Source organism: Riemerella columbina (genome assembly GCF_030517065.1).
Taxonomy (GTDB): Bacteria; Bacteroidota; Bacteroidia; order Flavobacteriales; family Weeksellaceae; genus Riemerella; species Riemerella columbina_A.
This window is the reverse complement of record NZ_CP103950.1, coordinates 865074-922744: the sequence shown is the minus strand read 5'-3', so window position 1 is coordinate 922744 and position 57671 is coordinate 865074. Positions and strand designations below refer to the sequence as shown.

General features: G+C 36.9%; 42 protein-coding genes, 1 tRNA gene and 2 pseudogenes (1 of these 45 only partly in view). 21 read left to right on the top strand and 24 right to left on the bottom strand.

Features of this window, described 5'->3' with window-relative positions; genetic code table 11:
* The 5 genes from dnaN to NYR17_RS04415 form a co-directional block, all read right to left on the bottom strand.
* A protein-coding gene (dnaN, locus tag NYR17_RS04435) for a DNA polymerase III subunit beta (RefSeq protein ID WP_302506827.1) crosses the window boundary here: on the bottom strand, nt 1-62 show its 5' portion. Its footprint begins 1069 nt before the window's first position; 62 of the gene's 1131 nt are visible here — the first part of the coding sequence; its start codon is at nt 60-62; the stop codon falls past the left edge of the window.
* A gap of 113 nt (nt 63-175) precedes the next feature.
* Nucleotides 176-1999, bottom strand: coding sequence for a TonB-dependent receptor plug domain-containing protein (locus NYR17_RS04430; protein ID WP_302506826.1), 1824 nt, complete (start codon nt 1997-1999; stop codon nt 176-178).
* 188 nt (nt 2000-2187) lie between these two features.
* On the bottom strand, nt 2188-2718 hold the full coding sequence (locus NYR17_RS04425; RefSeq protein ID WP_302506824.1) for a DUF3575 domain-containing protein: 531 nt from the start codon (nt 2716-2718) through the stop codon (nt 2188-2190).
* A 94-nt stretch (nt 2719-2812) separates the two neighbouring features.
* Entirely contained in the window at nt 2813-3763 is a 951-nt protein-coding gene (locus NYR17_RS04420; RefSeq protein ID WP_302506823.1) for a PhoH family protein, read from the bottom strand.
* Between the two features lie 6 nt (nt 3764-3769).
* Nucleotides 3770-4618, bottom strand: a complete 849-nt coding sequence (locus tag NYR17_RS04415) for a glycosyltransferase family 2 protein (protein WP_302506822.1) — start codon at nt 4616-4618, stop codon at nt 3770-3772.
* 168 nt (nt 4619-4786) lie between these two features.
* Between NYR17_RS04415 and NYR17_RS04410 the strand changes: the two genes are divergently transcribed.
* From NYR17_RS04410 to NYR17_RS04395, 4 genes are all read left to right on the top strand, one after another.
* On the top strand, nt 4787-5983 hold the full coding sequence (locus NYR17_RS04410; protein WP_302506821.1) for a pyridoxal phosphate-dependent aminotransferase: 1197 nt from the start codon (nt 4787-4789) through the stop codon (nt 5981-5983).
* Between the two features lie 125 nt (nt 5984-6108).
* Entirely contained in the window at nt 6109-6741 is a 633-nt protein-coding gene (locus tag NYR17_RS04405) for a peroxiredoxin (RefSeq protein ID WP_302506820.1), read from the top strand.
* 77 nt (nt 6742-6818) lie between these two features.
* Entirely contained in the window at nt 6819-7127 is a 309-nt protein-coding gene (locus tag NYR17_RS04400) for a thioredoxin family protein (protein WP_302506819.1), read from the top strand.
* 18 nt (nt 7128-7145) lie between these two features.
* A complete protein-coding gene (locus NYR17_RS04395) occupies nt 7146-7397 on the top strand; it encodes a DUF6952 family protein (RefSeq protein WP_302506818.1) in 252 nt (83 codons plus the stop codon).
* 70 nt (nt 7398-7467) lie between these two features.
* Here NYR17_RS04395 and NYR17_RS04390 read toward each other — a convergent pair whose 3' ends face one another.
* Nucleotides 7468-8790, bottom strand: coding sequence for a serine hydrolase domain-containing protein (locus tag NYR17_RS04390; protein ID WP_302506816.1), 1323 nt, complete (start codon nt 8788-8790; stop codon nt 7468-7470).
* A 238-nt stretch (nt 8791-9028) separates the two neighbouring features.
* Here NYR17_RS04390 and groES point away from each other — a divergent pair, with 238 nt between their 5' ends.
* From groES to NYR17_RS04365, 5 genes are all read left to right on the top strand, one after another.
* Entirely contained in the window at nt 9029-9307 is a 279-nt protein-coding gene (gene groES / locus NYR17_RS04385) for a co-chaperone GroES (protein WP_302506814.1), read from the top strand.
* 71 nt (nt 9308-9378) lie between these two features.
* On the top strand, nt 9379-11007 hold the full coding sequence (groL, locus tag NYR17_RS04380) for a chaperonin GroEL (RefSeq protein WP_302506812.1): 1629 nt from the start codon (nt 9379-9381) through the stop codon (nt 11005-11007).
* Nucleotides 11008-11173: 166 nt separating this feature from the next.
* Nucleotides 11174-13048 carry an ABC-F family ATP-binding cassette domain-containing protein gene (locus NYR17_RS04375; protein WP_302506811.1) on the top strand — a complete coding sequence of 625 codons (1875 nt, stop codon included), beginning with the start codon at nt 11174-11176 and terminating at the stop codon, nt 13046-13048.
* Nucleotides 13049-13199: 151 nt separating this feature from the next.
* The gene (locus tag NYR17_RS04370; RefSeq protein ID WP_302506810.1) at nt 13200-15419 is read left to right on the top strand and encodes a TonB-dependent siderophore receptor; all 2220 of its coding nucleotides are present in this window, start codon (nt 13200-13202) and stop codon (nt 15417-15419) included.
* 129 nt (nt 15420-15548) lie between these two features.
* Nucleotides 15549-16118 (top strand): hypothetical protein, encoded by a 570-nt coding sequence (locus NYR17_RS04365; protein ID WP_302506808.1) that lies wholly within the window; start codon nt 15549-15551, stop codon nt 16116-16118.
* Between the two features lie 292 nt (nt 16119-16410).
* On the opposite strand, the gene sucC is transcribed toward NYR17_RS04365, so the two are convergent.
* The 3 genes from sucC to NYR17_RS04350 form a co-directional block, all read right to left on the bottom strand.
* Nucleotides 16411-17601, bottom strand: a complete 1191-nt coding sequence (gene sucC, locus NYR17_RS04360) for an ADP-forming succinate--CoA ligase subunit beta (RefSeq protein WP_302506807.1) — start codon at nt 17599-17601, stop codon at nt 16411-16413.
* A 99-nt stretch (nt 17602-17700) separates the two neighbouring features.
* Entirely contained in the window at nt 17701-18093 is a 393-nt protein-coding gene (locus tag NYR17_RS04355; protein WP_302506804.1) for a DUF423 domain-containing protein, read from the bottom strand.
* Between the two features lie 13 nt (nt 18094-18106).
* The gene (locus NYR17_RS04350; RefSeq protein ID WP_302506802.1) at nt 18107-19438 is read right to left on the bottom strand and encodes a hydroxymethylglutaryl-CoA reductase, degradative; all 1332 of its coding nucleotides are present in this window, start codon (nt 19436-19438) and stop codon (nt 18107-18109) included.
* 200 nt (nt 19439-19638) lie between these two features.
* Here NYR17_RS04350 and NYR17_RS04345 point away from each other — a divergent pair.
* A tRNA-Gln gene (locus NYR17_RS04345) sits at nt 19639-19710 on the top strand.
* Between the two features lie 161 nt (nt 19711-19871).
* On the opposite strand, the gene NYR17_RS04340 is transcribed toward NYR17_RS04345, so the two are convergent.
* Complete coding sequence (locus tag NYR17_RS04340; protein WP_302506800.1) at nt 19872-20201, bottom strand: hypothetical protein; 330 nt, start codon at nt 20199-20201, stop codon at nt 19872-19874.
* A 152-nt stretch (nt 20202-20353) separates the two neighbouring features.
* Nucleotides 20354-20518 carry a terminase gpP N-terminus-related DNA-binding protein gene (locus NYR17_RS04335; RefSeq protein ID WP_302506797.1) on the bottom strand — a complete coding sequence of 55 codons (165 nt, stop codon included), beginning with the start codon at nt 20516-20518 and terminating at the stop codon, nt 20354-20356.
* A gap of 391 nt (nt 20519-20909) precedes the next feature.
* Between NYR17_RS04335 and NYR17_RS04330 the strand changes: the two genes are divergently transcribed.
* The 7 genes and pseudogenes from NYR17_RS04330 to erm(F) all read left to right on the top strand — a co-directional run bounded on the left by NYR17_RS04330 (nt 20910) and on the right by erm(F) (nt 29406).
* Nucleotides 20910-21752: an RteC domain-containing protein gene (locus NYR17_RS04330; RefSeq protein WP_153841740.1), complete on the top strand. Its 843-nt coding sequence runs from the start codon at nt 20910-20912 to the stop codon at nt 21750-21752.
* 270 nt (nt 21753-22022) lie between these two features.
* Nucleotides 22023-22370, top strand: coding sequence for a helix-turn-helix domain-containing protein (locus tag NYR17_RS04325; protein ID WP_014791715.1), 348 nt, complete (start codon nt 22023-22025; stop codon nt 22368-22370).
* Complete coding sequence (locus tag NYR17_RS04320) at nt 22342-24405, top strand: toprim domain-containing protein (protein WP_302506796.1); 2064 nt, start codon at nt 22342-22344, stop codon at nt 24403-24405. Before NYR17_RS04325 ends, NYR17_RS04320 begins: the two co-directional genes overlap by 29 nt.
* Before the next feature lie 20 nt (nt 24406-24425).
* Nucleotides 24426-24743, top strand: a complete 318-nt coding sequence (locus tag NYR17_RS04315) for a helix-turn-helix domain-containing protein (RefSeq protein ID WP_014791713.1) — start codon at nt 24426-24428, stop codon at nt 24741-24743.
* A gap of 90 nt (nt 24744-24833) precedes the next feature.
* A pseudogene (locus tag NYR17_RS04310) lies at nt 24834-25811 on the top strand (DUF3945 domain-containing protein); the annotation flags it as partial.
* Nucleotides 25812-26483: 672 nt separating this feature from the next.
* The gene (tet(Q), locus tag NYR17_RS04305; protein ID WP_302506791.1) at nt 26484-28409 is read left to right on the top strand and encodes a tetracycline resistance ribosomal protection protein Tet(Q); all 1926 of its coding nucleotides are present in this window, start codon (nt 26484-26486) and stop codon (nt 28407-28409) included.
* 196 nt (nt 28410-28605) lie between these two features.
* Nucleotides 28606-29406, top strand: a complete 801-nt coding sequence (gene erm(F), locus NYR17_RS04295) for a 23S rRNA (adenine(2058)-N(6))-methyltransferase Erm(F) (protein WP_302506789.1) — start codon at nt 28606-28608, stop codon at nt 29404-29406.
* Nucleotides 29407-29953: 547 nt separating this feature from the next.
* Here erm(F) and NYR17_RS04290 read toward each other — a convergent pair.
* Entirely contained in the window at nt 29954-31240 is a 1287-nt protein-coding gene (locus NYR17_RS04290) for an IS1380-like element IS613 family transposase (RefSeq protein WP_005805709.1), read from the bottom strand.
* A 158-nt stretch (nt 31241-31398) separates the two neighbouring features.
* On the opposite strand from NYR17_RS04290, the gene catB reads away from it, so the two are divergent.
* Complete coding sequence (gene catB / locus NYR17_RS04285) at nt 31399-32028, top strand: type B chloramphenicol O-acetyltransferase (protein ID WP_014043450.1); 630 nt, start codon at nt 31399-31401, stop codon at nt 32026-32028.
* Between the two features lie 201 nt (nt 32029-32229).
* Here catB and NYR17_RS04280 read toward each other — a convergent pair whose 3' ends face one another.
* The 8 genes from NYR17_RS04280 to NYR17_RS04245 all read right to left on the bottom strand — a co-directional run bounded on the left by NYR17_RS04280 (nt 32230) and on the right by NYR17_RS04245 (nt 41917).
* Nucleotides 32230-33093, bottom strand: a complete 864-nt coding sequence (locus tag NYR17_RS04280) for an aminoglycoside 6-adenylyltransferase AadS (protein WP_003013318.1) — start codon at nt 33091-33093, stop codon at nt 32230-32232.
* Nucleotides 33094-33254: 161 nt separating this feature from the next.
* Complete coding sequence (abc-f, locus tag NYR17_RS04275) at nt 33255-34850, bottom strand: ribosomal protection-like ABC-F family protein (protein ID WP_179991659.1); 1596 nt, start codon at nt 34848-34850, stop codon at nt 33255-33257.
* A gap of 176 nt (nt 34851-35026) precedes the next feature.
* Complete coding sequence (locus NYR17_RS04270; protein ID WP_003013318.1) at nt 35027-35890, bottom strand: aminoglycoside 6-adenylyltransferase AadS; 864 nt, start codon at nt 35888-35890, stop codon at nt 35027-35029.
* 167 nt (nt 35891-36057) lie between these two features.
* Complete coding sequence (locus tag NYR17_RS04265; RefSeq protein ID WP_216650029.1) at nt 36058-37011, bottom strand: dihydrofolate reductase; 954 nt, start codon at nt 37009-37011, stop codon at nt 36058-36060.
* A gap of 193 nt (nt 37012-37204) precedes the next feature.
* Nucleotides 37205-38371: a tetracycline-inactivating monooxygenase Tet(X) gene (gene tet(X) / locus NYR17_RS04260; protein ID WP_302506712.1), complete on the bottom strand. Its 1167-nt coding sequence runs from the start codon at nt 38369-38371 to the stop codon at nt 37205-37207.
* Nucleotides 38372-38508: 137 nt separating this feature from the next.
* Nucleotides 38509-39480 carry an aminoglycoside phosphotransferase family protein gene (locus tag NYR17_RS04255; RefSeq protein ID WP_015431540.1) on the bottom strand — a complete coding sequence of 324 codons (972 nt, stop codon included), beginning with the start codon at nt 39478-39480 and terminating at the stop codon, nt 38509-38511.
* 181 nt (nt 39481-39661) lie between these two features.
* Nucleotides 39662-40576, bottom strand: a complete 915-nt coding sequence (gene estT, locus NYR17_RS04250) for a macrolide hydrolase EstT (RefSeq protein WP_005842214.1) — start codon at nt 40574-40576, stop codon at nt 39662-39664.
* A 516-nt stretch (nt 40577-41092) separates the two neighbouring features.
* Nucleotides 41093-41917, bottom strand: a complete 825-nt coding sequence (locus tag NYR17_RS04245; protein ID WP_004295324.1) for a class D beta-lactamase OXA-347 — start codon at nt 41915-41917, stop codon at nt 41093-41095.
* Nucleotides 41918-42057: 140 nt separating this feature from the next.
* On the opposite strand from NYR17_RS04245, the gene NYR17_RS04240 reads away from it, so the two are divergent.
* The 3 genes and pseudogenes from NYR17_RS04240 to NYR17_RS04230 form a co-directional block, all read left to right on the top strand.
* Entirely contained in the window at nt 42058-43344 is a 1287-nt protein-coding gene (locus NYR17_RS04240) for an IS1380 family transposase (RefSeq protein WP_302506662.1), read from the top strand.
* 384 nt (nt 43345-43728) lie between these two features.
* The gene (locus tag NYR17_RS04235) at nt 43729-44040 is read left to right on the top strand and encodes a hypothetical protein (RefSeq protein WP_438826608.1); all 312 of its coding nucleotides are present in this window, start codon (nt 43729-43731) and stop codon (nt 44038-44040) included.
* A pseudogene (locus NYR17_RS04230) lies at nt 43977-48986 on the top strand (N-6 DNA methylase); the annotation flags it as partial. The gene NYR17_RS04235 and the pseudogene NYR17_RS04230, both read left to right, overlap by 64 nt.
* 60 nt (nt 48987-49046) lie before the next feature.
* Here the strand turns inward: NYR17_RS04230 and NYR17_RS04225 are convergent.
* Genes NYR17_RS04225 through NYR17_RS04210 form a run of 4 tightly spaced genes read right to left on the bottom strand, consistent with a single transcriptional unit; the run spans nt 49047 to nt 57532 of the window.
* Nucleotides 49047-50804, bottom strand: coding sequence for a hypothetical protein (locus tag NYR17_RS04225; RefSeq protein WP_302506660.1), 1758 nt, complete (start codon nt 50802-50804; stop codon nt 49047-49049).
* Between the two features lie 2 nt (nt 50805-50806).
* Entirely contained in the window at nt 50807-52171 is a 1365-nt protein-coding gene (locus tag NYR17_RS04220; protein WP_302506658.1) for a PKD domain-containing protein, read from the bottom strand.
* 4 nt (nt 52172-52175) lie between these two features.
* Nucleotides 52176-55424, bottom strand: a complete 3249-nt coding sequence (locus NYR17_RS04215) for a T9SS type A sorting domain-containing protein (protein ID WP_302506656.1) — start codon at nt 55422-55424, stop codon at nt 52176-52178.
* Nucleotides 55425-55435: 11 nt separating this feature from the next.
* On the bottom strand, nt 55436-57532 hold the full coding sequence (locus NYR17_RS04210; protein ID WP_302506655.1) for a hypothetical protein: 2097 nt from the start codon (nt 57530-57532) through the stop codon (nt 55436-55438).
* Nucleotides 57533-57671 lie beyond the last annotated feature (139 nt).

Below are 57671 nucleotides of genomic sequence, written 5' to 3'. Positions count from 1 at the left end.
ATAACGCCACTAACCACTTGTAGTGCTTTCTGCAATTCGCTACTTGCTACGATAAATTTCATATATAAAATTATTTGAGATACAAATATAAGAATTTAACATCAATCTCATCTTATTTTGTTCTCTTTTTATTTATTTTTTAACTAAAAATCACTCGCTAACACGATTTTTTGCCTTATTTAATGGTATAACTCACTCCAATGTGGAACCAACGCTTCGGCATAGGCACTGTGACTTCCATATAGTCTGTATTGGTGATGTTATTAACCAAAAGATAAAGGTTATAAGCCTCCTGATGGAAAGATAATTTGGCATCTAACAAGTTATAACTGCCCAAATTAACCCGCTCTGAATAACGGTACACCCACTCATTAGAAAGGTTTTTAGTGAAATTGATATTCACTTTCCCAATCAATTGATGTTTTAAATTCTCTAAGGCGTATTTTGACAATAGATTTTGAGCATTTTTATACTCATTATCAAGGTAAGTATAGCTCACTTGACACTTCAGCCACGGTGCAACTTGCTGATTCAATGACACTTCTACCCCTTTGGTTTTAATATCGCCAATGTTCTGCACATTCCATAAATCATTAGGATTTTGCTTAACCCAATCTATCGCATCAGATGAGTGCTTCATAAATCCACTGAGTTTGAAACTCGCTGTTTTGCCACTGAAAAGATAGCCCACCTCTGATGAAATGGCACTTTCTGGCTTCAAGTCTGGATTGCCTTGATCCGTACCACTGACGTAATACAAATCGGTAAAAGTTGGGATGCGGTGCACCTTAGCAACACCACCATAAATTTTGTGCTGTGGTGTAATCTGATACCCCACATTTAACCCTGGATAGAAGAAATTGCCCTCCTTGCCATAATTCGCCCAAGAAATTCCTGGTGACACCTGCAATTTGTTTTGAATAAAAGAAAAATGATGCTCAAAAAACAACTGCGTAACCAAGCGCTCTCTATCGCCCATACTGTTGGCAGGCTTGTTGTTATAGCTTACAAAAAATTCCTTTCTCAGCTCTACGCCCAGCCCTGTGGTTCCTAAATCTGACTGATAGCTGGCATTCACCTCGCCACCAATATTATTGCCGATGTGATGGTTGCGGTAAATTTCTGGTTTCTCTCTAAACAACAAATATTCATCTTGCCCTCTGCGCCAGTAAGTATTGGCATTAAGCCCCCAAGCGCCCAACTTTTGCTGATACGCCACACTCACGATAGAAGCTTGCGTTTCCTCATATTGATCTTCAAATTTACTGTTGGCATAAAAACCATTGGCACCAAATTTCTTTTCCGAAAACCCAGCTTGAAATTTGATGGCACCATCTTTAATATTGAACTGGTTTTGATAAAAAACTTGATTGATTTTCGCATCGGTATTATAGCGATACCCCTCGGTGGAGAAGGTGTTGGCTTGGAATAGATGCGATTGTTTTTCATTGCCATATCTGGCGGTCAAACCTAAATCATAGGTAGAAAAATCGCCGCCTTCGGCTTTTACAGTAATCTCTTTACCGATTTTAGTTTTCGTAACAATGTTGATGACTCCCGCATAAGCATTCTGTCCAAAACGGCTTGCTGCAGGGCCTTTAACCACTTCTATACGCTCTATAGAGGCTAAATCTACAGGGAAATTCATATTGTTATGTCCCGTTTGGGAGTCGTTCATTCTAATCCCGTTGATGAGTACCAAAACTTGGTCAAAAGAGCCTCCGCGGATAGAAACATCACTCTGCACCCCATTGGCACCACGGCGACGGATGTCCATCCCTGCCACTTCTTGCAGAAGTTCATCAATGCTACGTGCCGGCGATTGCTGGATCTCTTTCTGCGTGATGATTTCTATATTCTCATTCACTTTCTTATAAGGTAAATCTAAAAATTTACCTGTGATGATAACCTCATCTATTGGTTTTTCTTGTGGTTGTGTTTGTGCTGAAAGTCCACTATAAATGCCCAACAGCACGATGCTTAAAATGCATTTTTTCATAAAATTATTATTTTTAAAATAGCCACAAATATAAAGACTAAAAACGATTCTCCAACATTAGACCACAGAAAATTATCCACACCAACCCTCTGCCAATGCCCTTTAAATATAATAATCAGCCACTTGAAACAAAAAAACTCGCCCAAAAATTTTGGGAGAGTTTTTATGAAATTAAATAAATGAACTTATTAGAATGAGTAACCTAATGCAACACCTAAAGCTGGTAATACACCATTGGCTTTAAATCCTAAGTCTTTATCCGCTTTATCATCATAGTTAAAAGTAGCATAGCCAACCCCAGCATTTAAATCTAAGGTAAAGCCACTATTCCAAATCCACTGATAACCTACTTTAGCACCAAATCCAAAAGAGTTGTAATCTACCTTCTCTTCTCTGTTGTTGAGTTCATAATCAACTCCTCCTTTAACATTACCCCCGCTATAAGATGCAGAGCCCATTCCGTACCAACCTCTAATAGCTTGGCTAAAATAATATCTATAAAAAACAGTTCCTCCTACATTTTTATATTTAACATCTCCGAATTTAAAACCGCCGATACCAGCACCTACCCCAAAAGAAGAATGTGCTCCCACAGCTCTTTCATAAGTTACCATATCCGAACCTCCTAATAAGGCAAAAGGATTAACTTTAACGGAATTTTGCTGAGCATTTACCGCTCCAAATAGTGCCATAGCACCTGCCAAAAATAATTTTTTCATTTTCAATAAAATTTTATATTTATTTAACACTGCAAATGTACAATAAAACAATTAAATATGAAATTTTATCCAATGATATTTATCATTTTTTATATTAATAGCTCTTTTTTTCTTCCATATTATAAGCAGAGATAATCTTTTTCACCACAGGATGCCTCACTACATCTCCTTCCGTTAGATGTACAAAACCTATTTCTTCCACCTCTTTTAAAATCCGCATTGCTTCCTTTAATCCAGATTTTTGCTTATGCGGCAAATCTACTTGACTAGGATCTCCTGTAATGATAAATTTTGCATTAAGCCCCATACGCGTAAGAAACATTTTCATCTGGGCATGGGTCGTATTTTGTGCCTCATCTAAAATCACAAAAGCTTCGTCTAGCGTTCGCCCTCTCATAAAAGCTAGTGGGGCGACCTCTATTACTTTCTTCTCTATGAATCCTTGTAATTTTTCATGAGGAATCATATCACGCAAGGCATCGTATAATGGTTGTAGATACGGATCTAATTTTTCCTTTAAATCTCCTGGCAAAAAGCCTAAGCTTTCCCCTGCCTCTACCGCTGGGCGCGTCAGAATAATCCGCCGCACTTGCTTTTCCTTTAATGCCCGCACTGCCAGCGCCACGCTGGTATAGGTTTTTCCCGTTCCCGCAGGACCGATGGCAAACACCATATCTTTGGTATCAGAAGCCTTAACCAGCTTTTTAAGATTGGTGGTTTTAGCCTTGATGACTTTGCCACTCACACCCTTCACAATGATGTCTTGGTCAAAAACCAACTCTTTTTCCTGAGGGCTGGTAATTGCCAAAATACTTTCTACATCTTTTAAAGAAATGCTATTATTTTTTGCGATAAATTGAACAATATCGTTGAGTTTTTGCTCTAAAATCGCTAAAGTTTCTGGGTTCCCCATCGCAAAAATGTAGTGGTCTCGCCCTGTGATTTTAAGGGTTGGAAAAGTGGATTTTATCAGATTAAAATACTGATTTCTAACGCCATAAAATGTTTTAATATCTATACCTGTAATTTCGTAATTAAGCTCCATATGCTTTTATTTCTTAAATTTAACAAACCACCGCTGGAGTGGATTTCTTATTGTTCTTATATATTTAATTTCCGCTGCAGAGAGCACGCGTGGTTGGTTTTGCTTCAAAAAAGTTGCCATTGTGATAAAAAACTCTGTTACAGATTGATTTTTAAACGAGGACTTAAGCGAAGACACCATAGCCAGCTGCCAGTTGAGTCCAATATTATAAAAATATTCTCCCAATTTCCGTGCCTTTTGGCGTTGGTATTTGTAAGCCGTTGGGCGCAAGTGCTTCACCCACAAATCTTTAATAGCAACCACCTGATAGCCGTGCATCTGTGCCAACATCACATCTATATTATCCCAGCCTAAAACCTCACGAAGCCCATTCATTTGGGTAAAACAAGCCTTGCGGTAAGATTTAATGGGACCCCGCACATGGTTTTTAGATGATAGATTTTCAAACACCCACTGCCCTTCTTTTTCAATATAAACCAAGCCCGAAACCATTCCCGCTTTAGGATTTTGGGCATAAACCTCTTGCAGGCGCGCCAAGTAATCTTTCGGAAATATAATATCCGCATCAAATTTGCAAATAATTTCGTAATTTGACCAATCCACACTGGACAAGCCAGCATTAAAAGTTCTCACCACCTTAGCCCCTGGCTGATGCTGAGAAGGCGGCAGCTGTATCATCTTAAAACGGGTATCATTTTCAATAAAATCTGCCACAAGCCTTTGAGTTTGGTCGGTAGAGCCATCATTAACCACCACCACATCAAAATCTTGGTAAGTTTGCACCGATAAAGAAGCCAAAGTCTTCAGAATGGTCGCCTCTTCGTTATGCGCTGGTATGATGATGATGAATTTCAAAATAATCTATTTGCTGACAAAGATAGACATTATCTTTTTTAATCTCAAAAGATTTTGAACCCACAGCATTTCTCAGCGTTATTTCTTATATACAGTATGTTATTTTCATCATTTTGTGGATCATCGTATCTAAAAAATCATTAAATTTGCGAATAGAAAATAAAAACGATGAATAAACTATCCCAACGAGTAGAAAGACTCAGCTACTCCCAAACTTTTGTTATGTCTAACAAAGCCCGTGCGATGAAAGCCGAAGGCATTGATGTGATTAGCCTGACCTTAGGCGAGCCCGATTTTGATGTGCCTGAAAAAATAAAACAAGCCGCCAAAAAGGCGATTGATGACAACTATAGCCATTATTCTCCAGTTGCAGGATTTTTGGAGCTTAGAAAAGCCGTTTGCCATAAGCTAAAACGCGACAATCAACTTCAATATGAACCTTCGCAAATTTGCGTATCCACAGGGGCTAAACAGGCTATTTCTAATGTTTTAGCTGCCTTGATAGACGAGGGCGACGAGGTTATTTTGCCAACACCCTACTGGGTAAGTTATGATGAAATGGTGCGGATGATGGGCGGCACTTCGGTGTTTATAGAAACCTCCATAGATACGGATTTTAAAGTTACGGCAGAGCAAATACAGCAAGCCATTACGCCGAAAACCAAAGTTTTATTATTCAGTTCGCCTTGCAACCCTTCGGGCAGTTTTTACAATGCCGAGGAGTTGGAAGCCATTGCCAACATTATTGCAAAATATCCGCAGATTACCATTATTTCTGATGAAATTTATGAGTTCTTAAATTACGAAGGGCAGCACACATCTATCGCTCAATTTCCGCAAGTTTTTGGGCAAACAGTGGTCATCAATGGTGTTTCCAAAGCTTATGCGATGACGGGCTGGCGCATTGGCTATTCCGCAGCGCCACAGTGGTTGGCATCCGCTTGTGATAAAATCCAAGGGCAGGTGACTTCTGGCGCCAATACTATTGCACAAATTGCTTCTATCACGGCGTTAGAGATGAACCCTAAGGAATTACAACCGATGATTTACAAATTTAAAGAAAGGCGAGATCTTGCCCATCGTTTGGTTTCCGAAATCCCTGGTTTCCAGTGCAATTTACCCAAAGGCGCATTCTACCTTTTCCCTGATATTTCTTATTATATCGGTAAAACTTTGGGCGATACCACCATTAAAAACTCTGATGATTTCGCGATGTTTTTATTAGAAAAAGCCCACGTGGCAACGGTGGGAGGCGTATCTTTCGGTGATGACCGCTGCATCAGATTTTCCTATGCCGCTGCCGATGAGGTGATTATAGAAGCGATGAGGAGAATTAAAGATTGCTTAGCCCAATACGACGCCTAAGGCTGTTTTAGAATATCTTTTTTAATGATAGTTTTTATCAATCAAAAAAAATTGACTTCATTGAAATAAGTTATTACCTTTGCAAAAGAAAATTTTAAATCAATAAACAAAAAAAATATAAAATTATGTCATTAGTAGGAAGAATTTTCCCAAACATCACCGTAGATGCCATTTCTGAAATGGGGGACAACTTAAGAATCAATGTATTAGAGGAAGCCGCTAAAAACCAACAAAAGGTTTTATTATTTTGGTATCCTAAAGATTTCACTTTCGTTTGCCCAACGGAATTACACGCGTTCCAAGAGGCTTTAGGCGAGTTTGAAAAAAGAAATACCAAAGTGATCGGTGCTTCTTGCGATACTAACGAGGTGCACTTCGCTTGGTTGAACACAGCAAAAGACAACGGCGGTATAGAGGGCGTAACTTACCCACTTTTAGCCGATACTCACAGACAATTGGCGAACGCTTTAGGCATCATCGACCAAGATTTTGATTATGATGATGAAGGCAATGAGCTTCTTTCTGGTTCTAATGTGACTTACAGAGCGACTTATCTTATCGATGAGACTGGAAAAATTTTCCACGAATCTGTAAACGATATGCCATTAGGAAGAAATGTGAAAGAGTTTTTAAGACTGATTGATGCTTATACGCATGTTCAGAAGCACGGCGAAGTTTGCCCTGCCAACTGGGAAGAAGGTAAAGATGCGATGAGCGCCGACAGAAAATCAACTGCTGAATATTTAGCTAACCACTAAAAAAATCTAAGGGGTTGGCAAGAACAGCCCCTTTCTTTTAACCTCAACAAAAATTAAAAACACAAATTAGATATAAAATGTACCAAGAATTAACAGAAGATACCCTTCAACAAATCGTTCAAGACCAAGACACCGTAATGGTTCAGTATGGCGCTACATGGTGTGGTAACTGTAGAATTATGAAGCCTAAATTTAAAAAATTAGCGGCAGAGAACGAGAATATCCCGTTCTACTATGTAGATGCTGAGAAATTCCCTGAAAGTAGAAAATTAGCCAAAGTGGACAACTTGCCTACCTTTGCAGCGTTTAAAAATGGCGTTTTAGTTAACCAAGTGCAAACCAACCAAATTGAAGGTTTGAGCCAGTTGGTGGACGAAGTTAAATAATCTACAAAAAACAGACTTATGAAATTACCCATCATCAGACAATTTTACCAAAACAATAGCCCTGAAAATCTTGAAGCGGCGTTAGAAGTTTTAGAGTCTTACACGGAGTTTAGAGGCGTATCTGATGCCGAAATAGATATGGTAGGTGAAATGATTACCAACATCTGCGGCGCCATGGAGGTACACCAAAGCGTGAAAGAAGGAATGGCGGAAAAAGATGCCCTCAATGCCTTTGCACAAAAGGTTATGGGCTCCATAGACCGCGGTTAAATCTTTCCAAAAGTATTTATAAAAAAATCCGACTTTCATCAGAAACTCGGATTTTTTTATTTGACAGCTTTTATTTCTCTTTTTTAAACAGAAACTGTAATCCATTTTGTTTTAAAACCATTGTTTGCTCTTTAGGGTTGAAAATTAAAACAATGCCTGCTAGATCAAACTGAAACTGATGCTCTGCCGTGGCTTCCAACGCGAACGAAGCCTGTCCTGTGGCTTGTGCTGTTAAACCTGCATCGCTTTGGGTAATGATGACTTTTATAGGAAGCTCGGAGCTGGCATACACGCCAACATATGCCACCAATTGTTTTGCAGGAACCACATAGGTCTCAAATTTTGGCAACTCATAAGGTTCACTATACACCTCACTCATCACCGTAATAGAAATAGCATTCATATCATAATTTAATCCATTGAGCACCATTGCATATGCTATTTTATTATGCTCATCATAGCTAAAAACCGAATGAAAACCATCAATTCCTCCCGTATGTCCATAGAGTTTTTTATCCATAAAAGGAAACTGAAACAGCCCCATTCCATAGCCATCTTTTATTGTTTTCATTAAGTTAAGATGTTCTGGTTTAATGAGTTTTCCCGTGAAAAGTGCTTCTGTAAACTTGACCAAATCCGTAGGTGTAGACATAATATTTCCCGCTCCCACAGGTACACTTGATGCTGTTTGTGACTCCAAATTCCATCCGTCATTCCATTGATACGATAGACATTCGTTTTCGACAGGATTGATGGACTTAAATACCGCTGTATTTTTGAGACCTAGTGGCTGCACAATATATTCACGAAGCAAATCTGCATACGGCTTCTGCATCACTTTTTCCAAAATATACGACAGCAATACATAGTTAGAATTACTGTATTTGCCTTGACTGTTCGGCTCAAAATCACTGCCACCCTTAGCGATAATTTTCACCATTTCTGCCTCCGATTTTTGCTGTGTGTTCCATTGTATATAATCCTCCACTTCAGTAAAATTATGAATACCACTGCGGTGTTGTAGCAAATCTGCCACAGTAATTTTATCTGAATTTTTAATCGTGAGAAACCACTGACCTATGGTTTGATTGAGGCTTAACTTTTGGGCTTCTATTGCTTTAAATACCAACACTGCCGTAAAAGTTTTGCTAATAGAACCAATGCGATATTTTGAGTTCTCATCGGCTTTTTGTTGAGTCACCACATCGGAAAAACCGAAAACATTGGTATAGAGTATTTGTCCATTTTTAGCCAAAGCTACACTCCCCATCGCCTTATTTTTTTGCACTAATGAATTGAAGTATTTGTTGAGTTTTTCTGCATTAAAACTTTGAGCTATCCCCAGCTGAAAATACAGCCCCACCCCAAGGGTGATTAAAATTTTTCTTTTCATAAACTTTTTTATTGAATTTTAGACAGCTAATATATTAATTATTCCTGAAATTAAGTGATATTTTCAAATGAATCAATCTCGGTTTTATCCTTTTTTCCTCATTTTTTCTCCCGCTCTATTCTGCCAAAATTTCACTTTTTATAAAAATATCTGACATTTTTAACTTTAAATATGGGATGGCACATTCTTGGAAAGTTGCAGAAGGAGAAAATAATTAACTTTAAAAAATTTAAATAATATGTCAGTAAATTTTAAACCATTAGCGGATAGAGTATTGGTAGAGCCAGTAGCCGCAGAAACTAAAACCGCTTCGGGCATCATCATCCCAGATACGGCAAAAGAAAAACCTCAAGAAGGCACCGTAGTTGCCGTAGGCGAAGGCAAAAAAGATGAGCCACTAACGGTAAAAGTAGGCGATAGAGTGCTTTACGGAAAATACTCTGGTACAGAACTAAAATTAGACGGTAAAGATTACCTCATCGTAAGAGAAAATGATTTATTAGGAATTTTAGGTTAATTCTTAAAAACACAATACAACTTCAACAATATAAAGGCTTTTACGCCTTAAACCAAAACAAAAATTAAAAAATGGCAAAAGAAATTAAATTTGATATAGAATCAAGAGACGCTCTAAAAAGAGGCGTAGATGCATTAGCGAATGCAGTAAAAGTAACTTTGGGACCTAAAGGTCGTAATGTGGTGATTGAAAAATCTTTCGGAGCGCCGCATGTAACCAAAGATGGTGTGTCTGTAGCGAAAGAAATTGAACTGGAAGACAAAGTAGAAAATATGGGTGCCCAAATGGTGAAAGAAGTGGCTTCTAAAACCAACGATTTGGCTGGTGATGGAACTACTACCGCAACAGTTTTGGCACAGGCTATCGTGAGAGAAGGCCTTAAAAATGTAGCGGCAGGCGCCAACCCTATGGACTTAAAAAGAGGGATTGACAAAGCCGTAGCTTCCGTGGTGGAGAACTTAAAATCTCAATCTCAAGCCGTGGGAGATTCCACAGAGAAAATCAAGCAAGTGGCTTCCGTTTCTGCCAACAATGATGAAACCATCGGTGCACTTATCGCTGAGGCTTTCGGAAAAGTGGGCAAAGAAGGGGTAATCACCGTGGAAGAAGCCAAAGGCATTGATACCACAGTAGATGTGGTGGAAGGAATGCAGTTTGACAGAGGTTATCAGTCGCCATACTTTGTGACCAATCCAGAAAAAATGGTGGCAGAGCTGGACAACCCTTACATCCTTTTAGTAGAGAAAAAAATCTCTTCTATGAAGGAATTATTACCAGTCCTTGAGCCAGTGGCACAGCAAGGAAAATCTTTACTCATCATCTCCGAAGAGGTGGAGGGCGAAGCTTTAGCGACTTTGGTGGTGAATAAACTAAGAGGTTCGCTTAAAATTGCCGCTGTAAAAGCCCCAGGTTTTGGCGACAGAAGAAAAGCGATGTTAGAAGATATTGCCATCTTAACTGGCGGACAAGTGATTTCTGAAGAAAGAGGTTTCACTATGGAAAACGCCACCATCGATATGTTGGGTAGAGCAGAAAAAGTGGTGATTGACAAGGACAATACTACCATTGTGAACGGCGCTGGCGACGAGGCTCAAATTAAAGGCAGAGTGAACCAGATTAAAGCCCAAATGGAGAGCACCACTTCTGACTACGATAGAGAAAAACTCCAAGAAAGATTAGCCAAATTGGCAGGTGGTGTGGCTGTCCTTTATGTAGGTGCCGCTTCAGAAGTGGAGATGAAAGAGAAAAAAGACCGTGTAGATGACGCCCTCCACGCGACCAGAGCTGCCGTGGAAGAAGGTATCGTTGCTGGTGGTGGTGTGGCATTGGTAAGATCTATTGCCGCTTTAGAAAGCCTTTCTGGCGCTAACCAAGATGAAAACACAGGGATCAAAATCGTGAAGAGAGCCATAGAAGAGCCATTGAGACAAATCGTAGCCAATGCTGGTGGCGAGGGTTCTGTGGTGGTTGCCAAAGTGGCTGATGGTCAAGGCGATTACGGCTACAACGCTAAAACCGATACCTATGTGAATATGTTAGAAGCGGGGATCATTGACCCTACGAAAGTAACTCGTGTAGCATTAGAAAATGCCGCTTCTGTGGCAGGAATGCTCCTCACAACAGAATGTGTGATTACAGAACTTCCAAAAGATGAACCGGTGATGCCTCCAATGGGTGGCGGAATGCCAGGAATGATGTAATCTCCTCAACATCAATAACAAAAAAACGCGCTCTAATGAGTGCGTTTTTTTTGTGCGGTTTATGGATTACATTAAAGAATTAGGAATATTCTAATCCCCCCACCTCCGCTTCTGCAGGGACACCTCGGTTTTTTATCCTATCTTTGTGGTTTCATATTTTAGACTTATGAACTACATTACCGCAGAGCATCTGAGCAAAGCCTATGGCGTTAAAACGCTTTTTGAAGACATCAGCTTCCATATTAACGAAGGTGATAAAATTGCCATTGTCGCTAAAAATGGCAGTGGCAAATCTACCCTCCTCAAAATCCTAATGGGCAAAGAAATCCCAGATGCGGGCACCATCATCATCAATAAAGATATTCAGGTGGTTTTATTTGACCAAGAAATCGCCTTTAATCCAGAAGATACCGTGGAAGAGTTTATGATGAAGTTAGACGCCGCGCCCATCAATGCCGTTCGGAACTACCACCTTTCCCTAAACTCATCAGACCCTCAGTTTATAGAACAGGCATTGGCGGAAATGGAAATTCATAAGGCTTGGGATTTAGAAAACGAGATGAAACAAATCCTCTCTCAGCTAAAAATCACCAATCTTTCGGCAAAAATGGGGACTTTATCGGGCGGACAAGTCAAGCGCGTTGCCTTAGCCAAGCTCCTTACAGAAACGCGTGCAGAGCATCGGCACACCCTTTTGATTATGGATGAACCGACCAACCATCTGGATGTAGATATGGTGGAATGGTTAGAAAATTACCTCTCCAAAACGCGAGTTACCCTACTTTTGGTCACCCACGACCGCTATTTTTTAGACAGCGTTTGCGATACCATTTGGGAGTTAGAAAATGGACAACTCTACCTGCACCAAGGCGGCTATGCCACTTATCTTGAAAACAAAATGATACGCGAGGACAACCTGCAATCTACTATAGACAAAGCCAACAACCTCTACCGCAAAGAGTTAGACTGGATGCGCCGACAGCCCAAAGCCCGCACCACCAAATCCAAAAGCCGCATTGAGGCGTTCTATGAAACCGAAGAAATCGCCAAAACCAACACGGCGACCTCACAACTACAGCTGGATTTTAAAATGGAACGCTTGGGCAAAAAAATCTTGGAGCTTAAAGACATTTCCAAAGCTTATGGCGCTCAAGTGCTCCTTCATCATTTTTCTTATCAATTCCAAAGAGGCGAAAAGGTGGGCATCATCGGGAAAAATGGCGTAGGAAAATCCACTTTGCTCAATATCATCCAAGGTTTAGAGCCCTACGACAGTGGCGAAATAGAAACTGGCGAGACCATAAAATTTGGTTACTTCTCTCAAAAAGGCTTAGATTATAAGGAAGATGAGCGCGTGATCGATTTCATCAAAGGGATTTCCGAAAATTTCCCTCTGGCAAATGGCAAAACCATCTCGGCATCGCAGTTTTTGCGCCTATTTTTGTTTGATGACCAAGCCCAATATTCACCGATTGCCAAGCTCTCTGGCGGCGAAAAAAGAAGGCTACACCTGATGTATGTGCTCTACCAAAATCCTAATTTTTTAATTTTTGATGAACCCACCAATGATTTAGACCTGCCTACCCTCACCGTTTTGGAGCATTTTCTGCAGAATTTTCAAGGCACGCTGGTGATTGTCTCTCACGACCGCTATTTTATGGACAGAATTGTTTCCCATATTTTAGCCTTTGAGGGCGAGGGCAAAATCAAAGATTTTACAGGCAACTTCTCCGAATATAGAGCCGCCAAAGCTGCAGAACTCAAATCTAAAACCACTGCAGCGCCAGCACTAAGCCCTCAGCCCGCCCCCACTTCCGCACCGACAAAAAAGAAACTTTCCTTTAAAGAACAGCGAGAATTGGAAGCCATAGAAAAAGAACTCCCAGAATTAGAATCTCAAATCCAAAGTTTGACAGAACAGCTCAACGGCGAGACAGATTATGAGAAAATAAGCCTTCTATCCTCTGATTTAGAACGACTTACCAACACTTTAGAAGAGAAAGAACTCCGCTGGTTAGAACTACAAGAATTTCTTGTCTAATATAGACTTGACAAAAATCATATCCGAATAAACAACTGATTATCAGTGTTCTATATTGCATTATTTAGAATTGTTAAAAATAGATTTTCATATCAGCGTAAAGAATAATTATCTTTGCCCCATTATATTTAACAATTATAAATAAAAATATATGAAAAAACATTTCATTACTTTAGGACTACTTTCCGTGTCTACCCTTGCTTTTGGGCAACATAAAAAAATAGATACGCTGAAAGTACAACAGATAGAAGATGTAAACCTCCACAAAACAGGCAATCCGAACAAGGCTAAAGCGCTGACCACCAAAACGAATCTCAGCGTGATGGATACGCCGCAGCCGATCGCCATTGTTACCCACGAAATTATAGAGCAACAGCAAGCCAAGCAACTTAGCGAGGTGCTCCAGAATGTGAATGGACTCTATGTGACCTCTGCACGAGGCGGCTCTCAGGACAGTTTTGGTGGTAGAGGCTTCAACTTTGGTAATGATAATATTTTCAAAAATGGCTCTCGCGTGAACAGTGGTGCCTTTCCAGAAGTTTCTGGTTTAGAGCGTGTGGAAGTGCTTAAAGGGGCTAATGCGATGCTCTATGGTAATGTGGCGCCAGGCGGTATTGTTAATATGATTACCAAAAAACCGAGATTTAATTTCGGGGGTTCTATCGGGATGAATGTTGGCAGCTGGAACAACTACAAACCGACTGTAGACCTCTACGGCCCTCTTAGCGACAAGGTGGCGTATCGTGTGAATGGAACTTATGAATATGCCGACAGCTTCCGAGATGTGGTAAACAATCAAAAATATTACTTCAACCCATCGTTTCTCTTTAATATTGGCTCTAAAACACAATTGATTGTAGAGGCGGATTACCTCAAAAATAACTTTACCCCTGATTTTGGTTTAGGGAGCATCACCGATAAAAAAGATGGCAGCTATAAAATCAATGATTTGGTGCCGATCAGTACTTTCTTCGGCGCAGATTGGCAGTTCCAAAATGTACAGCAAACCACTTCTACCATTACCCTCAATACAGAAGTAGCAGAAAATTGGCTCCTTAATGCTGTGGCATCTTACCAAAATTATGTGAAGGATTATTTCTCCACAGAGCGTATCCAATGGAGTTATGATTCCAATATTCCAAACGACAGAATTAAATGGGATAGACCGCTCAACAGAACTTATAACGAAAATAATTATGCCTCGTTACAGTTCAACCTCAATGGCTCTTTTAAAACAGGCGATGTGGTGCATAAAATCTTAATCGGTACCGATGGCGATTATCAAAATGTAGATTCTTACACCTACGACAACCCTAAAAAATACGGCACTAACGGTAGCATTACCAACGCCACCATCTATTTAGATGACCCAAGCACTTGGACAAGCGGTGCGGAAATCAAAGGGCTCAACACCATTGGTAAAGTGAGAATTCCGACCCAAAGATTTGGGTTTTATGCTCAAGATTTCATCGAGCTGAGCAAAGAATTTAAAGTTTTAGCTGGCTTAAGATGGTCTTATTTAGAGAATAAATCAAGCATCAAAACAGATTTTAAAACTGGAAATACCACAGAAACTGCAGGCACCGTTGACCGTGCTTTTTCGCCAAAAGCGGGCTTGGTCTATACGCCTAACAAGCACCTAACGATTTTCGGTACTTATACCAACTCTTTCTCGCCAAACTCTGGAAGAACGATTTATGATGAAGCGCTCAAGCCGTCCATTATCGATCAATTTGAAATCGGGATGAAGAAAGATTTTTGGGATAATGCGGTGGCGCTCAACTTATCGCTCTACCAAATTACCAACCGAAATGCCTACCAAACCGCCGAGTTTGACAAAAATGGCAACCCTAACAGCGATAGATATGTTCGTGAATTTGCTGGAAAAATGAGAAGCCGCGGCGTGGAGTTAGACATTACGGGTAACCCAATGCCGAACCTTTCCCTCATCGGAGGTTTCTCTTACAACCACTCCGTTTATACCGAAACGCCAGATGATTTCGGTTATGTGGAAAACCAAAGATTGGTTAGAACGCCTGCTACCACGGCTAATGCATCAGTATTCTATACCTTTACGAAGGGCATCAAAGGTTTAAAATTAGGCGCTACGCTCTACTACATCGGCGATAGAATTGCTGGATGGAACGACACTAAGAAAACGCTAAAAGACCGTAATAATGTGAGCCGCCTCATGGAATTAGATGACTACACCACCGTGGCGCTTTCTGCGGGTTACTCTTGGGATAAATTTAGCATCCAAGCGAAAGTGGGTAATTTATTCAACACCAAAAACTATGTGGTGCATGAGAATTATTCCGTTAACCCCCTCACGCCGAGAAACTTCTATGTTACGGTTAACTACAAGCTCTAAGGCTTAGTTTAACTTTAAATAAAAGAAAGGCTATCGTGATTTTGCGGTAGTCTTTCTTATTTTTAGCCGATAACACAAAGTTTGGTATATATTTTGTATCTTTGCAGAATATTAAAAACAGAGAACATTATGAAAAAATTAATTTTAGGGGCTGCCGTATTCGCAGCAGGTTTATTCAGTACAGCTAACGCACAAATCCAAGAAGGTAACTGGATGGTAGGTGGTCATGTGGCTGATATGAGATTTACTAACGGTTTTGAGCTTAACTTACAACCTCAAGCAGGTTACTTTATTAAAGATAACTGGGCTGTAGGTGCTAAAGTAGGATTAGACATTTTAAGCCCAAAAGGGACTAGCGACACTCAAACTAACTGGTCTATTACACCATTTACAAGATACTACTTTGGTGATAACCAAATCGATGGTCTACTTAAAAATGGTAGATTCTTCGCTGAAGGTCTTGTAGGATTTGGTGGAATCAACAGCAGTGAAGGTGCTTCAACTAACGGTGTTCAGTTAGGTATCGGTGCTGGTTATTCTTACTTTATTTCAAGAAATGTAGCGTTAGAAGGTATGCTTAACTTCGATACTGTAACAGGTGGTGGTAACACTCTTGGAAACGGAAACTTAGGTTTCAGCTTTGGTTTCCAAATCTTCTTACCATCTGCTAAAGTAAAAGCGGCTTTAAACGATAAATAAGAATTTTATCCTATAATTTTAAAAAAGTTCGCTCTCTTACGAGAGCGAACTTTTTCTTTTTATTATTCCTCTCTCACAACATCAAATCTTAGGAAAATATCCCTCTCAAAACTCGGTGGGCGGTATTTCTCTTTAATAACATGAAATAGGCGGTTAATTTACAACTCAACAGCGGAGATTGCAGCGGAAGAATTGGCGTGACTATGAAACTCTAAATAAAAAACGCTCTAATGGTCAAACATTAGAGCGCTTTCATTAACTAATTTAAACTATTAGAAATTATGAGATATCTTTAGGATAAAACTTCTTTTACTTTATTAGCTGCCTCTTCTAAGGTAATAGCAGAATGTACTGGCAACCCTGACTCATCGATTAAGATTTTAGCCTCCTCAGCATTGGTTCCTTGTAATCTCACGATCAATGGCACAGGCAATTCTCCGAAGCTCTTATAAGCATCTACCACCCCTTGTGCTACTCTATCACATCTTACAATACCTCCAAAAATATTGATGAGAATAGCTTTTACATTAGGATCTTTAAGGATAATTCCGAATGCTTTTTCCACTCTTTCCGCATCTGCAGTACCACCTACATCTAAGAAGTTGGCAGGGTTACCACCTGATAATTTGATGATGTCCATCGTTGCCATCGCTAAACCAGCACCGTTCACCATACAACCCACATTACCATCTAACTTCACAAAGTTAAGACCAGCCTCGCCAGCTTCTACCTCCGTAGGGTCTTCTTCTCTTTTATCTCTTAACTCGGCTAAATCTTTGTGACGGAAAAGAGCATTGTCATCCAAAGTAACCTTAGCATCTACCGCCGCAATTTTGTTATCCGAAGTTTTTAGCACAGGGTTGATTTCAAATAAAGAAGCATCTATCCCCACATACGCTTTATATAAAGCCGAGATAAACTTCACAAAATCTTTAAACGCCTCCCCTTCTAAACCTAAGTTGAAAGCGATTTTTCTCGCTTGGAAAGGTAATAATCCTAATGCTGGATCTACCTCCTCGTGGTGGATTAAGTGCGGCGTCTCTTCTGCCACTTGCTCTATGTCCATCCCTCCTTCTGTGGAGTACACAATCATATTTTTACCTTTGGCTCTGTCTAATAATACAGATACATAGTATTCTTTTGGCTCAGTGTCGCCAGGGTAGTACATATCTTCTGCTACCAAAACAGAGTGTACTTTTTTACCTTCTGCAGAGGTTTGTGGTGTAACCAACTGCATACCGATGATATTTTTAGCATTTTCTTCTAATTTTTCTATCGTAGGAGAGAATTTTACACCGCCGCCTTTACCTCTACCGCCAGCGTGCACTTGAGCTTTTACCACCCAAGCTTTAGTTCCAGTTTCTTCTGAAAGTTTTTCGGCTGCCGCTTTGGCTTCCTCTACAGTATTAGCCACGATGCCTCTTTGCACTCTAACACCGTATTTTGCTAAAATCTCTTTTGATTGATACTCGTGAAGATTCATAATATATTTTTATATTTAATTGATCACTTTTTAAGTCCCACAAATTTAAACAAAATCTTTGGAAGATAGAAATTTTAGAGCTTTGTTTTTTATCAGCCCTTAGAAACCTTGCTTTTCTTTAACAAAAACTAAAATCAATAAAGCCCAACTTATAATCATCAACAAGCCTCCCAAAGGCGTAATGGGACCTAAAAATTTCAAATTAATACCCCAAACTTCTTGAAATGCTAAAAAATAAATGCTCACAGAAAATAAGAAAGTGCCGATGATCATCAACAAAGAGACCCATTTTTCTAACGAGGTTTCGTACCTTAATATATACCCCACGAGGATTAAAAATAAAGCGGCATACATCTGATAGCGCACGCCAGTTTCAAAACTCGCTAATTTTTCCACTGATAAAATGGATTTAAAAGCGTGGGCACCAAAAGCGCCTAATACTACGGAAAGTAAGCCATAAAGCCCACCCATAACCAAAGTGAATGTTTTCATTTTTTATCGTTTTTTAAGATTTTGCTCTCAATTGATTTAGTTCTGCAATCACCTCGTGGTGGCTCACGGTTTTATCCTTAAAATATTGAACGAAATGCTGTTTCTCCTCCTCTGTGGCATTAAACTGGTTGAGAATGTTGAATAAATGCATTTTCATATGACCCTTTTGGATGCCCGTGGTCACCAAAGAACGCAGCGCCGCAAAGTTTTGCGCCAAGCCAGACACCGCCATAATGCTCATCAGCTCCTGTGCAGAAGGCTTTCCTAAAAGCGCTAAAGAGAATTTAACCAACGGATGAAGATTGGTGAGCCCCCCAACCACGCCCACAGAAATTGGCAAATCTATCCAAAATCTAAAAATACCGTTATCAATAGTGCAATGCGTGAGCGAGCTGTACTGCCCATTTCTGGCGGCATAGGCGTGAGCGCAAGCTTCCGTAGCCCTGAAATCATTCCCTGTGGCAATCACCACCGCATCTATGCCGTTCATAACGCCTTTGTTGTGCGTGGTAGCACGGTAAGGCTCTATTTCCGCAATGGTAACCGCCTGTTTGAATTTCCACGCAAACTCTTCAGGAGAGATGCCGCTATCGTCTTTTAAATCCTCAATTGGACAAGAAACCTCCGCGCGGACAATACAATCTGGCGTGAAATTGGACAAGATATTCATCACTATTTGGAGCGAGTTTTTCTCCTCATCAGAGAAGGCTTCATCGGCATTCAATTCGTTTTTTAAGGTCTTCCCAAATTGCTCCAAACACGAGTTGATAAAGTTAGCACCCATAGAATCTTTGGTGTCAAAACTGGCTTTCAACTGGTAATAGTTGGGCATTTCTGCCGTTTTATCAATCAATTCTATGTCTAAAATACCGCCGCCTCTATTGCGCATATTTTGGGTGATATTATCGGTATCTTCAAAGAGTTTTTTCTTAAGGTTAAAATTGAAAAAATGCTTGATTTTATGAGGTTCGGCTTGAAGGATAAAATGGGTATGCCCTAATTTTTTGGTGTCTATAATCGTGGTTTTAAATCCGCCTTTGTCCAGCCAAAATTTAGCCGCCTTAGAAGCCGCTGCCACCACAGAGCTCTCCTCCACCGCCATAGGAAGCGCCAACAATTGACCATCGATTAAAAAATTAGGAGCTATGCCATAAGGCATATAAAAGTTAGAAATGGTATTTTCCGAAAATTCTTCGTGTAATTTTTGCAATTCTGGATTTTCATTCCAATATTGAGACAGAATAGTGCTATATTCAGCATCATTTTCTAAATATTCTTTAATAATCCAATCTATTTTTTGTTGCTTGCTTAGTTTAGAAAAACCTTCTATAGGCTGATGTTTCATAACATTAGAATTTAAGAAATCAAAGATACAACATCCTCTTATAAACACCAAAAATAAAATATCCGCTAAAAAAAATAAATCTGAAAATCAGATTTTTGCAAAAAAAATAAAAAATTAAGGTTAATTTATTTTGCTAAAATAAAAAAAAGATATACCTTTGCACCACTCAAAACAAGAGTAGTTGAGTTTTATATTCAATTAGACCCATGGTGTAATTGGCAACACAGCAGATTTTGGTTCTGTTATTCGGGGTTCGAGTCCCTGTGGGTCTACAACCACACCATAATAACCCGCTGAAAATCAGCGGGTTATTTGTTTTAAAAAACGCTTTGTCCCGAATATGTCCCTAAAAATTGGATTAAAACTAAAAAACCTCATCTATTTTTAGCTGAGGTATCAAAAAAAATAACCCCGCTTTTGCGAGGTCATTTACTTACTGCTCTTGGAGTGATTTTTGAATATTGGTTAATAACTCTAATTCTAAATGAGGCGTAAGGGTTTGAGCAAACATTAAAACCCGTGCTATTTCTCCTGCACTTGCTCCGAAGCTTTGGCGGAGGTCTCCACTGCTTAGCTTATCATTTTCGCTAATAAAATGTAAAGCCGTAGCACACACGCCTATTATATCATTTATTAACCACCCCAGTTGGCATACTTCCGCAAACTCGGTGTTATTTAGCCCTTTTTCTTGGTTAGATACAAACCACTCTTTTAGGTCAATCGCTTTGCCGTCTATGATTACGGCGGTTTCTTTCTTTGTCATTTCTTTTGTTTAGGTAATATAAAGCCCTTGCGGGTTAGGTGTCCTACGCCAAAAGAAGCGTTGCGGAGCTTTCGCCAACCGCCACCATACCACACGGGCAAAGTTTGTCTATTCTCGTTAATGTTCTTTTGTTTAGGAGCGACAAAGATACATTATTTTTTTAATGTTTGGCGTTTTTCTTTCCAATTTTCCGCACTCATAAAATTTTGTATCGTCCTATATGAGCAGTCTAATAGCTTGGCTATTTCCTTGCTGTTTAGCCCCATACAATAGTATTTAAAGGCTCTTTGCTTGGCTTGGTCTGTTATTGCTTTCATAACGCATTTTTTTATTTAAAAATAAAGTAATCCATTATCTGTCTAAATACCAAAACATTACAAGTATTTTTAAAATATCAGGTAACGAATTAGTAACTCAACTTGCTTCCTTGAATTTCACTGATTTTCATTGAAAACTCAATACCGCAAATATACACTTATTTACTTTCAAAAAAAAATCTTGTAACTTTGCTTTGCAGGCTGCACGCTGCAAGTCGGCATCCATAGAGAAGCACGCTTGCGGCGTGCAGCCTGCAAATACATACAAAGTTTTATTACAGGATTTATTTGAATGTAAATTTTGTTTCTTGTTTGATTTTCTTCTTTCTCCCTATTTTAGTTTGTGATAATTAATGCTTATTTTTTTAGTCTTAATTTTAAAAAATCTAATATGTCGCATTATGTAAACATGTTCAGACGAATTGAACAAGAGATTGAAAAGGAAGAAAAAAAAGTAACGTTTGAAACCAAGCAAATTACGCAGGAAGCACTTAAGATGGTGATTTACCTAAATGACAAATTGCAAGAATTTCGTAAAGAGGTTTTACAAAAAGGCTTTGAAGATGATGATGAAGAAATCTATTTCTTTCGACATATCAAACCCAATATTCAGGGGAAATTAATCTTTTACAATCGAGTGTATCGTACAGAAATGCTACGCCCTACCTCTATCAATGACTTTACTAAAAAATACTTTAGTGATGAGGAGGAAAGATGCCGAAAGCGTTATGATTATTTTCTAAAATCGGATGATTTTTATCGCTATTATTGGTCGGGCAGAAATGATAAAGATGCTCTCTACTTTAAGCGTTTCGCTATTAATCTTGCTGATGGATTAGAAAATCATGTCTTTGATTTAGACCCCTATTTTTCTACTTATTATGACTATTTAGTCGCTAGAATTATCGCTCGTGAGTTATTTTATGATTATCTATTATTCAGAACAACTGAAAAACAATACGAAGATATAGAGGATTTTGAACATTCCTTGGAATGGAGTGCTTCTAAAAATGCCCTTGTGGAGCTAATCTATGCATTATATTGTTCTGGTGCTATTTCCAATGGAAATACCAACCTGAGCGCTATCTCTTTTGCTTTTCAAAGGATATTTAAAGTGGAACTCAAGGATATTAATCACTCCTTTCATCGTATGAAATTTCGTTCAAAATCTCAAACCTTATTTATTGATCAATTACAATCTTCTTTGCAAAACTATATCAATAAAAACTTATAGCTTGCTTTTGCCCATTTATTGGGCATAAGAGAAAAACACCCATAAACACCCATTGGCAAACCACACTCACACTACTTACTTTACTAACTTCAAAATGATTATTAGTCGCTTCAAGCGTCTTTTTTTTGCTCTAAATTTATGATTATTAAAGCATAAAAATAAATGCGTTAAAATGTGCTAATTTTCTATCTACCCATTGGCAAAACTTGGCGTTATCATCGCCTCAGTCTTCTGAACTTTGTCCTCAGATAAACGATAAAATCAGAAGTAATGAAATTAATCACTATTGAAGAGAACCAATGGTTACAATTACGCCAAGAAATCCAATTTATTAAAGCGTATATCCAAAAACAATCTCAATCAACAGAAATCATTGACCAATTATGGCTCAATAACCACGAAGTATGTCAATACCTCCATTTAAGCGAGAAAACTCTTTGGCGTATGCGACAGAACAATGAAATCACCTATGCTAAAGTCCATGGACAATACTTCTACACTTTAGGAAGCATCCGACAACTTATGGAATTTCATGTGATAAAAAGTACAGCGGATTACTTAGAAAGTTTAACTCAAAAAGCACACTCGTATGTTCAAAAAGGAAGACATATTAAGTAAGACCAATAACGGGCTGGAAGTATTTCGTCATTATGTTTCGGGGAATTGGAAAGTGGGACAAAACTTTAAAAACCCTTTTTATGATGATAAAAATCCCTCTTGTAATATTTACAAGGATAAAAAAACAGGTATCTATCGGATTAAAGATTTTGGGGATCCTCGCTTTAAGGGTGATTGCTTTTCCTTGGTTGGCTATTTATACGGTTTGGACTGTACACAAGCTCATGACTTTGTAGAGATTCTAAAAATGATCAATCAAGATTTAAATTTAGGGTTAGATATTTCTTATTCTAGTGCATCTAAACGCCCTCAAAGAAAAATCAAAGTGGAAGCCAATCCTATGGCAACTAATGAACTACCTAGTTATCGTCCCTATATGATAGTAGATAAGAACTTCAGTAAAATAGAACTTGACTATTGGGAAACATTTGGAATAACGATTAAGGTCTTAGAAACATTTGGAGTGAAATCCTTGCAATCTTTTGAAAGCATCAATAAAAAAGGACAAGCCTATCGAATAGAATCCAATGATGATGAACCCATTTTTTCTTATCAAAATGCGGAACTTATAAAAATCTATCGTCCCCTTTCCAAACATCGTTTTCTATATGCAGGTATTGCTACGGATTACTGTTTTGGATTGGAACAATTACCATTAGAAGGTGATGATATTTTGTTTATTACAGGGGGAGAAAAAGATGTGATGAGTTTGTATGCAAAAGGCTTTTCAGCCATTTGTTTTAATAGTGAAAATAGTCATATTCCCATCTCTCTCATTCAATCTTTAAAAGGTCGCTTTCGTCATATCGTATTATTGTATGATGTGGATCAGGCAGGAAAAAAGGCGGTACAAAGCCATTTAGAAAAATTAGAGGATCTGGTAGAAGTGTTAGAACTTCCTCTATCTGGAACGAAAGACAATAAAGACATCTCAAACTATTTTCAACAAGGTCATACCGCTAAGGATTTGAAAACATTGTTTTTGAAAATGCTTCAAAAAAAATATAAGCAAGGGCTTTCATTATTACAATCCTGTGAAATTCAATGGAATCAACCACCCGCCAAGCAAAGAACCATCATCGCTTTAAAAGAAGCGGCGATTGGGTTGCAAAGTAGTCTTTTAGGGGTTACAGGAGGTGAAGGAACGGGGAAAAGTCATTATGTGGCCGCAATGATTGCAGGGAGTTTATATCAGGGCAATCACGCCATAGATTTATTAGGACTCAATGTAACCTATTGTGATAATCATGCGGTTTTATTTTTCGATACCGAACAATCCGCAGATCAATTGTACGACAACATTTCCATATTACTAAAACGAGCCCAGCTCGATACGATGCCCTTAAATTTTAAAGCCTATTGTCTTACTCAAATTCCAAGGAAAGAGCGTATGAAAATTATTCGACAATGTATGGATACCTTGTATTATGAGTATTCAGGAATTCATCTGGTGGTCATTGATGGTATTGCTGATTTAATAAGTTCCGCTAATAATGAAAGCGAAAGTATTGAAATGATAGAGGAATTATACGCACTGGCAGGACATTACCAAACCTGTATGGTATGTGTATTACATTTAACGCCAGGGGGATTAAAACTTCGGGGGCATTTAGGTTCGGAGTTGCAACGAAAAGCCTCTGCGGTGCTTTCGGTAGAGCAAGACCGGAGCAGTGCTTGCTCTGTAGTATTACCCAAGAAAATCCGTAAAGGCGACCCCAATCAATTACCCAAGATATTGTTTCGATGGGACGCTAAAAGTGGAATGCATCGTTATTGTGGCACTCAAAGGAAAATTGAAAAGAAAGACAAAGGGGCAGAGTTAGCGACCCTTGTATCGCCTCTGTTTAGAAAAAGAGCCGTATGGGAATATAGTGAACTGGTACAAGAAATTAAAGCCTTAACGGGCGTACAGGAACGGACAGCGAAAAACTATATCCTAAAACTCAAAGCCAAAGAATTATTGATTGCAGATAGTCAAAACCCACAGCAATTAAGCATTGGCAAACTCATGAAAAAAATACTTAATCAAAAATAAAACACTAAAACTTACTCGTTATGAATATCGACCGAATGGAATTTATCATGTGGATGGAACGACTGATGGATCGTCTCGACCTACTTGCAGAACGCTTTGAAAAAGCTGAAAAGAAACGAAGTACCATCGACGGAGAGGAATTACTCGACAATCAAGATTTAATGCTTACCTTCAAAATATCAGCTCGTTCTCTGCAGCGTTATCGCTCTGAGGGTAAACTACCTTATTACACGATTTCTGGGAAAATTTACTACAAATTATCAGATGTACATCAATTTATTAGAGAACATTTTAGTATCCCTGTCAAAGCCAAAAAAGGTCAATCAAAGCCAAAATAACACGATCGTATTAGATTCTTATTTACAGCTTCTATTTTCGTTCTACAATTTAAATTTTAATGAATTAAAACCATCAAAACTAATTATACTATGGCTAACGAATCCACAGAAACAAATCCAAAAGAAAATACGCCTATTATTGATGAACAATGGACGGATTTATTGCTTGTGTATGACCAAGAGGAACAACAGATTCGTGCCGTAAAAGGATTGGATAAAGACGGTCAGTTAGAAACCGTTCCTCCAGATCCAGCACACCAGCAAGATTTTATGAGAGTGGATCCTCACGGAAATATACTCTCAAACTTCTTTAGTAATTTTTTAAGGCAAGTGAAAAATCCAAGTCATTTTTCTTTTTTCAAAATTCCCTTTCCTAAATTACTTGAAGTTCAACTTTCCCCCCAAGATTTGCAACCTTATAAAGTTCAACCACAAGAATATCAATCTCAAAATCAAAATACAATGGAACAAACCAATGAACCCCAAGAAGTAAAAGATACTCAGGAAGTACAAGAAACTACCCAAGAGGTCAATGAAACCCCATCGCAAGACACATCTGATGAGGCAACCCAAGAACAAAACCATCGTTACGAAGTAGACGATATTGATTGGGAAACAATGAATAGCATAGGTCTCTCAAAAGAATACCTAGAAAAACGAAACTTATTAGAACCCTTACTAAAGGGGTATAAAACGGATCGCTTAGTACCTATTAGCATGAACTTAGGAAGTGCCGTTACCCGTTTCGACGCGCGTTTATCTTTACGGAAAGATAACGAAGGGAAAGTAAGTGTCTCCATTCACGGCATTCGTAAAGAACCCCAATTAGATTATCCGTTTTTCGGACACGAATTTACCCAAGAAGACAAAGAAAATCTATTGAAGACAGGAAATATGGGGCGTGTGGTAGAACTTACCAATGTAAAAACGGGTGAAAAAATCCCATCAATCATCAGTATTGATGAATTGACAAATGAAATTGTTGCTTTGCGTCAAGAATACATCAAAATACCCGATGAAATCAAGGGTATTAAGCTTAATGAGGAACAAAAACAAAGGCTTAAGGAAGTAACCTAAGGAATTTTATCTGAAGTATTAATAAGGGCTATCCCAAAAGGTCTAAAAGTAAATTTTATCCTTTCTGCAAGTATCTATAGGATGGCAACTGCATTTTTTTCTTTTTGGGCAGCCCTTATTAAAATTTATTCTTATTTTAGGTTATATACATTCATGTCCATTTATGTAAAAAATTCCTGCTGACCTTGTTTATGTCTTGTCAGTCACCATTTGCAAAACCATATTTGACCCTCAAAGAGGCTGAATTTGATAAGTAACTTGCTACATACTCATAATAAGGAGCTAAATAGAACACGAATGGGAAATACACAAATGCTAAACTAAAGAAGATATTGGCCAAAATAAACGCTATACCGAGAGAGAAACTTGATTTTTCAACTTCCTAAAACGGTGTTGTTCAAACATTTCTACTTATTTGTACTTGCCAGTTGAACCTACGCTTCCCTAATAAAATGTCTATGGTAAAAAGTTAAAAAATCCTTAAAAAATCCTCCCACTTTTGTTAGATATATTTTTTTGTGTAATTTTGTAATCGTTATGCGGCAGTAATAATATACATATTAATACGAGTTAGTAATCCTGTAGTTCTCACATGCTACGAGGAGGTATTAAAAGGTGCGTTTCGACAATGCATCTATTGTAGTATATTATTGCTTAATCCAAATGAATATTATAAATTTAGGAATTCTTGCTCACATTGATGCAGGAAAAACTTCCGTAACCGAGAATCTGCTGTTTGCCAGTGGAGCAACGGAAAAGTGCGGCCGTGTGGATAATGGTGACACCATAACGGACTCTATGGATATAGAGAAACGTAGAGGAATTACTGTTCGGGCTTCTACGACATCTATTATCTGGAATGGAGTGAAATGCAATATCATTGACACTCCGGGACACATGGATTTTATTGCGGAAGTGGAGCGGACATTCAAAATGCTTGATGGAGCAGTCCTCATCTTATCCGCAAAGGAAGGCATACAAGCGCAGACAAAGTTGCTGTTCAGTACTTTACAAAAGCTGCAAATCCCGACAATTATATTTATCAATAAGATTGACCGTGCCGGTGTGAATTTGGAGCGTTTGTATATGGATATAAAAACAAATCTGTCGCAAGATGTCCTGTTTATGCAAACTGTTGTCGATGGATCGGTTTATCCGGTTTGCTCCCAAACATATATAAAGGAAGAATACAAAGAATTTGTATGCAACCATGACGACGATATATTAGAACGATATTTGGCGGATAGCGAAATTTCACCGGCTGATTATTGGAATACGATAATCGCTCTTGTGGCAAAAGCCAAAGTCTATCCGGTGCTACATGGATCAGCAATGTTCAATATCGGTATCAATGAGTTGTTGGACGCCATTTCTTCTTTTATACTTCCTCCGGCATCAGTCTCAAACAGACTTTCAGCTTATCTCTATAAGATAGAGCATGACCCCAAAGGGCATAAAAGAAGTTTTCTTAAAATAATTGACGGAAGTCTGAGACTTCGAGACGTTGTAAGAATCAACGATTCGGAAAAATTCATCAAGATTAAAAATCTAAAGACTATTTATCAGGGCAGAGAGATAAATGTTGATGAAGTGGGTGCCAATGATATCGCGATTGTAGAAGATATAGAAGATTTTCGAATCGGAGATTATTTAGGTGCTGAACCTTGTTTGATTCAAGGATTATCGCATCAGCATCCCGCTCTCAAATCCTCCGTCCGGCCAGACAAGCCCGAAGAGAGAAGCAAGGTGATATCCGCTCTGAATACATTGTGGATTGAAGACCCGTCTTTGTCCTTTTCCATAAACTCATATAGTGATGAATTGGAAATCTCGTTATATGGTTTGACCCAAAAGGAAATCATACAGACATTGCTGGAAGAACGATTTTCCGTAAAGGTCCATTTTGATGAGATCAAGACTATCTACAAAGAACGACCTATAAAAAAGGTCAATAAGATTATTCAGATCGAAGTACCACCCAACCCTTACTGGGCCACAATAGGGCTGACTCTTGAACCCTTACCGTTAGGGACAGGGTTGCAAATCGAAAGTGACATCTCCTATGGTTATCTGAACCATTCTTTTCAAAATGCCGTTTTTGAAGGGATTCGTATGTCTTGCCAATCTGGTTTACATGGATGGGAAGTGACTGATCTGAAAGTAACTTTTACTCAAGCCGAGTATTATAGCCCGGTAAGTACACCTGCTGATTTCAGACAGCTGACCCCTTATGTCTTCAGGCTGGCCTTGCAACAGTCAGGTGTGGACATTCTCGAACCGATGCTCTATTTTGAGTTGCAGATACCCCAAGCGGCAAGTTCCAAAGCTATTACAGATTTGCAAAAAATGATGTCTGAGATTGAAGACATCAGTTGCAATAATGAGTGGTGTCATATTAAAGGGAAAGTTCCATTAAATACAAGTAAAGACTATGCATCAGAAGTAAGTTCGTACACTAAGGGCTTAGGCATTTTTATGGTTAAGCCATGTGGGTATCAAATAACAAAAGACGGTTATTCTGATAATATCCGCATGAACGAAAAAGATAAACTTTTATTCATGTTCCAAAAATCAATGTCATTAAAATAATGGAGCGGTCAGGAAATTTCTATAAGGCAATACGGTTGGGATATATACTTATCTCCATTCTTATCGGATGTATGGCATATAATAGCCTCTATGAATGGCAGGAGATAGAAGCATTAGAACTTGGCAATAAAAAAATAGACGAGCTCCGAAAAGAAATAAACAATATCAATATTCAAATGATAAAATTTTCTCTATAATGACAAAAAAGAAATTGCCCGTTCGTTTTACGGGTCAGCACTTTACTATTGATAAAGTGCTAATACAAAATGCAATAAAAATAGCAAATATAAGCAGTCAAGATACAGTTTTAGATATTGGAGCAGGCAAAGGGTTTCTAACTGTTCATTTATTAAAAATCGCACATAATGTCGTAGCTATTGAAAACGACACAGCTTTGGTTGAACATTTACGAAAATTATTTTCTGATGCCCGAAATGTTCAAGTTGTCGGTTGTGATTTTAGGAATTTTGAAGTTCCGAAATTTCCTTTCAAAGTGGTGTCAAATATTCCTTATGGCATTACTTCCGATATTTTCAAAATCCTGATGTTTGAGGGTCTTGAAAATTTTCTGGGAGGTTCCATTGTCCTTCAGTTAGAACCTGCACAAAAGTTATTTTCGAGGAAGCTTTACAATCCATATACCGTTTTCTATCATACTTTTTTTGATTTGAAACTTGTCTATGAGGTAGGTCCTGAAAGTTTCTTGCCACCGCCAACTGTCAAGTCAGCCCTGTTAGACATTAAAAGAAAACAGTTAATTTTTGATTTTAAGTTTAAAGCCAAATACTTAGCATTTATTTCCTGTCTGTTACAGAAGCCTGAGTTATCTGTAAAAACAGCTTTAAAGTCGATTTTCAGGAAAAGTCAGGTCAGGTCAATTTCAGAAAAATTCGGTTTAAACCTTAATGCTCAAATTGTCTGTTTGTCTCCAAGTCAATGGAAAAACTGTTTTTTGGAAATGTTGGAAGTTGTCCCTGAAAAATTTCATCCTTCGTAGTTCAAAGTCGGGTGGTTGTCAAGATGATTTTTTTGGTTTGGTGTCGTCTTTTAAGCTGCCGCATAACGGGAAACGCATTGGCGAAGTGGCGGATAAATTGAACCGAAAGTTCAATTTAGCAGTAACGTAGCCGATGTGTTTCCACAGAAGCTAAATTATTAAAAAAAAGCTGAATGTGGAACACATTCGGCGGAATAAAAAGCACAAAAGTTGAATTTTGTACTTAACCCGCCATTTTGCCAATGCGATGTTATGTGTAGTTTTTTTGTATCTTTGTCAGATGAAATTATCAGATTAGCATATTTACTTTACGCAACGTATAGGAAGAGAATAGTTTAGTATTATTCTTCGTTTCCTTATTGTCTCTTATTGTAAACCTCAAATCCGCAACTAAGCTCTTCAGCGTCCTTCTTGCGTCTAAACGTCCTCTCATCACTGAATTAGCAGATAAATTGAGGCTGAAATACCCACTTCTGCCCACAATATCCCCTTGCCCCACTATGCGACTTGAGGCAATACGCAGTATCATACCCATAAGTTGTAGGCGTTATCCAAAATCAGTCTGAAAAATATCTGCGTAAGCATTATTACAGGTATAGATATTCAGCACATACCGCCTTGATGTTCTGATCCACTTGGCTGGTACAGAGACAAACCTGAAGACAAACGCTTTTATGCGACTTGTTGCATTGAGTCCGAACCTCTTTACGTCAAGTCTGTGGATAATGGCCTTGTAGAAATTACGGATAAGTGCCGTAAGAAGAAGGAACACAGTGTTCTCTGCCATGAAGGATTTGGGCAATCTGTCCCACCCGAAACCATTGTTCATATCATCGAAGATACGTTCCTTTCCTCCACGAAGGTTATAGAACTCGACAATTTCTCTTGTGGAAGATTCATAGTCGTTAGTCAGGATACAACGGTATGTGTATTCTCCTTCCCAAAGATCCAGCACACCGTCCATCCGTTTCTGTCTTTGAATCACAAGTCGGTATGCTTTACCCTTCCACTTCTCAACAAGAATAGAGTTCAATTCGAACTCAATGCCATTGATTTCCTCAGTCTTCCAGCCTCTAAGAGCAAAGATGTCATTGTAGAGCGAACTGCAGCGGTTTGCGCGGATATAGAAGGATTTGCTGTGTTTCTCTATTTCCTCCACGATTTCCTCGGAACATGATCCACAATCAGCTCTGAAACGATTGATTGTAAGTCCGTTCTGCTCAAATCTCTCAAAGAATCTCTTCAGCGTGTCCTTCTGATGAAAACGAACGTTGGTGTTACCATCGCTATTCTCAATGCCAACAATCAAGTCGTCAATAACCGCCACGCCAGGGCGATAACCAAGGAACTTCTTGTATGTAGGCTTTGCATCATACTTCTCAGTCTCTATGAACTGATGGTCGAAATCAACATCATACATCTCGCCCTCTTTCAGTTGGCCGGATGCAAACATACAATTGAGCAGTAAGGTATTGAGTGTGTCAGCCGTGTTGAAATCGTAGTTCTTACCCGTATCTGATGTGTATGAGATGTTTCCTTGCGTCAGTTCCTTTATCGCTCTGAGGATAGTATCAGAACTACAAGTACGAAGTGTCGGATGGAGCGAGAGATGGTTCATCAAATGAGTAGTGACATCCTCAATGCATGAGCCACCACAGAAGTAGATACTCATGAGGGAACGGACGATTTCACTGTACTGATAACCGAACGAGCTACACCTTAGACCGAGTGTCGAGTCGATTACAGATGACAATGTGGAGTCAAATTGCTCCATGATTGAAAATATTCCTCCAAAAGGAGTGAGCTTCTCGGATTTTATTTGTATTTTTGCCATGCCTGATGAGGTTTTGTTTGATTATTTTTTTGCAACACTAAGTTAAGTGAATCCTCTGACATGGCAAAATCCTGAGCAACTTTTTGTTGCTCAGGAACTTATAAATAAAGTTAAATCAAAGTGTTGCGGAATTAAGGGTAAATTAAATATGTTAAATAATGAAAAATTTCTTCGAAAGTCCTTTTAAAGGAAAAATAATCAAAGACCACATAACTAATCCCAATATAATTTCGGGTAAATATTCTTATTATTCTGGTTATTATCACGGTCATTCATTTGACGATTGTGCTCGTTATCTGTTTCCGGACAGGAATGATGTCGATAAACTAATTATCGGTTCTTATTGTTCAATAGGGAGCGGTGCAAGTTTCATAATGGCAGGTAATCAAGGTCATAAATATGATTGGATTTCCAGTTTTCCATTTTTTTATATGTCTGAATTTGATGTTTTCAGTAAAAGCCAAGATGGATTTCAAAAAGCAGGAGATACAGTTGTTGGGAATGATGTTTGGATTGGTAGTGAAGCTATGATAATGCCAGGAGTTCAGATAGGAGATGGAGCTGTTATTGGCAGTCGTGCTTTGGTTACAAAAGATGTTGAACCTTATTCAATTGTAGGGGGAAATCCAGCCAAATTGATAAAAAAGAGATTTAGTGATGATGACATCCAAAAATTGCAGGAAATGAAATGGTGGGAATGGGATGAAGAAACCCTTTTTGAAGCAATGCCAATTCTTTGTTCAAATAAAATCGATTTGTTGTACAAGTTTTTTAGAAAAATGAAATGATAAAAAGAAGGTTCCGAAATTCGGAGCCTTTTTGTTTTAACTGCGTTTGCGGCTAAAATTACACATAACGTGCCGCGTATTGGCGATGGGCGGGATTTTTAGCACTGAACTTTAATCGAAGAACAGAAGTTGAATTTTGCACTTCCGTTGATACGAAGCCGTTCAGCCCGCCTATTGCCAATACGATGTTGTACGACGTAGTTATGTTTTGGGTTTTAGTCCAGCTAAATATTTTCGTATGTCATTTTCTAATTTATCCGGGTATTTGTACTCTAATTTTTTTGACAATTCAGTTCCTATTTCTGAAACTAAATCAGTCATTGAAAATAGAGCAGTCCAATTTTCCTTTATATCGCTCCCTGAAAATGTTTGTTCTGTTTTAGCCCACATTTCCTGGTTAAGATACTTTTTGAAAAGTCGTCCATATTTATTGGTCGTTATGTTCCAATTGTGTTCACTTGCAATGTGCCATTCAATTAAAGGAATTAAATATTCTGTGCGAATAACGGTTTCCGACATAAATTTCGCATAGAATATTTCATCTCTCACAAGACACTTTGCCACGTAAGTTGTGTCCCACCAAAAATCGTTTATTAGATTTTGAAACTCTTTTTCAGACGGTTTTTTGATAATGGAAATTTGATAAGTTGGTTTCAGCATTTGCTTTGTAATACCATCTTTATCAATTAAAATTTTATAACCAATATCCCAATCTTCTGGTAATTCTTTCTCTTGCGTTTCCTTTATAAATTTTGATTTGCTGTAAAGTTTAAAATCTACTTTCACACCGTCTTCATAAAGTAGCATTTTCATTGCGTGTTTATGGTTAAAACAACTTTCGTCTTCTTCAATCATAGCAATTGGATTTCCGAATTTAAGCGTCCAGCTTTTGTCTGAAATGTAATTTGTATTATCCTCAAAAACAAATTCAATGTCTAAATCACTAAATTCGTCAACAAGTGCTAAAGGATTTACAAGTGAACTTGTCAGAAGAAGAACTCTTACATCTTCGTTTTTCTCCGACCATTCTATAATTGTTCTTAACTTTTCTTCTCTGACTTTCATTTTGTTTGGTTCGGTTTTACTATGTCGTACAACGTTTTCGGGCTTTGCGAGGGAGCGGATTTTAGCATAAGACTTCCAAGCGAAGACGGAACTTTAAATATAACAAAAATCTTTGAACGGAAACAATAACCCGCTCTCTTGCAAAACCGATGTTATCGGCTTTACTTCATTAATTCAATAGTTCGTTCAATATTTATTTCTTGTAAGAACGTTTTATCGTGGGAAATTACAATTAAAGTTCCTTCATATTCATTGATTGCATTGGTTAAAATTTCGATGTTTTGAAGGTCTAAATTATTGGTAGGTTCATCTAAGATAATAATGTCGGGAGATTGATTAGCAATGTTTAAACAACACAACATTAACCGCATTCTTTCTCCGCCACTCAATGTATGACAAGGCTTATCCCAATCATCTTTTGAAAATAAAAAACGGTCTAATCTGATTTTTACTTCGTGTTCCTGAAGGCCGGTTTGATTAAATTCTTGAGCTTGTTCATAAATCTGTAAATGATTATTGATTAAAGAATAATCTTGGTCAATATAAACAGAATGACTTTCAGCAATAAATATTTTTCCTTCCGTTGGTTTAAGTTTTCCGAGTATTATTTGGATAAGTGTGGTTTTTCCTGTTCCATTTTTTCCGTTGATAGCAATTCGTTCACCGCTGACAATTTGAATGTTTAGAGGTTTCTCCCATAATAAACCTCCTGTTTTATATGCGAAATTGATATTTTCTGCTATAAACAGATTTTTACCTTTATGAAGATTGGAAGAATCAAATTCAAATTTCATTTGTTCTATATCAGAAACGGAAAGCCTCAAATCTTGAAGTTCTTCTTTTATACCATTAATTTTATCTGAATGAACTCCGGCAATTTTTGCTGAGCTTCTTTCAGCATTATTCTTCCAAGCATCTGATACTATCTTGGGAAGTCCAGCTTTTCCTAAATTCTTTTTTGCTCGAACATCTAATTTTTGTTGTCGTTCAATTGTTTTTCGCTCCTTTTCTTTCGCCTTTCTAAGTGCTTTTTCTTTGCTCTGAATATCTTGACTTAAGGCGTTTTGTTCAATTTCTTTTTGCTCTTTATAAAATTCATAGTTTCCGCCATAAACTTTAATTTCATTTCTGTTGAGCTCACAAATAGGATTTAATAACTGAAGTAACTCTCGGTCGTGGCTAACGATTATAAAAGTTGCTCTTGAGGTTTGAATAAAATCGTATAGTAAGTCTCTACTGGATTTGTCAAGATGATTACTGGGTTCATCTAATAAAACAAATGATGGTTGATGAATAAATATACCTGCGAGAAAGACTTTTGTTTTTTGTCCTCCACTTAATTCGCTTAATTTTTGAGATAGTGATAAATCAGAAATATCCCAATAGCTTAGGGCTTCTTGACATTTTTCTTCTATCGTCCAATCGTCATTTAAAAGGCTATAATTCTTTTCATCTACACTTCCGTTTAAAATTTCGTGTAAAGCATTGAGTTTGGTTTCAACTTGTAAGGCTTGGGCAATTGTCAAATCATTAAACTGACCGAAAATTTGAGGAATATAATAGGGTTTGGTTTCGGAGGAAATTTGTCCGTCATCAGGTTCTAATTCCTTGGCTATAAGTTTGAGTAAAGTAGATTTTCCAACACCATTATTGCCAATTAATGCAATTTTATCGGAATGGTTTACTGTCATACTTAAATTAGTAAACAGCGTATTTTTATTGGGATGTGAATAGGATAAATTTTGAATCGTAAGCATAATTAATTTCTTTTTGAGTTTAACAAAAGTGGGAGCCCAATTTTTTGAGCTGATTGTTAGATTGTCTAAGAAATTAATTTTTACATTTTCTGCTTACTTTTTATTTATGTTGCAAATATAATATTTTTTCTGAACTACTTTATTTCGTATTGCCAATACGATGTTGTACGACGTAGTTATGTTTTGGGTTTTAGTCCAGCTAAATATTTTCGTATGTCATTTTCTAATTTATCCGGGTATTTGTACTCTAATTTTTTTGACAATTCAGTTCCTATTTCTGAAACTAAATCAGTCATTGAAAATAGAGCAGTCCAATTTTCCTTTATATCGCTCCCTGAAAATGTTTGTTCTGTTTTAGCCCACATTTCCTGGTTAAGATACTTTTTGAAAAGTCGTCCATATTTATTGGTCGTTATGTTCCAATTGTGTTCACTTGCAATGTGCCATTCAATTAAAGGAATTAAATATTCTGTGCGAATAACGGTTTCCGACATAAATTTCGCATAGAATATTTCATCTCTCACAAGACACTTTGCCACGTAAGTTGTGTCCCACCAAAAATCGTTTATTAGATTTTGAAACTCTTTTTCAGACGGTTTTTTGATAATGGAAATTTGATAAGTTGGTTTCAGCATTTGCTTTGTAATACCATCTTTATCAATTAAAATTTTATAACCAATATCCCAATCTTCTGGTAACTCTTTCTCTTGCGTTTCCTTTATAAATTTTGATTTGCTGTAAAGTTTAAAATCTACTTTCACACCGTCTTCATAAAGTAGCATTTTCATTGCGTGTTTATGGTTAAAACAACTTTCGTCTTCTTCAATCATAGCAATTGGATTTCCGAATTTAAGCGTCCAGCTTTTGTCTGAAATGTAATTTGTATTATCCTCAAAAACAAATTCAATGTCTAAATCACTAAATTCGTCAACAAGTGCTAAAGGATTTACAAGTGAACTTGTCAGAAGTAGAACTCTTACATCTTCGTTTTTCTCCGACCATTCTATAATTGTTCTTAACTTTTCTTCTCTGACTTTCATTTTGTTTGGTTCGGTTTTACTATGTCGTACAACTTATTTATTGATACGGCTTTTCTGTACAAAACAGCATAATACTTGATGTTTTTGTGCAGGTTTGTTTCTTTATTTGATCAAATATAACGAAAGTAGGTAGACAATGATTTCTTATTTCTCATCAAGTAATCACGTTACCTCCAATACCTTTTCACTTCAAACGCATAGGCATTTTTCTCATCCACTACTTGGGTTGCTACCGTTTCAACATTCCAAGCGACAGCTTCGAATTTCGGGAAGAAGGTATCTGCACCAAATTCGCCCTGCACATGGGTAATAAACATCTCTTGAACACAATCAAGCGCTAAAGCTTCTCGGTAAATTTGTCCGCCTCCAATTATGAAAACGGTTCGTTCCACTTCATTTTTATAATGATCCAAACAGGATTCCAAGGAAGAAAAAACAACTGCTCCAGGAGCATGATATTCGGTATTGCGTGTTAAGACCGCATTCTCGCGGTTGGGCAACGGCCGAAAACGTTCCGGAATGGAATCGTAGTTTTTTCTACCTGTAACCACAATATGTCCCGTGGTTGTTTCTTTGAAAAATTTCATATCTGCAGGCAAATGCCACATCAAATCATTGTTCTTTCCAATACCGAATTGCTGATCAACAGCAACAATCAATGCTACTTTCATGGAAGTACTTTGTAAATTGTAGGTGAAATGAACACCATGCGGGGATTTGGAATTACTGCATCGTGAACCTGTGTTCCCCTGGCCTCTTCTTCCGTGAGAAAATAACCAATTACCCAATGATAGGTTCCATCCCAAATCTTCATTCATTTTGGCTTCAAGTCTGTGCCGTTTTTCCAAGTCTTCTTCATTTCCAAAGTCAGAATTTAGTTTATATTCAATTATTAGAAATTTTAAATCATCTTCGTCTATTTGCTCATAACCTTCATTAATCTTCTCATTAATTTCCTGTTGAATTATTTTATGAAAATTTTTTAAAAGTGTGGATTTTACTTTTTTTTGCTCTCCATTTTCTCCAACAGTTCCCCAATGAACAAGACCTGTTTTGTCATCTTCATCCCAAGTTTCCCAATAATGAAGAACTCCATTAATTTCTTTGTAAAGTTTTAGCATTTTATTTAATATTTTGTCAATTTAATGTGATTGGATAAAATGTCGCATAACGTTTGGCAAATTGGCGATGGAGCCGACTTTTAGCACAAATGTTGAATAGAATTACTAATCTTCAACATTGCACAAAAGTTCAATAGAAGTACTTCACCGGCTCTATTGCCAATTTGTTTGTTATGTGCCGTTTTATTCCATTTTATACATTTAACAATTGCTGAAACGTAAAGTCGGGTTTAAACATTTCAATTTCGTTTTGAGTTGATTCTTCTTGTGCTTCTTTGCCATAGATAAACATTTGCTGTTCATAATTTTCAATAGCCTCTTCAATGCTGTTAAATTTCCCATTGGTCAGATTATCCGACAATATCAAGGCATCCATCAACCCGCTGTTTACGCCTTGTCCTGCAAAAGGAGGCATCAAATGAGCAGCATCTCCAATCATCGTTATGGGTAATGGACGCTTACTTTTCCAAGACTTACCTAAGGGAAATATTCGTGTCGCTAACCCTACAAAAGATGATGTCACACGAATCAGTTCTTTGTAGCGTTCGTCCCAATCGGAAAATTCTTTCAGAAGAAAATCAACGACACTATTTCTGTTTTGAAAATCTACCTGCGTTTGGTTTTTCCATTCATCAGGTGTTTTAAAACTTATTCCAAAATGCAATGCACCATTATTATTAGGATTCGCAAATAATAAATTACCTTGATGAGCAGCCATTAGCCGGTTTCCATTGCATAGCTGAAAAAATCCAGGACAGTTCACCTCTGGATGATGAATATCGGCTTGTATATTGAAAGTACCTGTTTCTTCAACTTCCGTGTCGGTAACAAATTTTCTTACCTTGGACATCCCGCCATTGGCAAGAATAACCAAATCTGCTGTTTCACTCGGTTTATTCTCAAAAGTTAGTGTCCACTTCTTCTTACCAGGTTCAAGCATAACAAGTTTTCTATCCCAAATAACCGTGTCGTTTTCTAAACTATTCAACAAGATAGCCCTTAAGTCATTTCTGTTTATTTCAGGATTGTCAAATCGATTTTCGGGCTTTACATTTTTTGTGGATAAAATATTGCCTTTTTCATCAGCAATATTTACACCCATTGGTAAGGCTAAGTCATAATAAGTTTGTAACAATCCCGCTTTTTTCATTGCTTCCTGACCTGAACCTTTGTGTAGGTCAAGGGTTCCACCAAAAATTCTTGCCTCTCGGTCGTTGTCTCTTTCGTAAACTGAAACGTCTATGCCGTTTTGCTGTAATAATTTTGCCATAGTCAGTCCAACGGGTCCACCACCAATTATTGCAACGTTCTTATCACTAAGTAAATTCATTTGTTTGTCTGTATCTATTCGCATTGTCATTCAAAAATGGCACATAACGGTTTGGGGCTTTGCGAGGGCGGGGATTTTCAGCAGAAAATCTCGACCGAAGCACTAAGCTACAAATATAGCGAAAATCTCCAACGGAGTATTTTCGCCCCGCTCTTGCAAAACCCTTGTTACCTGCTGGCTGTGTTTTTAGGTTTGGATATTATGTTATCAACTTCTTTTTTCAGATAGTTTAAGTTGATTTTGTATTCTTCCGAATTGAGTTCGTCAAATTGTAATTGTTCGATAAACTCAAAAATATCTTGAAGTTTTCTACTTGTCAGATAATATTGTAAAACCGTTTCATTGATTTGATAATCAGGATTGAGTTCATAATATCTTTTGATAAACAAATCAAAATAAGGTTGCTGATAAATGCTGAAAATATCGGCTTCGGGTGGTGCAAACTTTATTCCTTCCCAATCCAAAAGATATAATTTTTGTTTGTCTGTGATAAGATTCCAATGATGAATATCTGTATGACATAAACAATATTTTAAATCTTTTTCCTTTAAAGCATTTGATAAATTATACCATTCGTTGATTTGATTTTTTATAATTGAAAGATTAGGTTGCAGTACCGTTTTGATTTCCGTTTTTAGTTGGTCAAGGTTTTTGTCTATCCAATTGTTTAGTTTAGAAATAAACGAAAGGTCAAATGTTTCAGAAATCTGCGAAAGGTCAAAAGGAGTTTTTTTTAAATGATGTAACTGACTGACAATTTCGGCTAATTGAGTTATTTGTTCTTTGGTTAAATTTTTTTCTCCAACTGTTTCTCCTTTAATGTAATCAAACAAAACATATATATAATTTTCATCTTCGCACCTAAAATCATCAGATTGCGTTTTAATCAATCGAATGATTTTTCCTTTCAGCAGAGTTTGATTATCAAGCCAATCCACAATGGGAAGATAAAGGTCGATGTGTTCCGTTAAATAAGAAGTTGATTTTCGACTTTTTTCATAAACTTTTAAAAAATAAAAATGCTCGTTTTCATCTTCTATTTTATAAGCCAAAGAAGCCCAACCACCTTTTTGTTTAGAAATTGTGTTTGTTTTGATAAGATATTTTTGTTGCAATGTTTTTATCAATGTTTCAACCATTTTATTTTGTCGGATTTTTGGTTTCAGCTTGCAGGTAACGGTTAGTATATGAAAAGTAGGCGATTTCGAAGTGCCAAATTTTCGGTTAAGCACAAAGTATAATACGAGCCAAAAGCCTTGAATTTACTACTGTTTCGCCTATTTTTTATATACATTGTTAGCGGGTCGTTATTTTTGTTTATCAGTCATTTATGTGTTTTTCTATTCCATCAATTATTGATTTCCAATCATCAACGTGTAATTCGTGTCCTGTACCTTCAAGGGTGATTAGATTTGAACCTTTTATTTTTTCTTGTAAAAAACCTGCATTCTTATAATGCCAAATTTTGTCGTCTGTTCCGTGGATAATTAAGGTGGGTTGTTTGATTTCGTTTAATCTGTTCCAATATTCTTCACCACCTTGCAATGCAGCGTGATTGAACATACTTATATAATTGTTGGCTCTATTGAACTCAGCTCTTATCAGTTTTTCACTTCTTTGTTTGTCAAATTGTTTCTTGCCACTCATTAATTCTGCACCCTGAATTAAATAGTTTACCACACTGTCTTCATTTGTCCAATTGACTGTACCTGCTTTACTATGGAAATCTAAAATACTCGTGTCCATTTCAGGTATAGTTGGGTCTGAGTCTCCCCAAGGGCCTGATGACATAAGAGTTAAGGAGTTAACTCTGTCGGCAAACTTTATTGATGCTATTTGAGAAATTAGTCCGCCCAAAGAAATCCCCACAAAATGTGCTTTGTCAATCTTGTAGCCATCCAATATTGAAATAGCGTCATTAGTTAAGTCAACAATATCGTATGGAGTAGAACCTGGTTCATAATTAGTGGATTTTCCTACATCTCTGTTGTCGTAACGAATAACAAAAAATCCTTTTTCAGATAATTGTTGGCAAAATTCAGTGTCCCAATACAGCATTGATACGGTTGCACCTGCTACCAAAAGGATTGCTGGATTTTTCTTATTTCCAAAACTTTCCGTACAGAGTTCAATGCCGTTTGTTTTAATTATTTTCTCTTTCATTTCTGTTTTCCTTTGTTTGCAACTGATTATTATCAGTCCTAAAATTAATATCCAAAGTAGTTTTTTTTTCATTTATCAATGTTTAACTGTTATGCTGGTATCTTTCACAATGCCCGCTAACGGTTCTCAGCTATACGCAGGCAGGGATTTTAACCACTGAACTTGCCACGAAGAACTGAACTTTAAATTTACCACTTAACTGTCCTACGAAGCACGAAACCCCTGCTTGCGTATAGGTGATGTTATGCGGTCGGTTTTCATTTTCTCTTCTTTCTCGTTAATTTGTCAAGCAAAGTTACTAAATTTGCAGTCAAGCAATTTCAATTTTTGAATTATGTATTTCAGCAGACCTTGGACTTCTATCTAAGTGATAGGCAGTCCTGAAAATTCCAATCTCTTTTAGGTCAAGACGATTTTTCTGGTTTGGTGTCGTCTTTTAAGCTGCCGCATAACGAAAAATGGTAGCCGTAGTTGCCGGATTTACAGCACTTTCGTATCAATTTAGCACTTCGGTTCGTTAAAAGCACCAAAGTATCAAGTTGGCACGAAAGCCGGCAATTATCGGCTACCATATGTTAGTGGCATTTATCATTTCATTATATTCATTTGCTTTAACGCATTTTTTGTTACATTAATTCTCGATGAAATAAAATCATCAACATTCAATCCGTCTGTCGGAATTACATTTGTTGCAAAAAAATAAACATTAGATTTTGTTTCAACATAACCAACAAACCAACCATTATATTTTTCTTCTATCGAACTTAATCCAGTCTTACCGCTTAAAATGTAATTTTCAGTTCGCTCAATTTCCATAATATTTTTGACAATCTTTATTGTCCTATCAGAAATTGGAAATTTTGAAAAATAGAATTTCCTTAAAAAGTCGATTTGTTGTTTTTGAGATATTTTTGAATTTCCTTCAAGCCAAAAATTGTCAATCGTTAAACTGTCAAAAATCATATTTTTATACTCAAATTTTTCTAAATATTCTTTCATTTTAATTGTTCCGATTTTCCTTGCAATTTCCTGATAGCAAGGAACACAGGAAATTCTAAAAGCATCTTTAAATGATAAATCTTTTTCCCAAATATCCATTTTTCTCTGCTCGCCATTCCATTTTAAAATAGTTGTATCATTTTCAATAATGCCTAATTCAACAGCAATTATAGAATTTGGAATTTTGAATGTTGATGCAGGTAATTTTCCGTTTTTAGCCCAATCAAAGTCATTTGAGTAAAAAGTATTCTTGTCGTTATCATAAATTAGAATTGAACCATTTACTTGAAAACTATCTAAAATTTTGTCAAAATCAGAAATTTCTGTTTCAATTATGTTTTTATTCGTTGTTGTGTTACAGCAAACAAATAAAAATATCATTGAAATAAAAACTACAAATAAAATATTTTTCATTTACCTTAATTCCGCAACACTTTGATTTAACTTTATTTATAAGTTCCTGAGCAACAAAAAGTTGCTCAGGATTTTGCCATGTCAGAGGATTCACTTAACTTAGTGTTGCAAAAAAATAATCAAACAAAACCTCATCAGGCATGGCAAAAATACAAATAAAATCCGAGAAGCTCACTCCTTTTGGAGGAATATTTTCAATCATGGAGCAATTTGACTCCACATTGTCATCTGTAATCGACTCGACACTCGGTCTAAGGTGTAGCTCGTTCGGTTATCAGTACAGTGAAATCGTCCGTTCCCTCATGAGTATCTACTTCTGTGGTGGCTCATGCATTGAGGATGTCACTACTCATTTGATGAACCATCTCTCGCTCCATCCGACACTTCGTACTTGTAGTTCTGATACTATCCTCAGAGCGATAAAGGAACTGACGCAAGGAAACATCTCATACACATCAGATACGGGTAAGAACTACGATTTCAACACGGCTGACACACTCAATACCTTACTGCTCAATTGTATGTTTGCATCCGGCCAACTGAAAGAGGGCGAGATGTATGATGTTGATTTCGACCATCAGTTCATAGAGACTGAGAAGTATGATGCAAAGCCTACATACAAGAAGTTCCTTGGTTATCGCCCTGGCGTGGCGGTTATTGACGACTTGATTGTTGGCATTGAGAATAGCGATGGTAACACCAACGTTCGTTTTCATCAGAAGGACACGCTGAAGAGATTCTTTGAGAGATTTGAGCAGAACGGACTTACAATCAATCGTTTCAGAGCTGATTGTGGATCATGTTCCGAGGAAATCGTGGAGGAAATAGAGAAACACAGCAAATCCTTCTATATCCGCGCAAACCGCTGCAGTTCGCTCTACAATGACATCTTTGCTCTTAGAGGCTGGAAGACTGAGGAAATCAATGGCATTGAGTTCGAATTGAACTCTATTCTTGTTGAGAAGTGGAAGGGTAAAGCATACCGACTTGTGATTCAAAGACAGAAACGGATGGACGGTGTGCTGGATCTTTGGGAAGGAGAATACACATACCGTTGTATCCTGACTAACGACTATGAATCTTCCACAAGAGAAATTGTCGAGTTCTATAACCTTCGTGGAGGAAAGGAACGTATCTTCGATGATATGAACAATGGTTTCGGGTGGGACAGATTGCCCAAATCCTTCATGGCAGAGAACACTGTGTTCCTTCTTCTTACGGCACTTATCCGTAATTTCTACAAGGCCATCATTAGCAAGCTTGACACCAAGGCTTTCGGGCTCAAGGAAACGAGTCGCATAAAGGCTTTTGTCTTCAGCTTCATCTCCGTACCTGCCAAGTGGATCATGACAGCAAGGCAATACGTGCTGAATATCTATACTGAAAACCGGGCTTATGCAAGACCTTTCAAAACTGGATTCGGATAAAGTCCGTTCCTTATGGTTTTAATCTGCGTATTGCCTCAAGTCGCATTGTGGGGTAAGGGGAAGGTATGCACAAATCGGACAAAATTCACGCTCATACTATCATGATGCATAGTGTTCAAGCTCTTTACTGCAATTGAGATTGCCATTGAGATTGCTTGCGGATTTTAGGGTTACTAAATTTGCAGTCAAGCAATTTCAATTTTTGAATTATGTATTTCAGCAGACCTTGGACTTCTATCTAAGTGATAGGCAGTCCTGAAAATTCCAATCTCTTTTAGGTCAAGACAATTAGTCTATGGGTTTCGTGTGCCGACTTTTTTGTAAAGGCGTTACGTTGTCATAGTTGCTCTGTCGGGTAATACTGTCTATTCACTTCTCCACGATTTGAATTCAAGTATTCAGCAAACAATACTGGAATGGAACGATAAAGATATCGAGCATTACCATGCACGGCGTATGGCAATGGACAGTATGCTCTGCCGTTTCAAGGCCACCTATCCAGCAGAGCGCATCGATAGTGTGCGCAGTCTTTTAGAGGATAAGGAACGACAGATGTTCCAGATAGTCCGGTTAATGGATGAACAACAATCTATTAACAAGAAGATAGCCAATCAAATTCCGGTTATTGTACAGAAAAGTGTGCAGGAACAGGTAATTTTATTGAACATTTTAAATCAAATCAAAATGTATCTGTAACGGCTTTTGAAAAAGACTTATTAACAGGAAAAGTACTCAAACATTTATACCCTTCCGCCCAAATAAAAATTAATGGCTTTGAAGATATAGAAGAACGACAAAATAATTCCTTTGATGTAATAAGCAGTAATATACCCTTTGGGGATATTGCTGTATTTGATTTGTCTTTTTCAAGAAGTAAGGATCCGGCAAAACAACAAGCTGTAAAAAATATCCATAATTACTTTTTTTTAAAGGGAATGGACACCCTTAAAGAAGGCTGATTATTAGCCTATATCACCTCTCAGGGGGGGGGGCTGAATAGTCCTAAAAACCGCCCTATTAGAGAAGCTATGATAAAACAAGCTCATTTGGTATCAGCTATTCGATTACCCAATAATCTGTTTACGGATTACGCAGGGACGGAAGTAGGAAGCGATTTAATCATTCTGCAAAAAGACTCGCAAAAACAAACACTCTCAACCGAAGATTTACTCTTCTGCGATACGATAGAACATTCCGAAGGTTATACCACTAATGCCCTGTTTGAAAACAATACTCAACGGATTATTCATACAAAATCACAATTAGATACTGACTTATACGGAAAACCATCAAGAATTTATGTACACGAAAATGGTGTATCTGGAATAGCCCGTGACCTCGAAGAGAAATTAAACCTTGATTTTGGTAATTATAAACAACGAATGCCTTTATATCTTGCGGATTCTTTTTCAAACCAACCAACTACAATACTCGAAAAAAACGAAAAATCCCAAATTAATACCATTTCAACTTCTATAACGCCTGAACTATCAGCAACAAAAACAAAAGAGTCTATTGGTGCAAATACGAAAAAAACACATTCCACTCCCGAAAATAATCTTTCAACCGCCAGAATCGAAAATAATGTTGGGATACAATTAAGCCTATTTGATACGCTTTTTGAAGAGCCTCCAACAGTACCTAAACCTTCAAAAAATATCAAGCGTTCTAGTAAGAAAAAGCAAACAACAAATACCGCATATAAGGCTTTTCCAAAGGATCTTTTTTCTTTTTCTTACTCCGATGATACAAATTCAACGGGGGAAAATGAAAGTGCAGATAATACTTCTATTAGCTTTGAACCTACACCATTTGAAGGCGATATTTTAAGCCATTATAGAGAAGATACCTTAGTGATTCAAAATGGACAACCAGGATATTTAAGAAATGTAAGCAAAGAGGAGGGAACCGCCACTTTTGTTCCGCTTGAAGTTGGGCATATTCAGCGAAAAAAAGCCATAGATTATATGGCTCTTCGAGATAGTTATTTTGATTTATACAACAAAGAAGCCAAGGATAGAAAGCCCTATCCAGACGAAAGAACAAAACTCAACACTTTGTACAATGAATTTATAAGAAATTATGGCGCTTTGAATAGTAAAGATAACATAGGATTGATCCAAACAGATGGTGCTGGCAACGAAATCCCTTATTTAGAGCGAAAAGTCAATGGAGTTTACCGCAAAGCTGATATTTTTGAAAAACCTGTTAGCTTTTCTACTACCTCCGTAGAAAATATTACCCCCAAAGAAGCCCTAATACACTCGTTGAATGTATATGGTAAGGTAAATTTGCCCTATATGAGTAGACTTTCTGGAGAGAGTATAGATAGTATGAAAAATGAATTAAAGGAATATCTATACTACAATCCCATAGAAATGCAGTACGAAACAGGAGAAACTTGGTTGGCAGGGAATGTAATAGAAAAGAAAGAAGCTGTCGAAAAATATTTGGAAAGACTTCCCGAGCATCAAGAGGCGATAGCGGCTCTAGAAGCCCTAAAAAAGGTAAGCCCTGAACCCATTGCGTTTGAAGAGTTGGATTTCAATCTAGGAGAACGGTGGATTCCTATGGAAATCTACAGTCATTTCGCCTCTCATTTATTTGATACAGAGGTACAAGTGTCTTATTCCAAAACAATGGATAATTTCGATGTTCAGTGTGCTAGAAAAAACAGCCGTATCTACGACCAATATGCTGTAAAATCTGAAAGTAGAACTTATGATGGGATTGCTTTACTCAAATATGCCCTCATCAATACTACGCCTAATATTACTAAAAAGATACAAGTTAATAATAAAGAAGTTAAAGTGGCGGATATGGAGGCTATTCAAATGGCTAATCATAAAATTGATGAAATTCGTTCCGCTTTTTCTAATTGGTTATTGGAACAAAGTCCAGCTTTTAAAGAACGCTTAGCAGATAAATACAACCGTATGTTCAATTGTTTTGTTCGCCCCAATTATGATGGCTCTCATCAAGATTTCCCTGGTTTAGACCGTAAAGGTTTAGGCATTGAGGATTTATATAGGAGTCAAAAAGATGCTATTTGGATGATAAAGCTCAATGGAGGTGCTATTTGTGATCACGAGGTTGGTGCAGGGAAAACCTTGATTATGTGTTGTGCTGCCCAAGAAATGAAACGCTTGGGATTGGCTCACAAACCCATGATTATCGGATTAAAAGCCAATGTTCACGAAATTGCCGAAACCTATAGAAAAGCCTATCCCTTTGCTAAAATATTATACCCAGGAAAGGATGACTTCAAACCCGATAAGCGTTTGCGTATTTTTGGTGATATTAAAAATAATGATTGGGATTGTGTGATTTTAACGCATGACCAATTTAAAATGATTCCTCAATCTTACGAAATACAAAAAGAAATTCTTCAGCAAGAATTAGACGATGTGGAAGAAAATCTATGGGCTTTGAAACAACAAGGAGAAGAAATTTCTAGAGGAATGCTCAAAGGCATTATCAAAAGAAAGGAAAATCTAGAGGTTAAGCTGAAAGCTTTAGAACATGATATTAATAATCGAACTGATGACATTGTCGATTTTCAAATGATGGGAATTGATCATTTGTTGGTTGATGAGAGCCATAAGTTTAAAAACCTGATGTTCAATACACGACATGATCGCGTAGCAGGGCTTGGAAATATGCAAGGTAGCCAAAAGGCAATGAATTTATTGTTTGCCATTCGCACCATTCAAAAAAGGTCTGGTAAAGACTTAGGAGCTACCTTTCTCTCGGGTACTACCATCTCTAACTCCTTAACGGAACTTTATTTACTATTCAAATATCTACGTCCCAAAGCACTAGAGAAACAAGGTATTACTTGTTTTGATGCTTGGGCAGCTATCTATGCTCGTAAAACTACTGATTACGAATTTTCAGTGGCAAATAATATTGTACAAAAAGAAAGATTCCGCTATTTTATCAAAGTTCCAGAATTAGCACAATTTTATTCGGAAATCACAGACTATCGAACCGCCAAGGATATCGGTATCGACCGTCCTGAAAAAAATGAGATTTTATATAATATTCCACCTACCCCCGAGCAAGAAGTTTTTATTGAAAAATTAATGAAATTTGCTCAAAATGGAGATGCTTCATTACTAGGAAGAGAACCCCTGTCTCAACGAGAGGAAAAAGCTAAAATGCTAATTGCAACAGATTATGCACGAAAGATGTCATTAGATATGCGATTGGTTGATAGTAAATATGATGACCACCCTGATAATAAAGCCTCTCATTGTGCTAAGAAAATCTATGAATATTACGAAAAATACAAAGCTCAAAAGGGGACGCAGTTTGTGTTTTCAGATTTAGGAACTTACAAACCTAATGAATGGAATCCTTACTCTGAAATTAAACGAAAATTGGTAGAAGATTACGGCATTCCGCCACAAGAGATTCGTTTTATCCAAGAAGCTAAAAACGATAAATTACGAAAAAAGCTCATTGCAGATACCAATGAGGGGAAAATCCGAGTGCTATTTGGTTCTACCGATATGCTGGGAACAGGTGTCAATGCTCAAAAAAGAGCAGTTGCCGTTCATCATCTTGATACGCCTTGGCGACCGAGCGACTTACAACAAAGAGATGGTCGGGCTATCCGAAAAGGGAATGAAGTGGCTAAATATTTTGCGGACAATAAAGTAGATGTTCTCATCTATGCTGTGGAAAAATCTCTGGATTCTTATAAATTCAATCTACTTTTCAATAAACAACTCTTTATCGACCAACTTAAATCCAATAAACTAGGGAAACGAACCATTGATGAAGGGAGTATGGACGAACAGTCTGGAATGAATTTTTCAGAATATGTAGCAATTCTTTCTGGAAATACCGATTTATTGGATAAAGCTAAAGTGGAAAAGAAAATAACCGCTTTGGAAAGTGAACGACAAGCTTTTCTGCGAAATAAATCTTCTTCTCGATTTAAACTAGAAATGCTTGAAGAAGACAAAGAGGCTCTTGAAAATCGATTGATGCGTTTACATGCCGATTGGGATAATCTCAATGCAAGGGCTCATAAATTACCTAATGGGGATTTTGTGAATGCCTTACAACTAGAGGAGCTCTCGCAAGAATCTAGCTTAGAACAATTGGGGGAAAGATTGAATATTTACGCTAAAAAGGCTCGAACTGGCGGAGATTATCAAGAGATTGGAAATCTGTATGGTTTTCAGGTTTTGGTCAAAACTGAAATCACAGCAAAAGAAGGAGTGGACATCCGCCAAAATCGTTTCTTTGTAAAAGGAGAAGGCGGTATACGCTATACACATAATAATGGAAAAATAGCACAAGATCCCAACTTAGCCTCTATGAGCTTTATCAAAGCCTTAGAAAAAATCCCTAATCTCATTCAAAAAAGTGAAAAGGAACTCAAAGAAATCAATGAGGATTTACCTATCTTACAACAAGTGGTGAATGGTAAATGGAATAAAGAAAGGGAACTCGCAGAACTTAAAAATGAACTAGCTTCCATTGAAAGGAAAATTCATTTGTCGATAAATGAAAATAATACAAAGGTAGATTCTCTAGATGATGAGCAAGTGGTATCAAAGGTTAGTGATAAAGCTATTAAACCGCCCCAAAGTAAAATAAATACCTCGAGCAAAAAGTTTAAAATGTAAGAGAATAACTTTATTAGTTTGTTCACTTTTTGGGACGGTGTCGGAAACTGCCAAATTTAATTAAAAATTAAAATTATAGCCAAAAGTACATGTTATTTCATTTAAATTCGGATTAATCTCTTTCTGATCAGTTTTTCTAAGCATTTGTATATAATTAAGATTAAAATTATGTTTCTTCCAAGGAGCGTAGCTAGCCCCTAAAGAAAAATTTAAAACCTTAGCATTTGTTTTCTTGTTTTTCGATTGATTGTAAGACAATCCCATGTTGGTTCTAAGTTTATCTTCTTTTAGAAAAGATTTATTTATTGTAACCCCAGGCCCCCATATTATTGTTGTTTGTGACATAGTATAAGTGTGTGTGAAATTTAAAGCTCCTGCCATATTTAATTTTTTGTTAGGAAAGCCTAAACTGTAATTAATATTTGCATTATGAAATCTTGACAATCCGCCTTTTCTCACAACATTATTTTCTTTATTGACCATATCATTTAGCGAATAATTAATATTTATGTTTTGAGTCTTTTCTTTTGTACTGGAAATTATATAATTAATATTTATGTTTGTGTTTTGGGCTATTTGTTTATATTCAATAGAATCTTTAGGCTGTTGTAAGAGTAAAGGATTTTTATTAATTATATTAAACTGATTTAATTGATGATTTGTAAACATCGTAAAGTTTGAATAACTCGCAGTAACTGAAAGTTTATCTGAAGCTTGAACATTAAGATTAGCGGCTCCTACCCAACGGTTCGTTTGTTTAATCTTTTTATTTTCCAAATTGTCTCGTTGGCGCCCTAAACTAGTAGCTAGAGAAATTTTATCTTTAAACATTAGAAAGGAAGTATTAAGCGTTATGTTTTCAAGATCATTGTTGAAATAATACGCTCCCAATGTTTTATATCCCGGATCTATTTTCTCATACTTAATCCCAATAGTTCCTTTTTTTAGATTTAAATTAACGCCCCCATTATAAGCAGAATAAGATTCTAGACTAGTATTTGCTGGCAAAAACAAAGAAGCTATTCCTTTCTTATCTCCGCCTTTGTTATTATTCCTTAAATCATTAATTAAAGCACTATTTGCATATTCCCCATACAACTCTAAATTTTTTTGCATTTTTATTTTTCCAGTAAATGACAATACAAGGTTTTCTTGAGGAAAGACTCCTTTAGTGTCAGGTTGAAGCTGTAAAGATTTAACTTCATCTTTCGCATAAAAACCTATAACTCCTAGTTTATATTTTTCTTTTTCCCATTTAACATTGGCCCCATAGCCCATTCTTTTATAAGCAGGAATCGTATTAGAATTTTCATCGTCTTCAACGGCTTTGTTCAATCTACCTGCCATCACAGCTACTTTTAAAGGGATATTGGGAGTAAGTTCAAGTCCCCCGCCCGTAAATAAAAGCCCATTGTATGTATAGGGAGAAAAACTCATGGAAGCATCGCCAATATAAGCCTTTACCCATTTATACCTAGGGGCTATACTTAATCTGTTAAATTTAAAGGGAACTTCGTATCCTAATTGCCCTCCTTGATTTGTAAAACTATATGAAATAGGCATAGACCAGTTATATACTCCCAAATTTAAGTTCCCATTCAAAAAATAAGTAAAAGGAGCTCGCTCACTATAAACATTTGATTTGTAAAAAACTGAGTTTGCAGAAATCCCTCCACTAAGCTTGAATGGATTTTTCTCTAAGGTTTCTTTGACCCTTTTTCCTAAACCTTCTAAATTAACTTCTTGTGCATTACATATCGCTATTCCTAATATCATTAAAAATGAAATCAAAAAATACTTAATTAATTTTTTCCTCATAATTATTGGGCGTGTTTTTGAACTTTAATATCTACTAAGATATATGAATCTCTTCCTGATGAAATATAATCTTTGACTAGTATTGCTCCTTTTCTTCCATCGTTTGTTTGAAATAAAACTACTCGTGGTTTCTTTGTACTGTCAAAAGGCGTTTTTCCTGTATTTGTTTCTGTAATATTTATACTACTAAAGCCTTTTCCTGTTTTAATCGATTCAAATAATGTTGGGCTTAATTGTATTTTCACCAACTCTTGTGAATTAATTATTTTTGTGTGAATGGCATTAGGTATCTTATTAAACGACGTGGTTTGTACTTCATCTGGTGATAGAAATTGATTATAAGTAAAAGAGGTGTTTAAGCCAAAAAAGCCAAAATCTATTTTATCCGTAGATATTTCTGATACTTCATTCTCTTTGATTACTTTTCCTAAATTGGAGGAAAAGAAACAACCAATGGTATTGTGGGCTGTATTGATACCTAATTTAATATTACTAAATGAAAGTAAATTGACATCTGGGTGTATGGTGATTTGTTTTCTTATCTCTTTAGTCGCTTTATCATTTATTGCTTGCAAGATAATTGTGTAATTGCCTGCATTGGCAAAATGAATGTTTGGGTTCTCTTCTTCAGATATTGATGGTGATGCTCCTTCAACTATCCATTTATAGGAAAAAGCATGTGTTGATTTGTTCTTTAAATGTAATATTACAGGTGCCTGATAATCATTGTCGATATAATCCACAGACCAATCAAAATCAGCTGTCATTTCAGGTTTTACAATAATGCTTTTTTGCACAGTATAGCTTTCTCTTCCATTGGTGATGGTTAATTTAATACTGTGCTCTCCTGCTTTGTTAAAAACGACTTTTGGATTTTGTTGATTAGACCGTGCTGGGAGTCCTTCTTCAAACTCCCAATGATAATTAGTCGCTCCTAATGATTTATTTTGCATCTGTAAAGTCACTGGAGAAATATCACTACCTTGCATCATCCAATCAAAATCAACCTTCATAGCGGCGTCTATTTTGATTTCTAGCTCTTTTCTGTCTTCATTACCATCTTTATTGGATGCTTTTAATATAATTTTGTAAATCCCTGCTTTTGTATAAATTACAGGCTTAGGGGTTGCTTGGCTGGAATGAGACGTTACAGCTCCTTCGAACGTCCATTGATAGGTATCCGCTCCCTTTGATTTATTTTTTATTTCGACTCTCACAGGTACTGAATAATCTTCGTTGACAACTTTTATATCAAAGTCTGCTGTTACTGGAATACTATCCTCTCTAGCACAAGAACTGATAACTATAAATGTCATCAATGTAATGAGTGTTGATATCCAATTATTTCGATTTATTTTCTTTTCCATATCTTTATTTAATTATCATTTTCTTCACCATTGATTCATTACCTGTTTCTAAAATAACAAAATATACCCCCGTAGACAGCGTTACATGGTAAGGCACTAAAAAATAGGTTGATTTTGGCTTGGTGATTACAGGATATGCTTGTTGAGTGAGCATATTTATAATTCGCAGATTAATGGGATTTTCTTTCTCTAATTTTACAATTACTTTAAAGTTTCCATCATTAGGATTTGGGGATACATTAAATTCTGTGATATTAGAAATTTTATCTGAAGATAAATCTACTCCAGACAAGTTTTCTTCTACGACAACCTCTTTGTAGAAAGTTTTTTTACATTGCCCTTGCATTCCTTTTAACCCTATTCTGTACGAACCTGTATTTGAAAACTTAAGCTCTAAATATTCTTCATTCTTTTCTATTACACTTACAGCAGAATTATCTGGAATAAGCCACTCAACAGTTTCTGGCATCTTGGGTGATGTATTTACTAATACAACGGTGGATTCGGTATAAGCATGAGTCGTAAGCATAAATTTAGGCTCTAATATCTCATTAGATTTTTTTATAACAACACGATCTGTCCCTATACATCCCTTGGAATCCGTAACCGTAACAGTGTAAACTCCTGCATCGGATAATTCTATTGTTGGTAATTTGCTTATTATCTCTCCTTTTTCATTTCTCCATAAATAACTTGCTCCTTTATCATCTATCGTTGCGTCGTATCTTTGAGTGTCTCCCGCACACAATGTTACATCTTCCCCAATATGGACTCTTAATGGTTCTGGATTTGTTAATTTATATTCTTTTATTTCTTGACACCCCTTGGCATCTGTAACTGTTAGTACATAGTTTCCTGCGGATAAATTTGAGTTTTCTTCTGTCGTTACACCATTAGACCAGCTGATTTTATAGGGTTTTGTCCCTCCTGAAATTTTTATTTTAATAGATCCATTAGAAGCATTATGACATATCGGATTACGAACTTCTTCGTCCGTAATCACAATTTGATCTGGCTGTGTGACTTCTGCAGCGCCCTTTATCTTACAGTTTTTAGCGTCTGTTACAAGTACAAAATAATTTCCAGCTCTAAGCCCTGTAACCTCGGAAGTGGCATCCATTGTATTCCATTCATAAGAATAAGCCCCTGTTCCGCCCGTTGCTTTTACCGAAACTCTGCCGCTACTTTCATTATTACATGAAATGGAATTGGCAAACATTGATAGTTCAAACTTAGGTGGATAAGTCGTTACTATTTTTTCTTCGACTTTGTTCTTATTCTTATCTATTACTAATATTTTATAGGTGCCTGCTTTAATGTTTTTTAAAACAGGTGCCGTAGCTCCAGAAATATCTATGAAAATACCATTATCCAATTTCTGCCATTGATAGCTATAGGTTCCTACTCCGCCTGTTACTTTTGCTTCTATTTTTCCGTCTTCTGCATTGTCAGGAATTCCATTCTGATTTAAATCTAACTTAAAAGGATATTCATTGGAAATATTACAAGAAATATCTTGTAATATTTCTATTTCTGCCTTCAATGGATCGGGTTGAGTTACTTCAAATTCTTTCGATACTATTCCACAATTTCCTAGCTTAGCCGTCGCGGCATTATAATTTTTATCTTTTACAGTGAGATAATATTTGCCGGCGGTGAGATTACTGATTTTTATGGTATAAGAATCATTTGATACTCTGGTTGTTATTCCAGTTGTGATGAGCGTCCCCGTAGGGCTATCTTTTCTCCATTCATAATGATAACTTCCGTCTGACTTTGGTGTTCCTCCTTGTACCATGACAGAAATATAGCCATTGCTTAATCCATACCCCGTAGGCTGTACAATTTCTATTTCTTTATCAATTAAACTAATCGGAGCGTTTGGCTGACTGATCGTAATTTCAATTTCTTTTTCTAGACTCGAATCATTGGGCTCCCTGGCTACACACTCATGTGTATCTCGTACCTTTATTTTGTAAATTCCTTTTGACAAAGCGTTTATAGAAGTTTTATTAGCATTATTAAAATCGGTCCAGTCTAAATAATTTTTTCCGTCTTTTGTTATTAAATACTGATATTTTCCTGTGCCTCCTTTTGCCTCTATATTAATTACACCATCGTTTCCTTCAAAACAATAGACATCTGTTTTGGATGATAATTGAAAGCTTACCGGTGTTGCTTTTTCAATTTCAAAATCAATGCTATGCTTTTCTCCGTCGGTATAAGTGGAATTTCCATTATAAGTGCCATGTACATTTAATCTGTATTCTCCAGGTGGTAAATTCTCAAGTGTATAGGAGGTACCTGAATGTAAATAAGAGGTAATGTCTTTATTAACAACCACAGTTTCTGTCAATTTGTTCTTTAAACTTAAAGATAAGGTCTCTCCTTTGTCAAGTTTTCTATCAAAATGAAGTGTTAATTCCCCGTCTCTTGTGTTAAAACATTTGGTCTTATTAGAAATATGTGAAGTGATATGGGGTGCAGAAGTTAAAAGATCAAACCATATATAATTACTCGGTTTATTACAAGCTTTAATCCTAAAATATATTCTTTTTCCTATAGAGTTTATATGTAAGAAACTTGATGGTGTAAAAACAATTTTTTCAGAAAAATTTAAATTTGAAGGCATACTATTCCAATTACTATCGGAAAGTGTTTCACCTAATTTAGAATCAACGACTTGATATTCCCAATTATAAGTCTCCGAACTAAAACCTTTAGAATCAGAAGTTACCGATATTTCTTTTGTGTCGTTATATCCTATTGAACTATATCTAGGATCCACAGAACTAATATTGATTATAGGATTAACTTGGTAATTAAAACTTGCTGAGATTTCAGCACTACCTCTATCATTATGCCCTCTAATAATACCATTGGGTTCACAACCACCATAAGGAATACTTTCTATAATATCAACTTTTGAAGAATTTCCATTACAACTACTCCCAATGTCCAGTCGAGCGTGTCCATGTATAAAAGCATAAAATTCTATTTTTGATATCTTCTTATTAAAAGTTGAATTTAATAACTCTTTTACTTTCTTTTTTCTAGGAGATCCATCATAATATATATTCATGTGTTCTCCTCCTTCAAATATGATATTTATTTTCACTTCGTTAGTACCGCACCTACCCCTTTTTGTCCAAGTATCTAAATCATAATTATATATCCTTAAATTATATGATTGGGCATTCAAAGTAAAAAAACTTAGTAATAAAAATATAAATAAAAGTAAAATCTTTTTCATTCTAATATGCTTTAATATTCAACAGTTATTTTTTCAGTTTTTGCTACTTGATTACTTTTTAGCATAGGTTTTAGTAAATAAGTATACGTATTCCCTGTTTGAACCGAGGGGTCTTCTAAAAAGTTTTGACCTCCTTCAAGCGCTCCCCATAATGTTGGAGTTTCTTCTCCTTTTTTTCGGTAGACTACAATTTCTACGATATTATTACTGTTTACTTTCCACATTAGTTCTATTTGTCTTTTTTCTCTGTTTTGTGTACCCGTAAGGCTTCCCAATACAGATTCTGGCTTAAAATGATTGCTTTCCAAAGTTATCTGCTGTGATTTGTCTGATTTTAAGTTGCTTTTATCAATGGTTTGCAAATAATACACATATTTCTTATTGGTTTCCACCTCCTTATCTGTATAGCTGTAATTTGGCTCTTTTTTCTTTGTCTCATAGATCATTTTCCAATTCGTGTCCGGTTGCCATTTTTCTTTACGATAAAGCCTATACAAAGCGGCATCTTCACTATAACTCTTCAACCAATTGAGTGTAATGGAGCCATTCTCTTCTAATTTATAACCCGTAAAAACAGGGGCTTGTGGTTTTACTTTATCTGGCTTTTCTAATTCTAAAATAACCGAAGGTTTAGATTGATTTTTCCTTCTATCTGTTGCCGTTATGTAATAATAAACTTTACTGTTTAAACTTTCTAATGCTATCGTATCCTGATAGGTGTTTTGTGTAATTGCCTGTGGAGTAATACGCACCAATTCTTCTCCTTTTTGTATTCCTCTGAATAGGTGATATCCTTCCAAATCCTTTTCTGTATTGGCTTTCCAGCTTAAATGCACCACACCTAAGGAATCTATTTCTCCTTTAAAGTCTGTGGGAGTATTGGGTGGGGTAATGTCATTGGGCTGAACCAATATTGCAAAAGAGGCTCTGTGTTCTTTTGATTTACCTATAGCTTCTATTCTAAAATAATTAGATGGGGAAAGGCTTTGGGTTACTAGTTTTCTTTTGCTGACTGGTATTCCTTTTATTACTGCTCGGTAACTATCTGGCAAATCTGTTTCTGAATGTAAGAGCTGAAAGGCTGTAATTTCATTTTCTGATTCTTTAGGAAATTCCCATGTAATGGTAATATTTTCATTCTCTCCAATATTGTAATTTGTAATAACGGGGCTCTTTTCCAATCTATTTATTCCTTCTCCCGAAACGATATTGGAGTAAGGCCCGTATTCTCCAAAAATGGTTTTACCGCGTATTCTGTAAGCAACTTGCTTATTATTCTGGGTTAGAGAATCTACATAAAACATTCCACGAGCTTCCTTCCTTTCTGTATTATTCATATTCATGACGGGGAGATTGCTCAATGGGGAAAAGTTTTTCCCATCTTGGGCTTTTTCTATATAATAAGCGGTATAGAGGTCTCTTAATTGCTGATAATCCCAAGATAAACTCACGGTTTTATCTTTAAAAACTGCTATAAAATCTATGGGCTGGGGGAGTTTTTCTTCTTGGGGAAAAAGCTCTGCCATACCACTGCCTTTTCCTATTTGCAAAGCTTGGGCATTGTTCCTTGGGCTGAGTTCCACGGTATAGACATAGCGTGTATTAGGCGCTACCGCTATATCTACATAACCCCAACCCGCGAGTTTTGCTACTTCAAAATCCAAATCGGCTGCCATGAGGGCATAAGCAAAGCGTTGCTCTACTTCTTGAGATTTATTAATAATCCCCTGAAAATCTGGTGAATTGCCCACTTCTACTTCAAAGCTATCCCCAAACAAAGATTGGGCAACAATGGCTGCATTGTTATTGGTTTCTATTATTGCTTTCCATTTTTCTTCTGAGGCGGGCTGAAAAATGCCTAAGTTTTTCTCCTCAGGATTTTCCAGTAGTTTGCCGTCTCTCATGAGCGTATATCTTTTGAGCACAAAGCCTATTTTGTTGGCTTTTTGCCATGCAACGGGCTCATCTACCGCCCATCGCAATAACACGCGGTCTTGCTTACTCTCTACCTTTAGGCGAATATGAGGTTCCCTCTGCTCTTCTTTGTTTTGAGAGAATGCTATACCACTTATCAGTACTACTACAGCTAGTATATATTTTCTTATCATTTTTCTATTTTATCATCTTTTCTTTAAAATCTGCTGGGGCTTTCTGCCCATCAAATATCCATTTTAATTTGGTCTAAGTTGTTTACATTTCTCTTTTGTAAATGTGCAATACTTGCCGGCTGTCTAATATATAAATCTT

Coding starts and splice junctions, on each gene's coding strand:
- NYR17_RS04215 (WP_302506656.1), bottom strand. CDS start 55,424: ATGAAAAAGATTTTACTTTTATTTATATTTTTATTACTAAGTTTTTTT.
- abc-f (WP_179991659.1), bottom strand. CDS start 34,850: ATGCTTACGATTCAAAATTTATCCTATTCACATCCCAATAAAAATACG.
- NYR17_RS04405 (WP_302506820.1), top strand. CDS start 6,109: ATGTCATTAGTAGGAAGAATTTTCCCAAACATCACCGTAGATGCCATT.
- NYR17_RS04375 (WP_302506811.1), top strand. CDS start 11,174: ATGAACTACATTACCGCAGAGCATCTGAGCAAAGCCTATGGCGTTAAA.
- NYR17_RS04370 (WP_302506810.1), top strand. CDS start 13,200: ATGAAAAAACATTTCATTACTTTAGGACTACTTTCCGTGTCTACCCTT.
- NYR17_RS04355 (WP_302506804.1), bottom strand. CDS start 18,093: ATGAAAACATTCACTTTGGTTATGGGTGGGCTTTATGGCTTACTTTCC.
- NYR17_RS04420 (WP_302506823.1), bottom strand. CDS start 3,763: ATGGAGCTTAATTACGAAATTACAGGTATAGATATTAAAACATTTTAT.
- NYR17_RS04390 (WP_302506816.1), bottom strand. CDS start 8,790: ATGAAAAGAAAAATTTTAATCACCCTTGGGGTGGGGCTGTATTTTCAG.
- NYR17_RS04315 (WP_014791713.1), top strand. CDS start 24,426: ATGAATATCGACCGAATGGAATTTATCATGTGGATGGAACGACTGATG.
- NYR17_RS04240 (WP_302506662.1), top strand. CDS start 42,058: ATGGCAAAAATACAAATAAAATCCGAGAAGCTCACTCCTTTTGGAGGA.
- NYR17_RS04280 (WP_003013318.1), bottom strand. CDS start 33,093: ATGAAAGTCAGAGAAGAAAAGTTAAGAACAATTATAGAATGGTCGGAG.
- NYR17_RS04255 (WP_015431540.1), bottom strand. CDS start 39,480: ATGGTTGAAACATTGATAAAAACATTGCAACAAAAATATCTTATCAAA.
- NYR17_RS04430 (WP_302506826.1), bottom strand. CDS start 1,999: ATGAAAAAATGCATTTTAAGCATCGTGCTGTTGGGCATTTATAGTGGA.
- NYR17_RS04220 (WP_302506658.1), bottom strand. CDS start 52,171: ATGGAAAAGAAAATAAATCGAAATAATTGGATATCAACACTCATTACA.
- NYR17_RS04270 (WP_003013318.1), bottom strand. CDS start 35,890: ATGAAAGTCAGAGAAGAAAAGTTAAGAACAATTATAGAATGGTCGGAG.
- groES (WP_302506814.1), top strand. CDS start 9,029: ATGTCAGTAAATTTTAAACCATTAGCGGATAGAGTATTGGTAGAGCCA.
- NYR17_RS04245 (WP_004295324.1), bottom strand. CDS start 41,917: ATGAAAAATATTTTATTTGTAGTTTTTATTTCAATGATATTTTTATTT.
- catB (WP_014043450.1), top strand. CDS start 31,399: ATGAAAAATTTCTTCGAAAGTCCTTTTAAAGGAAAAATAATCAAAGAC.
- NYR17_RS04340 (WP_302506800.1), bottom strand. CDS start 20,201: ATGACAAAGAAAGAAACCGCCGTAATCATAGACGGCAAAGCGATTGAC.
- NYR17_RS04425 (WP_302506824.1), bottom strand. CDS start 2,718: ATGAAAAAATTATTTTTGGCAGGTGCTATGGCACTATTTGGAGCGGTA.
- NYR17_RS04290 (WP_005805709.1), bottom strand. CDS start 31,240: ATGGCAAAAATACAAATAAAATCCGAGAAGCTCACTCCTTTTGGAGGA.
- NYR17_RS04210 (WP_302506655.1), bottom strand. CDS start 57,532: ATGATAAGAAAATATATACTAGCTGTAGTAGTACTGATAAGTGGTATA.
- groL (WP_302506812.1), top strand. CDS start 9,379: ATGGCAAAAGAAATTAAATTTGATATAGAATCAAGAGACGCTCTAAAA.
- NYR17_RS04410 (WP_302506821.1), top strand. CDS start 4,787: ATGAATAAACTATCCCAACGAGTAGAAAGACTCAGCTACTCCCAAACT.
- NYR17_RS04225 (WP_302506660.1), bottom strand. CDS start 50,804: ATGAGGAAAAAATTAATTAAGTATTTTTTGATTTCATTTTTAATGATA.
- NYR17_RS04330 (WP_153841740.1), top strand. CDS start 20,910: ATGTCGCATTATGTAAACATGTTCAGACGAATTGAACAAGAGATTGAA.
- NYR17_RS04325 (WP_014791715.1), top strand. CDS start 22,023: ATGAAATTAATCACTATTGAAGAGAACCAATGGTTACAATTACGCCAA.
- NYR17_RS04365 (WP_302506808.1), top strand. CDS start 15,549: ATGAAAAAATTAATTTTAGGGGCTGCCGTATTCGCAGCAGGTTTATTC.
- NYR17_RS04335 (WP_302506797.1), bottom strand. CDS start 20,518: ATGAAAGCAATAACAGACCAAGCCAAGCAAAGAGCCTTTAAATACTAT.
- sucC (WP_302506807.1), bottom strand. CDS start 17,601: ATGAATCTTCACGAGTATCAATCAAAAGAGATTTTAGCAAAATACGGT.
- NYR17_RS04320 (WP_302506796.1), top strand. CDS start 22,342: ATGTTCAAAAAGGAAGACATATTAAGTAAGACCAATAACGGGCTGGAA.
- estT (WP_005842214.1), bottom strand. CDS start 40,576: ATGAAAAAAAAACTACTTTGGATATTAATTTTAGGACTGATAATAATC.
- NYR17_RS04265 (WP_216650029.1), bottom strand. CDS start 37,011: ATGCTAAAACTTTACAAAGAAATTAATGGAGTTCTTCATTATTGGGAA.
- NYR17_RS04395 (WP_302506818.1), top strand. CDS start 7,146: ATGAAATTACCCATCATCAGACAATTTTACCAAAACAATAGCCCTGAA.
- NYR17_RS04350 (WP_302506802.1), bottom strand. CDS start 19,438: ATGAAACATCAGCCTATAGAAGGTTTTTCTAAACTAAGCAAGCAACAA.
- NYR17_RS04400 (WP_302506819.1), top strand. CDS start 6,819: ATGTACCAAGAATTAACAGAAGATACCCTTCAACAAATCGTTCAAGAC.